General features: G+C 57.2%; 66 protein-coding genes, 2 tRNA genes and 1 pseudogene (1 of these 69 running past the window's edge). 35 read left to right on the top strand and 34 right to left on the bottom strand.

The features are described 5' to 3' along the window. The 29 genes from KI611_RS15015 to KI611_RS14875 all read left to right on the top strand — a co-directional run. Positions 1-56: the final stretch of a WbqC family protein gene (locus tag KI611_RS15015; RefSeq protein ID WP_226416459.1), read on the top strand. The gene continues 652 nt to the left of window position 1, outside the view; 56 of the gene's 708 nt are visible here — the last part of the coding sequence; its start codon lies off the left edge, out of view; its stop codon occupies positions 54-56. Beyond that, the gene (locus KI611_RS15010; protein WP_226416458.1) at positions 53-748 is read left to right on the top strand and encodes a cytidylyltransferase domain-containing protein; all 696 of its coding nucleotides are present in this window, start codon (positions 53-55) and stop codon (positions 746-748) included. Before KI611_RS15015 ends, KI611_RS15010 begins: the two co-directional genes overlap by 4 nt. Before the next feature lie 20 nt (positions 749-768). After that, on the top strand, positions 769-1,680 hold the full coding sequence (locus KI611_RS15005; RefSeq protein ID WP_226416457.1) for a hypothetical protein: 912 nt from the start codon (positions 769-771) through the stop codon (positions 1,678-1,680). A gap of 11 nt (positions 1,681-1,691) precedes the next feature. Then, complete coding sequence (locus KI611_RS15000; protein WP_226416456.1) at positions 1,692-2,324, top strand: PIG-L deacetylase family protein; 633 nt, start codon at positions 1,692-1,694, stop codon at positions 2,322-2,324. Positions 2,325-2,452: 128 nt separating this feature from the next. Further along, a complete protein-coding gene (locus KI611_RS14995) occupies positions 2,453-3,184 on the top strand; it encodes a hypothetical protein (RefSeq protein ID WP_226416455.1) in 732 nt (243 codons plus the stop codon). Next, positions 3,181-4,038 (top strand): methyltransferase, TIGR04325 family, encoded by an 858-nt coding sequence (locus tag KI611_RS14990; protein WP_226416454.1) that lies wholly within the window; start codon positions 3,181-3,183, stop codon positions 4,036-4,038. Before KI611_RS14995 ends, KI611_RS14990 begins: the two co-directional genes overlap by 4 nt. 2 nt (positions 4,039-4,040) lie before the next feature. Next, positions 4,041-4,892 (top strand): glycosyltransferase family 2 protein, encoded by an 852-nt coding sequence (locus tag KI611_RS14985; protein WP_226416453.1) that lies wholly within the window; start codon positions 4,041-4,043, stop codon positions 4,890-4,892. A gap of 17 nt (positions 4,893-4,909) precedes the next feature. Beyond that, positions 4,910-5,917 (top strand): class I SAM-dependent methyltransferase, encoded by a 1,008-nt coding sequence (locus tag KI611_RS14980; protein WP_226416452.1) that lies wholly within the window; start codon positions 4,910-4,912, stop codon positions 5,915-5,917. Positions 5,918-5,930: 13 nt separating this feature from the next. Next, positions 5,931-7,064 carry a glycosyltransferase gene (locus KI611_RS14975; protein WP_226416451.1) on the top strand — a complete coding sequence of 378 codons (1,134 nt, stop codon included), beginning with the start codon at positions 5,931-5,933 and terminating at the stop codon, positions 7,062-7,064. 89 nt (positions 7,065-7,153) lie between these two features. Beyond that, on the top strand, positions 7,154-7,873 hold the full coding sequence (locus tag KI611_RS14970) for a class I SAM-dependent methyltransferase (protein WP_226416450.1): 720 nt from the start codon (positions 7,154-7,156) through the stop codon (positions 7,871-7,873). After that, positions 7,870-8,844, top strand: a complete 975-nt coding sequence (locus tag KI611_RS14965; RefSeq protein WP_226416449.1) for a hypothetical protein — start codon at positions 7,870-7,872, stop codon at positions 8,842-8,844. The genes KI611_RS14970 and KI611_RS14965 overlap by 4 nt, the downstream gene beginning before the upstream one ends. An 11-nt stretch (positions 8,845-8,855) precedes the next feature. Beyond that, complete coding sequence (locus KI611_RS14960) at positions 8,856-9,635, top strand: glycosyltransferase family 2 protein (protein ID WP_226416448.1); 780 nt, start codon at positions 8,856-8,858, stop codon at positions 9,633-9,635. Then, positions 9,632-10,579, top strand: coding sequence for an NAD-dependent epimerase/dehydratase family protein (locus KI611_RS14955; protein WP_226416447.1), 948 nt, complete (start codon positions 9,632-9,634; stop codon positions 10,577-10,579). Before KI611_RS14960 ends, KI611_RS14955 begins: the two co-directional genes overlap by 4 nt. After that, complete coding sequence (locus KI611_RS14950; protein WP_226416446.1) at positions 10,576-11,136, top strand: sugar transferase; 561 nt, start codon at positions 10,576-10,578, stop codon at positions 11,134-11,136. The genes KI611_RS14955 and KI611_RS14950 overlap by 4 nt, the downstream gene beginning before the upstream one ends. Positions 11,137-11,232: 96 nt before the next feature. Further along, positions 11,233-13,068: a nucleoside-diphosphate sugar epimerase/dehydratase gene (locus KI611_RS14945; RefSeq protein ID WP_226416445.1), complete on the top strand. Its 1,836-nt coding sequence runs from the start codon at positions 11,233-11,235 to the stop codon at positions 13,066-13,068. A 46-nt stretch (positions 13,069-13,114) separates the two neighbouring features. Then, positions 13,115-15,052, top strand: coding sequence for a bifunctional 3-phosphoshikimate 1-carboxyvinyltransferase/cytidylate kinase (locus KI611_RS14940; RefSeq protein ID WP_226419922.1), 1,938 nt, complete (start codon positions 13,115-13,117; stop codon positions 15,050-15,052). Positions 15,053-15,141: 89 nt separating this feature from the next. Beyond that, positions 15,142-16,821 carry a 30S ribosomal protein S1 gene (rpsA, locus tag KI611_RS14935; protein WP_226416444.1) on the top strand — a complete coding sequence of 560 codons (1,680 nt, stop codon included), beginning with the start codon at positions 15,142-15,144 and terminating at the stop codon, positions 16,819-16,821. Positions 16,822-16,833: 12 nt separating this feature from the next. Continuing rightward, entirely contained in the window at positions 16,834-17,118 is a 285-nt protein-coding gene (locus KI611_RS14930) for an integration host factor subunit beta (RefSeq protein WP_226416443.1), read from the top strand. A 69-nt stretch (positions 17,119-17,187) separates the two neighbouring features. After that, positions 17,188-17,469: a lipopolysaccharide assembly LapA domain-containing protein gene (locus KI611_RS14925; RefSeq protein ID WP_226416442.1), complete on the top strand. Its 282-nt coding sequence runs from the start codon at positions 17,188-17,190 to the stop codon at positions 17,467-17,469. Further along, entirely contained in the window at positions 17,466-18,638 is a 1,173-nt protein-coding gene (gene lapB, locus KI611_RS14920; RefSeq protein ID WP_226416441.1) for a lipopolysaccharide assembly protein LapB, read from the top strand. Before KI611_RS14925 ends, lapB begins: the two co-directional genes overlap by 4 nt. Positions 18,639-18,647: 9 nt before the next feature. Next, the gene (locus KI611_RS14915) at positions 18,648-19,967 is read left to right on the top strand and encodes a UDP-glucose dehydrogenase family protein (protein WP_226416440.1); all 1,320 of its coding nucleotides are present in this window, start codon (positions 18,648-18,650) and stop codon (positions 19,965-19,967) included. 11 nt (positions 19,968-19,978) lie between these two features. Beyond that, entirely contained in the window at positions 19,979-20,905 is a 927-nt protein-coding gene (gene rfaE1, locus KI611_RS14910; RefSeq protein ID WP_226416439.1) for a D-glycero-beta-D-manno-heptose-7-phosphate kinase, read from the top strand. A 9-nt stretch (positions 20,906-20,914) separates the two neighbouring features. Beyond that, positions 20,915-21,913 carry an ADP-glyceromanno-heptose 6-epimerase gene (rfaD, locus tag KI611_RS14905; protein WP_226416438.1) on the top strand — a complete coding sequence of 333 codons (999 nt, stop codon included), beginning with the start codon at positions 20,915-20,917 and terminating at the stop codon, positions 21,911-21,913. Next, positions 21,906-22,805 (top strand): cysteine synthase CysM, encoded by a 900-nt coding sequence (gene cysM / locus KI611_RS14900; protein ID WP_226416437.1) that lies wholly within the window; start codon positions 21,906-21,908, stop codon positions 22,803-22,805. The genes rfaD and cysM overlap by 8 nt, the downstream gene beginning before the upstream one ends. Next, positions 22,802-23,587, top strand: coding sequence for a 3'-5' exonuclease (locus tag KI611_RS14895; protein ID WP_226416436.1), 786 nt, complete (start codon positions 22,802-22,804; stop codon positions 23,585-23,587). Before cysM ends, KI611_RS14895 begins: the two co-directional genes overlap by 4 nt. Positions 23,588-23,644: 57 nt before the next feature. Beyond that, a complete protein-coding gene (gene ppa, locus KI611_RS14890) occupies positions 23,645-24,181 on the top strand; it encodes an inorganic diphosphatase (RefSeq protein WP_226416435.1) in 537 nt (178 codons plus the stop codon). A gap of 11 nt (positions 24,182-24,192) precedes the next feature. Next, a complete protein-coding gene (locus KI611_RS14885) occupies positions 24,193-25,800 on the top strand; it encodes an NAD+ synthase (RefSeq protein ID WP_226416434.1) in 1,608 nt (535 codons plus the stop codon). Between the two features lie 31 nt (positions 25,801-25,831). Beyond that, on the top strand, positions 25,832-26,170 hold the full coding sequence (locus tag KI611_RS14880; protein ID WP_226416433.1) for a P-II family nitrogen regulator: 339 nt from the start codon (positions 25,832-25,834) through the stop codon (positions 26,168-26,170). 17 nt (positions 26,171-26,187) lie between these two features. Next, positions 26,188-26,535, top strand: coding sequence for a hypothetical protein (locus KI611_RS14875; protein WP_226416432.1), 348 nt, complete (start codon positions 26,188-26,190; stop codon positions 26,533-26,535). A 20-nt stretch (positions 26,536-26,555) separates the two neighbouring features. On the opposite strand, the gene KI611_RS14870 is transcribed toward KI611_RS14875, so the two are convergent. Then, complete coding sequence (locus tag KI611_RS14870) at positions 26,556-27,104, bottom strand: Smr/MutS family protein (RefSeq protein ID WP_226416431.1); 549 nt, start codon at positions 27,102-27,104, stop codon at positions 26,556-26,558. A gap of 9 nt (positions 27,105-27,113) precedes the next feature. Continuing rightward, entirely contained in the window at positions 27,114-28,070 is a 957-nt protein-coding gene (trxB, locus tag KI611_RS14865; RefSeq protein WP_226416430.1) for a thioredoxin-disulfide reductase, read from the bottom strand. Between the two features lie 129 nt (positions 28,071-28,199). Between trxB and KI611_RS14860 the strand changes: the two genes are divergently transcribed. Genes KI611_RS14860 through lolA form a run of 3 tightly spaced genes read left to right on the top strand, consistent with a single transcriptional unit; the run spans position 28,200 to position 31,785 of the window. After that, positions 28,200-28,862, top strand: coding sequence for a Crp/Fnr family transcriptional regulator (locus KI611_RS14860; RefSeq protein WP_226416429.1), 663 nt, complete (start codon positions 28,200-28,202; stop codon positions 28,860-28,862). Positions 28,863-28,876: 14 nt separating this feature from the next. Then, positions 28,877-31,168 (top strand): DNA translocase FtsK, encoded by a 2,292-nt coding sequence (locus KI611_RS14850; protein ID WP_319002296.1) that lies wholly within the window; start codon positions 28,877-28,879, stop codon positions 31,166-31,168. After that, entirely contained in the window at positions 31,165-31,785 is a 621-nt protein-coding gene (gene lolA, locus KI611_RS14845; protein WP_226416428.1) for an outer membrane lipoprotein chaperone LolA, read from the top strand. The genes KI611_RS14850 and lolA overlap by 4 nt, the downstream gene beginning before the upstream one ends. Before the next feature lie 148 nt (positions 31,786-31,933). On the opposite strand, the gene KI611_RS14840 is transcribed toward lolA, so the two are convergent. After that, entirely contained in the window at positions 31,934-32,746 is an 813-nt protein-coding gene (locus KI611_RS14840; RefSeq protein ID WP_226416427.1) for an inositol monophosphatase family protein, read from the bottom strand. Positions 32,747-32,811: 65 nt separating this feature from the next. Here KI611_RS14840 and KI611_RS14835 point away from each other — a divergent pair, with 65 nt between their 5' ends. Further along, positions 32,812-33,573, top strand: coding sequence for an RNA methyltransferase (locus tag KI611_RS14835; RefSeq protein ID WP_226416426.1), 762 nt, complete (start codon positions 32,812-32,814; stop codon positions 33,571-33,573). A 21-nt stretch (positions 33,574-33,594) separates the two neighbouring features. Here KI611_RS14835 and KI611_RS14830 read toward each other — a convergent pair whose 3' ends face one another. The 7 genes from KI611_RS14830 to tig all read right to left on the bottom strand — a co-directional run bounded on the left by KI611_RS14830 (position 33,595) and on the right by tig (position 40,823). Then, complete coding sequence (locus KI611_RS14830) at positions 33,595-34,473, bottom strand: HDOD domain-containing protein (protein ID WP_226416425.1); 879 nt, start codon at positions 34,471-34,473, stop codon at positions 33,595-33,597. A gap of 66 nt (positions 34,474-34,539) precedes the next feature. Beyond that, positions 34,540-34,615: transfer RNA gene (locus tag KI611_RS14825), tRNA-Val, on the bottom strand. An 8-nt stretch (positions 34,616-34,623) separates the two neighbouring features. Next, positions 34,624-34,896 carry an HU family DNA-binding protein gene (locus tag KI611_RS14820; protein WP_226416424.1) on the bottom strand — a complete coding sequence of 91 codons (273 nt, stop codon included), beginning with the start codon at positions 34,894-34,896 and terminating at the stop codon, positions 34,624-34,626. Between the two features lie 163 nt (positions 34,897-35,059). Further along, positions 35,060-37,474 (bottom strand): endopeptidase La, encoded by a 2,415-nt coding sequence (gene lon / locus KI611_RS14815; protein WP_226416423.1) that lies wholly within the window; start codon positions 37,472-37,474, stop codon positions 35,060-35,062. Positions 37,475-37,541: 67 nt separating this feature from the next. Next, positions 37,542-38,804 carry an ATP-dependent Clp protease ATP-binding subunit ClpX gene (clpX, locus tag KI611_RS14810; RefSeq protein WP_226416422.1) on the bottom strand — a complete coding sequence of 421 codons (1,263 nt, stop codon included), beginning with the start codon at positions 38,802-38,804 and terminating at the stop codon, positions 37,542-37,544. Positions 38,805-38,818: 14 nt separating this feature from the next. Next, positions 38,819-39,448, bottom strand: coding sequence for an ATP-dependent Clp endopeptidase proteolytic subunit ClpP (clpP, locus tag KI611_RS14805; RefSeq protein WP_226416421.1), 630 nt, complete (start codon positions 39,446-39,448; stop codon positions 38,819-38,821). A 70-nt stretch (positions 39,449-39,518) separates the two neighbouring features. Continuing rightward, positions 39,519-40,823, bottom strand: a complete 1,305-nt coding sequence (gene tig, locus KI611_RS14800; protein WP_226416420.1) for a trigger factor — start codon at positions 40,821-40,823, stop codon at positions 39,519-39,521. A gap of 152 nt (positions 40,824-40,975) precedes the next feature. On the opposite strand from tig, the gene KI611_RS14795 reads away from it, so the two are divergent. Next, a tRNA-His gene (locus tag KI611_RS14795) sits at positions 40,976-41,051 on the top strand. A gap of 113 nt (positions 41,052-41,164) precedes the next feature. On the opposite strand, the gene KI611_RS14790 is transcribed toward KI611_RS14795, so the two are convergent. From KI611_RS14790 to KI611_RS14690, 21 genes and pseudogenes are all read right to left on the bottom strand, one after another. Beyond that, the gene (locus KI611_RS14790) at positions 41,165-42,193 is read right to left on the bottom strand and encodes a hypothetical protein (RefSeq protein WP_226419968.1); all 1,029 of its coding nucleotides are present in this window, start codon (positions 42,191-42,193) and stop codon (positions 41,165-41,167) included. A 91-nt stretch (positions 42,194-42,284) separates the two neighbouring features. Next, positions 42,285-42,422: pseudogene (locus tag KI611_RS22200) on the bottom strand (DUF4224 domain-containing protein); the annotation flags it as partial. Further along, positions 42,415-42,657, bottom strand: a complete 243-nt coding sequence (locus tag KI611_RS14780; RefSeq protein WP_226416419.1) for a hypothetical protein — start codon at positions 42,655-42,657, stop codon at positions 42,415-42,417. The gene KI611_RS14780 and the pseudogene KI611_RS22200, both read right to left, overlap by 8 nt. Next, a complete protein-coding gene (locus tag KI611_RS14775) occupies positions 42,654-42,893 on the bottom strand; it encodes a hypothetical protein (RefSeq protein ID WP_226416418.1) in 240 nt (79 codons plus the stop codon). The genes KI611_RS14780 and KI611_RS14775 overlap by 4 nt, the downstream gene beginning before the upstream one ends. After that, entirely contained in the window at positions 42,890-43,105 is a 216-nt protein-coding gene (locus tag KI611_RS14770; RefSeq protein WP_226416417.1) for a hypothetical protein, read from the bottom strand. The genes KI611_RS14775 and KI611_RS14770 overlap by 4 nt, the downstream gene beginning before the upstream one ends. After that, positions 43,102-43,449: a hypothetical protein gene (locus tag KI611_RS14765; RefSeq protein ID WP_226416416.1), complete on the bottom strand. Its 348-nt coding sequence runs from the start codon at positions 43,447-43,449 to the stop codon at positions 43,102-43,104. The genes KI611_RS14770 and KI611_RS14765 overlap by 4 nt, the downstream gene beginning before the upstream one ends. After that, on the bottom strand, positions 43,446-43,835 hold the full coding sequence (locus KI611_RS14760) for an ASCH domain-containing protein (protein WP_226416415.1): 390 nt from the start codon (positions 43,833-43,835) through the stop codon (positions 43,446-43,448). The genes KI611_RS14765 and KI611_RS14760 overlap by 4 nt, the downstream gene beginning before the upstream one ends. Beyond that, positions 43,832-44,053 (bottom strand): Lar family restriction alleviation protein, encoded by a 222-nt coding sequence (locus tag KI611_RS22195; protein ID WP_226416414.1) that lies wholly within the window; start codon positions 44,051-44,053, stop codon positions 43,832-43,834. Before KI611_RS22195 ends, KI611_RS14760 begins: the two co-directional genes overlap by 4 nt. Next, positions 44,050-45,864, bottom strand: a complete 1,815-nt coding sequence (locus KI611_RS14750) for a DNA cytosine methyltransferase (protein WP_226416413.1) — start codon at positions 45,862-45,864, stop codon at positions 44,050-44,052. The genes KI611_RS22195 and KI611_RS14750 overlap by 4 nt, the downstream gene beginning before the upstream one ends. Then, the gene (locus KI611_RS14745) at positions 45,861-46,160 is read right to left on the bottom strand and encodes a hypothetical protein (RefSeq protein WP_226416412.1); all 300 of its coding nucleotides are present in this window, start codon (positions 46,158-46,160) and stop codon (positions 45,861-45,863) included. Before KI611_RS14745 ends, KI611_RS14750 begins: the two co-directional genes overlap by 4 nt. Continuing rightward, positions 46,157-46,423 (bottom strand): hypothetical protein, encoded by a 267-nt coding sequence (locus KI611_RS14740; protein ID WP_226416411.1) that lies wholly within the window; start codon positions 46,421-46,423, stop codon positions 46,157-46,159. Before KI611_RS14740 ends, KI611_RS14745 begins: the two co-directional genes overlap by 4 nt. Then, positions 46,420-46,893: a hypothetical protein gene (locus tag KI611_RS14735; protein WP_226416410.1), complete on the bottom strand. Its 474-nt coding sequence runs from the start codon at positions 46,891-46,893 to the stop codon at positions 46,420-46,422. Before KI611_RS14735 ends, KI611_RS14740 begins: the two co-directional genes overlap by 4 nt. Continuing rightward, positions 46,883-47,299: a hypothetical protein gene (locus tag KI611_RS14730; protein WP_226416409.1), complete on the bottom strand. Its 417-nt coding sequence runs from the start codon at positions 47,297-47,299 to the stop codon at positions 46,883-46,885. The genes KI611_RS14735 and KI611_RS14730 overlap by 11 nt, the downstream gene beginning before the upstream one ends. 3 nt (positions 47,300-47,302) lie before the next feature. Continuing rightward, positions 47,303-47,476 carry a hypothetical protein gene (locus KI611_RS14725; protein ID WP_226416408.1) on the bottom strand — a complete coding sequence of 58 codons (174 nt, stop codon included), beginning with the start codon at positions 47,474-47,476 and terminating at the stop codon, positions 47,303-47,305. After that, positions 47,473-47,931 carry a hypothetical protein gene (locus KI611_RS14720; RefSeq protein ID WP_226416407.1) on the bottom strand — a complete coding sequence of 153 codons (459 nt, stop codon included), beginning with the start codon at positions 47,929-47,931 and terminating at the stop codon, positions 47,473-47,475. Before KI611_RS14720 ends, KI611_RS14725 begins: the two co-directional genes overlap by 4 nt. Beyond that, the gene (locus tag KI611_RS14715; RefSeq protein ID WP_226416406.1) at positions 47,928-48,383 is read right to left on the bottom strand and encodes a hypothetical protein; all 456 of its coding nucleotides are present in this window, start codon (positions 48,381-48,383) and stop codon (positions 47,928-47,930) included. The genes KI611_RS14720 and KI611_RS14715 overlap by 4 nt, the downstream gene beginning before the upstream one ends. Before the next feature lie 36 nt (positions 48,384-48,419). Beyond that, entirely contained in the window at positions 48,420-51,101 is a 2,682-nt protein-coding gene (locus KI611_RS14710) for a toprim domain-containing protein (protein ID WP_226416405.1), read from the bottom strand. Beyond that, positions 51,098-51,295, bottom strand: a complete 198-nt coding sequence (locus KI611_RS14705) for a hypothetical protein (protein ID WP_226416404.1) — start codon at positions 51,293-51,295, stop codon at positions 51,098-51,100. Before KI611_RS14705 ends, KI611_RS14710 begins: the two co-directional genes overlap by 4 nt. An 82-nt stretch (positions 51,296-51,377) precedes the next feature. Beyond that, complete coding sequence (locus KI611_RS14700) at positions 51,378-51,659, bottom strand: ogr/Delta-like zinc finger family protein (RefSeq protein WP_226416403.1); 282 nt, start codon at positions 51,657-51,659, stop codon at positions 51,378-51,380. Then, positions 51,650-52,234, bottom strand: coding sequence for a hypothetical protein (locus KI611_RS14695; RefSeq protein ID WP_226416402.1), 585 nt, complete (start codon positions 52,232-52,234; stop codon positions 51,650-51,652). Before KI611_RS14695 ends, KI611_RS14700 begins: the two co-directional genes overlap by 10 nt. Positions 52,235-52,254: 20 nt before the next feature. Continuing rightward, on the bottom strand, positions 52,255-52,506 hold the full coding sequence (locus tag KI611_RS14690; RefSeq protein ID WP_226416401.1) for a hypothetical protein: 252 nt from the start codon (positions 52,504-52,506) through the stop codon (positions 52,255-52,257). Positions 52,507-52,562: 56 nt separating this feature from the next. Here KI611_RS14690 and KI611_RS14685 point away from each other — a divergent pair, with 56 nt between their 5' ends. Then, a complete protein-coding gene (locus KI611_RS14685) occupies positions 52,563-52,922 on the top strand; it encodes a helix-turn-helix transcriptional regulator (protein WP_226416400.1) in 360 nt (119 codons plus the stop codon). On the opposite strand, the gene KI611_RS14680 is transcribed toward KI611_RS14685, so the two are convergent. The 3 genes from KI611_RS14680 to KI611_RS14670 form a co-directional block, all read right to left on the bottom strand. After that, positions 52,919-53,143: a hypothetical protein gene (locus KI611_RS14680; protein WP_226416399.1), complete on the bottom strand. Its 225-nt coding sequence runs from the start codon at positions 53,141-53,143 to the stop codon at positions 52,919-52,921. The genes KI611_RS14685 and KI611_RS14680 overlap by 4 nt on opposite strands. Positions 53,144-53,485: 342 nt before the next feature. Beyond that, entirely contained in the window at positions 53,486-54,028 is a 543-nt protein-coding gene (locus KI611_RS14675; protein WP_226416398.1) for a Bro-N domain-containing protein, read from the bottom strand. Continuing rightward, the gene (locus tag KI611_RS14670) at positions 54,021-54,197 is read right to left on the bottom strand and encodes an Arc family DNA-binding protein (protein WP_226416397.1); all 177 of its coding nucleotides are present in this window, start codon (positions 54,195-54,197) and stop codon (positions 54,021-54,023) included. The genes KI611_RS14675 and KI611_RS14670 overlap by 8 nt, the downstream gene beginning before the upstream one ends.

The raw sequence follows: 54,197 nt of genomic DNA, 5'->3' as shown, positions 1-54,197 counted from the left end.
TGTTGTTCAACTGCGGCAAGGCCTCGGCCGATGTTCTTCGTAGCACGCTGAAATGAGTATGGTTGATCGCGCTAAAAATAACGTTGGCATTATCTTGCAAGCCCGGATGGGTTCTACCCGTTTGCCCGGCAAAGTCCTGATGCCATTTGCTGATACGACGCTGCTTGGTTGGATCTTGCGCCGTCTCGGTCCGCTCCCTTGGCCGGTGATTGTTGCGACCACAACTAATCCCCATGATCAGCCGATTATTGAGCATGCTCTAGCTTGTCAAACCGAGTGTTTTTGTGGCGACGAAAATGACGTACTCGACCGCTATTGGAAGTGTATGAATACCTACGGTTTTCAACACGTCATACGGTTGACCGCAGATAACCCTTTTCCCGATGTGGACGAGTTGCAACGACTGGTTATCTCGCATTGTCAGCAAGGTTTCGACTACAGCCATAGTTTGGGCCAATTGCCAATTGGTGTTGGCGCCGAAATTTTTTCTGCTAACGCCCTGACGACCAGTTGGAAAGAGGGCAAAGCCTCCTCGCATCGCGAACACGTCAATGAATATGTCCTCGAACATCCGGAGCTATTTCGCATTCATCAACTGGGCATAGCGGCCAGGAAACATGCCCCTGGACTGAGACTAACTATTGATACGCTAGCCGACTTCCGGCGTATTAGTGGGTATCTGCTGTGCTTGGATGGACCAGCCATCAGCACAGAACAACTAATAGCGTTATGTTCATCCTCTGTCTGAAGTCCTCCCATCAAATGGGGATGGGCCACCTGTTTCGCATGCACACTCTCTATCGGGAAATTCACCGGGCAGGCCGGGAGGCTCTATTTGTGCTGCTTGGCCAGCATTTACCGAGTGAAGCCTTTTTGACCGATGAACAAGTACCTTACCTCACCGTCACTGACACTTCGCTTGGCTGGGAGGCACAGATCCTTAGGCGTTTTCCGGTGCGGCTATGGATTAACGACCGTTTGGATACGGATATCGAGCACATCCGTTATCTTCAGGCACATGGCATCAAGAGCGTGACATTTGACGACAATGGTAGTGGTGCTGCGCTGAGCGATCTTCATGTCGCTGCATTGGCACCGATGCGCGGTGATCAACCACAAGGGGCGTTGGTACTGACCGGCACTGATTATCTGATTTTGCCAGATAGCATTGCCCGCTATCGCCGATTACGCTCAAATTGTCACAGTCTGGTTGTTAGCTTGGGAGCCACCGATACCCATGGTGTCACCATTAAGTTATTGCCTTGGTTGCGCAGGCAATCGATCTCGGCCACCATCATTCTGGGGCCTGGCTTCGAACATCATGCCGAACTGGCTGACGCGGGGGGCTGCCAGATCACCATAAAATCTGCTGTACCATCTTTGGTCGCCGAGTTCGCGAACTATGATTTGGCGATCACCGGTGGAGGTTTGACCGCTTTCGAAGCGGCAGCGGCCGGGTTGCCGACTTTGACTGTTGCTAATGAGCCGCATGAAATTGGCCATTGCCAATATTTGCAGATTATTGGTTGTTCGCACTATAGCGGTTTTCGCGACACAGCCGACTTCAGCATCCTTAATATGATGCTCGATATTCCAAAGATGAGCCAAGCCGCTATTGCCAATTTCAGCCTTGAAGGCACCGGTCGGGTATATCAAGCACTTCACACACTCATCCAGTAAGGACCAGATAGATGAATATTCTCGCCATCGGTGCGCATTTTGACGACGTTGAACTCGGCTGTGGTGGCTCACTAGCAAAATATGCCAAGCAAGGCCATGACGTATATGTTTATGTTGCTACTGATTCTGGTTTTACCAATTACAACAAGGAAACCATTCGTTCCAACGAAACGGCACTAGCTGAAGCTCGTGCAGCGATGAAACTGATCGGGGTCAAGGAGATGATTTGTGGCAAATTCAACACTCTCGCCGTTGAATTTGTCGATGACTTGAATGTCGAGATACTTAGAATCGTCGAAGAGAAAGAAATTGATCTTGTTTTTACTCACTGGACTGGCGATATCCATCACGATCACTTGGCAGTGGCTCGAGCCTCTCTGCATAGTTGCCGACACGTGCCAAAACTATTGATGTATCGGAGTAACTGGTATCACTCAACGCTAGATTTTCGCGGTAATTTTTATATTGATATCACTAATTGCTGGGAGTTGAAGAAGAAGGCGATTCAGGCGCATGAATCAGAAATGGCGCGTACGGGAGCCAAATGGATCAGCTTTTTCCATAATGAAGCAGAGAATGCCGGGCAGAGAATCGGTGTTCGCTATGCGGAGGTGTATGAAGTAGTGAAGTGGTTGCAACTGTGAGATTTTTATTAAAGTGTGTATTGCTGTGTTTGCCACATTTTGTTTACCTGCTACTTCAGCGCTTGAGGCAGCATGTCGTAACTCGAGCATTCGTGTCGCGTAAAGTATTGGCAGGAAATTCTATATTAATGAATCGCTACGCAGGCCAGCGTTGCTTCATTCTTGGTAATGGGCCTAGCGCTGGCAAGGTCGATTTGCACACACTCAAGGGCGAAACAATTATTAGTGTGTCGAATGGTTACCTACATGCTGACTATGCAGAAATCTCCCCTCGCTATCATTGTGTGCCCCAAATTACTTATGGTCGGATGACTGAGCAAGATGTGGTTGCATGGTTTGACGAGATGCATGCCAAACTTGGTGGTGCGGAGTTGTTCCTGAATGAAACAGAGGCAGATTTAGTACAAAGGCATGGGCTTTTTCCCGGTCGGGTTGTGCACTATGTTGCTTTGCGGGAAAGCTTTGATGAATTGAAGAAACGATCAATTATCGATCTAACAAATCCGATTCCGCGGGTCGAGTCTGTACCGGTAATGTGCTTGATAACGGCCATGTACATGGGGTTTAGTGAAATTTATTTGATTGGTGTCGACCACGATCATTTCAAGACTGAGAAGTATGATTATGCTTTCAGGCTTGAAGCCCAAGCAGGAAAAGATTTTTCAGTTTCCACTGATGGCAAAGTACTTACTTCTTGGTATGACGATTTTCAGTCATTGGCTCGGCTATGGCGGCAATATCGAGTATTGCGGGAAATTGCTGAGGCAAATGGGGTATCGATTGTGAATGTGACACCAGGTGGACAACTTGATGAATTTCAGCGCGGGAATTTGAAGGTATTGTTGGGAGGAAGCCGATGAAGACTTTTTCGGCCAATTTGTTTGGCGTGCATGCGGCTGTTTCAATTTCTAGGGAGTCACCTGAGTCATCCAGAATTAGACAGAATCATGAGTTTCGCAAGCATAATATTTACTTCACAGGGGATTACTCTAGCTGGTCGGAGGCAGTTGCCGATGCGACAGGGTATAACTCTCCACTTATCCTTGAAAAAGCCCTTTCATCGATGCGCAAGGTGCGCGATGGCGAGGCCTGCTTTGAGAGGGATACCGTAGTTTTTGATCATCAGGAGGTATCGTATTCCCTCCTATGCTGGCTGCTCTACTGTGCATCAAATTCTTCAGGTAGTTTGCGTGTAATGGATTTTGGCGGGGCTCTCGGGAGTTCCTATTTCCAGAATCGAATTTTTTTGCAACAACTGGTTGAGTTGCGCTGGGGGGTTGTCGAACAGTCAAATTTTGTGGCCGCTGGCCTTAATGAATTTGAGACTGACACGCTTCAGTATTTTTATACACCGGAAGCATGTAAAAAAGCTTTGGAGCCCAATTTTCTTCTTCTCTCAGGGGTGCTGCAATATATCGAGAGACCATGGGTTTTGCTCAGCTCTCTGCTGGCTCAAGGCCTGCCGTATGTTCTGATTGATCGCACTATGGCGCATCGTTTTGGACGCGATCGACTTGCCGTTCAGCATGTGCCTGCGTCGATATATGATGCCTCTTATCCCGTATGGCTGCTGAATGCGGACGAATTGGAAAAATGTATCAAGGCATATGGTTATGAGATTGTTGATTCCTTCGATCCTTATCCTGGCTCGATGTTCGGGCCTGATGATTTCCAGGCTCCATACATGAGTTGGTTTCTTCGTCGACAGGCTTAATTGTGAATATTTTTGTTCTCGTTCCTGTATTCAATCGCTTACAGCATACGCAGAGAGTTATTGAAGCGCTACGTTGTCAATCAGTTGCCAATCAGATTCGTATGGTTTTCATCAATGATGGCTCAACGGATGGGACTTCTGCTTATTTGCAAAAGCAGGTGGACGTAGTCGAATTGATCGGTGATGGAAATTTGTGGTGGGGAGGAGCGATCCAGAAAGGTTTGGAGTATGTATACACGCAAGCCGGAACTGATGATTTCGTACTGTTTCTCAACAACGATACTTGGTTTGCGCCCAACTATGTAGAAACTCTGCTGCGCGTCAGTATTGAGGCCGGTAACGCTGCTGTCGGTAGCGTGGTTCACGAGGAGGATCGGAATCCTTCACTGGTTAGCATTGGACCACGGGTCAATATAAATCGTCTTGCTGTCTGGGATAAGTTTAATGAGATATCTGATGCTGAAAAATGGAATCCGCAGAAGATTTATCAGGTAGATGCATTATCCGGTCGTGGGACGTTATATCCGTTTGAACTATTTAGACGCTTCGGTGGAATGCGATTGCATTTTCTCCCTCACTATATGGCAGACTATGAGATCGCCATGAGATTTGCCCGGAACGGAGTTTCTTTGCTGGTTAGCAGCGAAGCAGTTGTTTTCTCGCCCCCTGTGTACGGAAATGATATTTTAAATTTAAGCTTGTGGGATCGCCTGTTTAGCATGCGTTCATCCAGCAATATATTTCATCGAGTTGCTTTTTATATATTGGTGGGAACCCCTTTGCAGCGGGTAACGGCGCCGTTAAGGTTGCTCGGTTTTGGAGTGTGGCGCAAGCTATTAACTTTTAAAGGTTAAGAATTAAAAAATTATATATGGATCAAGCTGAGTTACAGGATTGTATTTCCTGCGGAGCGGGTTTGGAAACGGTTATTGATCATATCTGGGATGACAGATATGGCTGCCCAGGTATATTTGCTATTAAACGTTGTGTAGTCTGTGGTCAGATGGCTACGATTCCTCGGTTGAAAGAAGAGGATTTGCCGGCCTTATATAGTCAGTACTATCCGAGGCGAAACATCGATTTTTCCGCTTTGGAAATGGAGGCTGCAGCTGTTTTAGCTCCCCGAGCAGGAATAAACCGTTGGCTGAGCGGCACTGACAATCAGGGGCATTATCTGGCTAAGCCCGGTCAAAGAGTTCTTGATATCGGAAGTGGTTCCTGTCTGGCGTTGCTAGAATTGCGTGCTATGGGCGTTGAGGCTTGGGGTGTGGAAGCAGACCCTAATGTGAGAGCAATTGCTGATCGTTATAATCTGCGTGTTCACATCGGTAGTATTCATGACAAGCCATTCGAAACTGAAAAATTCGATCTTATCGTTTTGAATCAGGTCATCGAACACGTTCCTGATCCTCGGGCTTTGTTGCGAATCGTCAAGGAGCGTTTGAGTCCGGGGGGGCGCATTGTTTTGTCTTTTCCAAATGTTGCTTCGTGGCAGCGTAAGCTATCGGGGCGGCGCTGGATTAATTGGCATGTTCCATACCATCAGCATCATTTTACACGTCAGTCATTCACTCTCCTCGCCAAGCATGAAGGGCTTTCCGTGATTAAGGCACGGTCAATTACTCCTAATCTCTGGACTCTCCTTCAGATCAAAGCCATGTCGGAGAATCCATCGGAAGGGCAAGCCTCTTGTTCTTGGGGCTCGATTGAGGCGGGGGCAGAGAAGAGACGTCTTATTAATCGTATCGGTAAGGCGCTAGGAAGAAGGGCGGGCGGCATGGCCAGCGTATTTTTGGTTGTGGTTAATCGCTTTGTTGATGCTGTCGGTGGGGGCGATAGTCTCCTTATCGAATTGAGCAATCCTGTTTCTGATTGCTGAGAGAGGCTAGGTCATGCGTATTGCTGTTGTTGATACATATTATGCAAGGTTCCTTTCGGCCCATTACGCTTCTCAACGGCAGTTGAAGCATCAAAGTTACTCTGTTCAGCTTGATTCTCTGGTTTCATCCGCGTTTGGAACATCTGATTTCTATTCGAGGCACCTTAATGAAATGGGTTGCGAGACGATTGATCTAATTGTCAATGGAATCCAATTGCAGTCAGCTTGGGCTCGGGAAAATGGCGTTTCGTTCAACCCGCTTGCGCTTAAACTTCCACACCGCTTATTTCGTTTGCCTTTTGTCGGGCACCGTCTTGCGTTGCTTCCCGGATTAATGGACATCGCTCTGGCTCAGATTCGCGCGTATCGGCCGGACGTTCTGTATTGCCAGGATTTGAGTTTTTTCCCTGCGGATATACTCACACAATTGAAGCGGCACGTCGGCTTGATTGTCGGGCAGATTGCGTGTCCGTTACCTCCTGAGGAATTCTTGAAGGGATACGATTTAATATTGACTTCTTTCCCACATTTTGTCGATCGTATTCGCAAACTCGGAGTAGCCTCAGAGTATTTCAGGATTGGTTTCGATACTCGTGTACTCGAACTCATTGGGGGGGGGGGTAAGGATGTGGGGGCGAGCTTTGTCGGAGGGGTTAGTCGTCATCATGATAAAGCTATGCCGCTGCTAGAGCATTTGGCAGTTAATACGCCTATTCAATTTTTTGGATACGGTGCCAAGACATTGCCACGATCGTCACCAATAAGACGACGCCATAACGGTGAGGTTTGGGGTGTGAATATGTATCGCGCTCTTGCGCGAAGTCGCGTAACACTTAATCGCCATATTAATGTCGCAGAGAATTATGCAAATAATATGCGTCTTTACGAGGCTACAGGGGTGGGGGCGTTACTGATAACTGATCACAAGGAGAACCTTGGTGAATTATTTGAAGTTGGCAAGGAAGTCGTAGCTTACTCAAGCAAGGAAGAGGCTGCAGAAATGATTCGTTACTATCTCGCGCATCCGCAGGAGGCGGAGGTGATTGCGAAAGCCGGTCAAGCGCGGACGTTACGCGACCATACTTATCGGCGACGCATGGAAGAATTGGTTCCGATATTGCAACGCCACCTTGGTGGCACGAGGTGAAGGTGGAGCTTCGTGTCGTGCTCAATCGCTTCCCGCGTCTGAAAGCTGTTCTACGGCGAATACGGAGGGTCTTGTTTCCGGGTGGGTCTGTGTCTTCACATTACCAGGAAGTGCCGGACGCTGATATTGCCAGCGAGTCCATGCGCCTGCGGTCCGCTTGGCAGGCTGATGAATTGCCAAGCCGGCAACGGAAACTGGTGGATGCTCAGCTTGCGAACTATCGACAAGGTATCCCCATCGATGTGTTTGATGTAATGGTCAATGTTCTACGCAAGTTAACACATGGAGGCGCGAATACAACGGTGCTTGAGATTGGTTGTTCGAGTGGTTTTTATTCCGAAGTATTCTCGATCGCTCAGTTACCTGTTGAATATTTCGGTTGTGATTATTCTGCCGCATTTATCCAGTTGGCGCAGGCAACCTATCCTCAGTTACGTTTTGACATTGAGGATGCGACAGAGATGAGCTATTCCGATGAAATGTTTGATGTGGTTATTTCGGGATGCTGCCTGCTGCATATTCCGGAATATGAAAAGGCGATTGCTGAGACTGCCCGTGTCGTAAGGGACTACGTCGTTTTTCATCGGACACCGGTGGTGGTCGGGCGGCCCAACAAATATTTCCGTAAGAAGGCTTATGGAGTCGAGACAGTAGAGATTCACTTCGGTGAAGCTGATTTTCTGAAAAGTTTACGCAAATACGGCCTCGAGTTGATCGAGACTCACACCTTGAGCGAGGAACGCGACCCTGAGGATTCTCTGTGTATAAATGCGAATCGCACCTATGTATGCCGGAAATTGAAAAGATGACCAAACGCTATTTTTGTACGCTCTTCGACAGTAACTATCTGCTTAAAGGTGTCGCGATGCTTCGCTCCTTGGCGAAGTATTGCCCAGATGCGTATGTTTATATTCTGTGCATGGATGCGAAAACCGAACAAATTCTGACTCAACTTGATCTGCCAAATATTCAATGCATACCCTTGTCAGACCTCGAAGACGAATCATTACTTCTCGCGAAGAAAGAACGGGGGATTGCCGAGTATTGCTGGACGCTATCACCTTGTCTGCCGTGGTATGTGCTTCAGAACAATCCGCAGATCGAGCTTATAACCTATCTGGATTCAGATCTTCTTTTCTATTCACCCGTGGAGGATTTGTTCGATGAAATTGGTGATGCATCAATTACCATTATCGAACATCGATTTTCACCCCGCCTGAAGGATAGAGAGGTCAATGGGCGATTTTGCGTTGAGTGGGTTAGTTTCAGGCGAGATGATGAAGGGATGGCGTGTTTGTCTCGCTGGCGTGACCAGTGTATTGAGTGGTGCTTTTACCGACTGGAAGAAGGGCGGATGGGAGACCAGAAATACCTCGATGAGTGGCCCCATCTCTATACCTCCGTGCGTATTCTGCAACATCTAGGTGCAGGCATAGCCCCTTGGAACTATTCCCAGTATCACTTTGAAAAAGATAGGTTTGGACGGATCACTGTCAACGGCGCACCGTTGATTTTTTATCATTTTCATCAGTTCCAACTGTTGGATAACGGAACGTTCGACCGGTTGTCTGCTTTCTACACCTCCGAGTGTGATGAGCCGCTCGCTGTCTATGAGGCTTATGAGTCGCAGCTTAATTCGGTGCTGAGTGACGTGCGTGTTGTCGAGCCTGGTTTTTCGGGGGGGCTAAAACCTTTTGCGCAGGTTGCTGGTCGTCGTTGGGTTCAGCGGTTCGTTCCGCGTCGAATCAAGGACGTATTGCACCGGCTCATCAGGTATTGAGTGTCTGCTCGATGTCGATTGCACCTAACGTTAAGGGGGCGCTGAAGGTAAGCGTTATTACTGTTTGCTTCAACAGTGCGGCAACGCTGGAGGATGCACTGCATTCGGTTGGCGAGCAGTCATGGCCAAATGTTGAACATATTGTGATCGATGGTGGTTCTACTGATGGAACATTGGAATTAATCGAGCGCTTCAGGCCTAACTTGGCGCATTTTTCCAGCGGACCAGACAACGGAATTTATGATGCGATGAATAAAGGTTTGGCTGTCGCATCGGGAGAAATAGTCTGTTTTCTTAATGCTGATGATTTGTACTCGCACCGGGATGTGTTGGCTGAGGTCGCTAATAGGATCGATCGTCAAGGGCTAGATGCCTTGTTTGCCGATGTGGCTTTTTTCCACCCGGATAGACCTGCTCGGGTCGTCCGCCGATATCGATCGGATCGCTTTCGACCAAGCCGTTTGGCTTTTGGCTGGATGCCGGCGCATCCAGCATTATTTATCCGGCGTGCAATATTTTCGCGTATTGGCGGGTTTCGTACTGACTATAGAATTGCCGGAGATTTCGAGTTTGTCGCACGTGCTTTTGGTAAAAACGATTTGCACTACGCGCACCTGCCCGAGGTGGTCGTTAAGATGCGAACGGGAGGTGTCAGTACTTCCGGTTGGCGCAGCAAGTTGCTTCTTAATCGGGAGGTCTTGCGTGCGTGTCGTGAAAATGGCATTTCGACCAATATGTTTAAAATTCTCTCTAAATATCCTGCAAAGCTCTTGGAATTGGTCATTCAATGAGTATTTTGGTGACAGGGGCTTCAGGTTTTGTCGGCAGTCGATTATTAAGGACCTTCCGTTCTGAGAAAGTTGCCTGCATCGGTATGATCAGGAGGAGAGGGGGCAATGGTTGTGTTGTTGGTGATCTAGAAGATGTCGCATCGTTACGTCAGGCGTGTAGTGGCATCAAGACTGTGTTCCATTGCGCTGGGTATGCGCACGCATTTGCTGCGTTTGGTGACGATGCAGGACTGCACTGGCGTGTGAACTATGAAGGAACTCGGAATCTGCTTCTGGCCGCAGCCGAGGCGGGAGTAAAACGCCTCATCTTTCTTTCCTCTGTTAAAGCAATGGCTGATGCAGGAGATATCTGTGCCAACGAGGATTTTCCCGGAGAGCCCGAAACCGATTATGGTCTCGCCAAGCGTGCAGCAGAAGAAATCGTGTTGGAAGCGGGGAATCGGCATCACATGCACGTGGTTAATTTGCGTTTGACTATGGTTTATGGTGCTGGCGGGCGGGGGAATCTTGAACGTATGGGGCGGCTTGTACGATCTGGCCTTTTTCCGCCGCTTCCAGAAACAGGTAATCATCGCTCATTGGTCCATATTGACGATGTGATTTCAGCGATGCGTTTGGTTGCAAATGATGAGCGGGCAGCTGGCCGTACTTATATTGTTGCCGGTCATGAATCCCCTTCTGGGCGTGCTTTGTTTGACGCGCTACGGACAGCGCAAGGCTTGCCGCCCTGCCGCTGGTCGCTTCCTGTAGCCATTTTGAGGGGGGCGGCACATCTGGGGAGTGGCCTTGAGGTGTTATTCAAGCGGCGTTTTCCCTTTGATGGCGAGGTACTAAAACGTTTGTTGGATTCGGCTTGGTATTCAGCAGAGCGTATCGAGAGGGATCTTGGGTGGCAGCCAAGGGTTCCCTTATCTACGGGTTTGATTGAGATGCTAGAAAAATGAAGCGTGTTGTTGATTTATGTCTGGCTCTGTTTGCTGGTTTTGTTCTGGCTGTGCCGATAGTCACGATAGTCTTGGTGGTACGTCTGACGTCGTCTGGTCCTGCCATATATTGGTCAGATCGAATTGGGAGATACAACCAGATTTTCAAAATGCCGAAATTTCGCAGTATGCGGGTCGAGACGCCGGCATTGGCAACTCATTTGCTGATAAATCCTGATGCCTATTTGACACCGATAGGATCTTTCTTGCGTAAATCCAGCCTCGATGAGTTGCCACAGTTGTGGAGCATTCTGACCGGCGATATGAGTTTTGTCGGGCCTCGGCCAGCTTTGTTCAATCAGGACGATTTGGTTACGTTGCGAACCGAGCACGGTGTACATGAATTGCTTCCTGGTCTGACTGGTTGGGCGCAGGTTAATGGGCGAGATGAGTTGCCGATTCCCCAAAAGGTTGCGCTTGATGTGGAATATCTGAAGCGCCGATCTTTTTGGTTTGATATACGGATTCTTTGGTTGACGGCTGTCAAAGTACTCCGGCGAGACGGCGTCGCTCACTAATACAGCAGGGCTGGTTTTTTGCCAGAGGTGGTGTTGGGAACGGTTACAATTGCTGGCTAACTCCAGTAAACGGTATGGCCATCCCATAGTATTCAAGTGACCAAAGTCCTCCTTTCCTTATGCGTTTTTCTGTTCGACCTCTCAGCACTCGTTTTTGCTTGGGTGGGTGGGTTTTTATTGCGCTTCAACTTTGATTTGCCGGCCAATTTTGTGTCTGTGATGAGTTGGGGCTTGATATTTTTATTGCCCGCACACGCCATTGCTTGTCGTGTTGCCGGGTTGTACCGCGGTATCTGGATGTTTGCCAGCTTGCCGGACCTGAAACGTGTTCTGCGAGCAGTCGGTTTGTCTACAGCAGCCCTGCTGGTTTTTTTTGCTTTGTACCGTTTTGAGCATCAGGTAGTACCGCGCTCCTTGCTGGTGCTTTATCCAATGTTGATGATGCTCTATATGGGTGGGGGCAGAGCTGCTTACCGGATGTGGAAGGAGCATCGCTTATATGGTGGCTTGATTGCCCAGGGTAAACCTGTGGTGATTGTTGGGGCTGGCCGGGGGGGGGCAATGTTGGTTCGAGAACTGGAGCGCAGCGCCGACTGGCGTGTTGTCTGCCTGGTTGATGATGATCGCAGTAAGTGGGGGAGAGAGCTTTCCGGGCATTTGGTGGTTGGTGGAATTGAAGGCTTGCCTGATGTCCTAGCTACCGAGAAGGCGGCTCATGTGATTTTGGCGATGCCGTCGGCAGCAGCAGAAGCGCGACGTTTGGCTACAAATTTGGCGGTTGAGTCTGGGGCGCATGTGTTCACTGTGCCGGGGCTGGAGGATGTGATGGCAGGGAGGGTTGCCATCTCATCGATTCGGCCTGTGGAGATTGAGGATCTGCTGGGTAGGGAGCCGGTGTGGATTGACACCCAGCATGTGGCGAGCATGGTGGCTGGTAAGGTAATTTTGGTAACAGGTGCGGGCGGTTCTATTGGTAGTGAGTTGTGTCGGCAGTTGGCGCGCTTTGGGCCCGAAAAACTGGTGTTGTATGAGCAGAGCGAGTTTGCCCTATACACCCTGGAGCAGTGGTTTGCATTGCATATGCCGGAGATTGTTCTGGTACCCCTGGCTGGTGATGTCAAAGATGCGGCACGCTTGGATGAGGTGTTTGCTGCTTATCTGCCGCAAGTGGTTTTTCATGCTGCCGCATACAAGCATGTGCCACTTATGGAGGTGGGAAATGCTTGGCAGGCGGTGCGTAATAACGTAATGGGCACGTTACGGGTGGCTGAGGCCGCAAGCCGTTTTAATGCGGATCGCTTTGTCTTGATTTCGACAGATAAAGCGGTGAATCCGACTAATGTAATGGGAGCAACCAAGCGGCTGGCTGAAATGGTTTGTGAGGCGCTGCATGGTCAGGGCTGTTGCACGCAATTCGGAATGGTGCGCTTCGGAAATGTCCTGGGTAGCACCGGCAGCGTCATTCCAAAATTTCAGGAACAAATTGCGCGGGGGGGGCCGGTGACTGTCACCCACCCTGAGATTACCCGTTATTTCATGTCGATTCCCGAAGCGGCACAGTTGGTGCTGCAGGCAGCAGCAATGGGGTTGGGGGGAGAGATATTTGTGCTCGACATGGGAGAGCCGGTCAGAATTGTCGATTTGGCCCGCAAGATGATTCATCTTTGCGGTTACTCGGATGGCGAAATTCGTATCGAGTACACCGGACTGAGACCGGGTGAGAAACTTTTTGAAGAATTACTGGCCGATGCCGAGCAAACTCGTCGGACCCCTCATCCGAAGTTGCGTATTGCGCGGGCGCGAGCAGTTGATGACGATTTTTTGCAAAAGTTACGCCCTTGGCTTGCTGAGGCCTGTCAAAGCGATGAAATGGTGCGTGAAGTTTTAATGCGCTGGGTTCCTGAATACCATCCGGCGCTCAACCTCTCCTGAAAAAAACTTGCAGCGAGTGCTGCGCAATAATGATTATGGTGGCTGTATGACTCACGAGTTTCTTGATCTTCCCCAATTGACGTCGGCTACTGGAATTGTTCGTTTGCCCGGTTCGAAGAGTATTTCCAACCGCGTTCTTCTGCTGGCGGCATTAGCTAGCGGCCAGACCGAAGTTCGCGACCTGCTGGTTTCCGACGATACTGAGCGGATGCTTGAGGCGCTTAAGGCGCTAGGCGTTTGCGTCAGCTCCTTGGGCAGTAATGGCTGGTTGGTTAAAGGCTGTGCCGGCAGTTTTCCGGTCAAGCAGGCTGAACTCTTTCTTGGTAACGCTGGTACGGCCTTCCGGCCGCTAACAGCTGCGTTGGCTCTGGCTGGTGGTGACTATGTATTGAAGGGGGTGTCGCGCATGCACGAGCGGCCAATTGGCGACTTGGTCGATGCATTGCGTCAGTTGGGGGCGGATGTTGCCTACCTCGGCAATGATGGTTTTCCCCCTTTGTGTCTGAAGTCGGCAATGATCAGGCATGGCGGTGTGGTTCAGGTGCGGGGCGATGTCTCCAGCCAGTTTCTGACAGGCCTGTTGATGGCGCTACCGTTGATTGGTGAAACGGCTACCGTTGAAGTGATCGGCGAGCTGATTTCAAAGCCATATATTGAAATTACGCTGGCGATCATGGCGCGTTTTGGCGTCCTTGTTAAACATGACGGCTGGCAGCGATTTACCGTGGCGGCAGGTAGCCGTTACCTTTCGCCTGGGGTGGTTTATGTAGAAGGCGATGCCTCCTCCGCTTCCTACTTCCTTGCGTTGGGAGTGATCGGTGGTGGACCGGTTCGTGTGGAAGGCGTCGGGCGCGACTCAATTCAAGGGGATGTGAAGTTTGCTGATGCGTTGGCCGATATGGGAGGGCAGATTGAGGTGGGCCCTAACTGGATGGAGTCCCGAGCGCCGGTCGGAGGTTTGGTTGGGGTCGATCTTGATTGCAACCATATTCCCGACGCAGCGATGACGCTGGCGGTCGTGGCGCTGTTTGCCAAAGGTTCGACGACATTGCGCAACATCGCTTCATGGCGGGTCAAGGAAACGGATCGTATTGCCGCGATGGCAACCGAGTTGCGAAAGCTGGGGGCGGATGTTAAGGAGGGTGATGATTTTATCCGCGTCACGCCTGTAAGCTTGAAGCCCGCGGCGATCAATACCTATGACGATCATCGCATAGCGATGTGCTTTTCGCTTGCAGCTTTCGGCACGCCGTTGCGGATCAATGACCCGAAGTGCGTGGCGAAGACCTTTCCTGACTATTTTCAGAGGCTCTCCGATGTAACCACGGCTGCACCGGTTATCGCCATTGATGGGCCTTCTGCCTCGGGTAAGGGAACCGTGGCGGCACGAGTCGCGTCGGCGCTTGGCTTTGCCTACTTGGATTCAGGTGCCTTGTATCGGTTGACTGCTCTTGCGGCAAAGCGAGCCGGGGTGGATTGGAACGACGAAAGTGCTGTGGCGGCGATTGCTGCAGAACTTGATGTCGAATTTTCGGAAACAGACATTCTCCTGGATGGTGGATTTGTTGGCGATGCCATCCGCACCGAGGAAATTTCCTCTGGCGCTTCGAAAGTGGCTGCTCTGCCAGCCGTCCGCGAAGCGCTGTTGTTCCGCCAGCGAATTTTCAACAAGATGCCCGGGCTGGTTGGCGATGGGCGTGATATGGGCTCAGTCATTTTTCCGCGGGCTCGACTTAAAGTCTTCCTGACAGCGAGTGCTGAAGCCAGGGCGGAACGCCGTTATAAGCAGTTGATCGAAAAAGGTTTCTCTGCTAATCTCCCCGACCTTCTGCTTGATCTGCAGCAGCGCGATGCCCGGGATTCCGAGCGTAGCGTGGCTCCGCTCAGGCAGGAAGCGGATGCCAAGCTGCTGGACACCACGTCGCTGACGATCGAACAGGCGGTGAATCAGGTGTTGATATGGAGCAGGGAAGCATTGCAGTAAGGTGTTGCCGGCCATGTGGTCGGTAACGTGATTCAAACTCTAACCCGCTGTGAATTTCACGGTTCGCGGCACGAAAGTTCTCTCCGTCAATGGAATCTTTTGCTCAACTATTTGAAGAATCCCTGGCTCGCCAGGAAATGCGTCAAGGCGAAGTCATCACTGCAGAAGTGGTGCTCATCGATCACAATTTCGTTGTGGTCAATGCCGGCCTGAAATCGGAATCCTATGTTCCGCTCGAAGAATTCCTGAATGATCAGGGCGAGCTTGAAGTCAAGGTGGGTGATTTTGTTCAAGTCGCCATCGAGATGCTGGAAGACGGCTACGGCGCAACGCGCCTGTCGCGCGATCGCGCCAAGCGCATCGCCGCCTGGAACTTCCTGGAACAAGCCCTGAACGACAATTCCCTGGTCACCGGTACGATTACCGGCAAGGTCAAGGGCGGCCTCACCGTCATGTCCAACGGCGTCCGTGCATTCCTGCCGGGTTCCCTGGTCGACATGCGTCCGGTCAAGGACACCACCCCGTACGAAGGCAAGACCCTCGAATTCAAGGTTATCAAGCTTGATCGCAAGCGCAACAACGTGGTGATGTCGCGTCGTGCAGTGCTCGAAGCCACCGCTGACAAAGATCGCGAAAAGCTCCTCGAGAACCTCAAGGAAGGTACTACCGTCAAGGGTATCGTCAAGAACATCACCGATTACGGCGCATTCGTCGACCTCGGCGGTATCGATGGTCTGCTGCACATCACCGACCTGGCCTGGCGTCGTGTCCGTCACCCGAGCGAAGTACTCAATGTCGGTGACGAAGTGACCGCCAAGATCCTCAAGTTTGACGCCGAGAAGAACCGCGTCTCGCTGGGCATGAAGCAACTGGGCGACGATCCGTGGGTTGGTATTGCCCGCCGGTACCCGGCCGGTACCCGCCTGTTCGGCAAGGTCACCAACCTGACCGACTACGGTTCATTTGTCGAGATCGAACAAGGCATCGAAGGTCTGGTGCACGTCTCCGAAATGGACTGGACCAACAAGAACGTTCATCCGTCCAAGGTTGTTTCCCTGGGTGATGAAGTCGAAGTCATGATTCTGGAAATCGACGAAGAGCGTCGTCGTATCTCCCTGGGCATGAAGCAGTGCCAGCCGAATCCGTGGGACGACTTCGCGATGAACCACAAGAAGGGCGACAAGGTCCGTGGCGCCATCAAGTCGATCACCGATTTCGGTATCTTCATTGGCCTGCCTGGTGGCATCGATGGTCTGGTTCATCTGTCCGACTTGTCCTGGAGCGCGACTGGCGAAGAAGCCATCCGCAACTTCAAGAAGGGCGACGAAGTTGAAGCTCTGGTTCTCGGCATTGATGTCGAAAAAGAACGCATCTCCCTCGGCATCAAGCAGATGGAAGGCGATCCCTACACCAACTTCATCGCCACCCACGAGAAGAACAGCATCGTCAATTGCACCGTCAAGTCGGTTGACGCTCGTGGCGCCGTGCTCACGCTGGATGGTGAGAACGAAGGTTATCTGCGTGCTTCCGAGTTCTCGCGTGATCGTATCGACGACCTGTCGCAGCACCTGAAGGTGGGCGATACGGTTGAAGCGATGATCATCAACGTCGATCGCAAGACCCGTGGTATCAACCTGTCGATCAAGGCCAAGGACAACGCCGAACAGCACGAAGCGATGCAGAAACTTTCTGCTGAATCTTCTGCCGCTGCTTCCGGTACGACCAACCTGGGTGCCCTGTTGAAGGCCAAGCTCAACCAGCAAGGCTGATAAGGCAAAAGCATGACCAAATCCGAGCTCATCGCCCGGCTGGCGGAGCGCTTTCCGCAGTTGGTGGCGAAGGATGCTGATTTTGCGGTCAAGATGATTCTCGATGCGATGTCCGAAGCACTTGTGCGAGGGGATCGTATCGAGATCCGCGGATTCGGCAGCTTTGCGCTCAACTATCGGCCGCCGCGTACTGGTCGTAACCCCAAGTCGGGTGAAAAGGTCTGCGTTCCTGCCAAATGGGTCCCCCATTTCAAGGCGGGCAAGGAATTGCGTGAACGGGTCGATCAGTCGATCTGATATCGTGCAGGCGCAATGTGGTAGATTCAGGGCAGTGAGTGATTTCACTGCCCTTTTTTATTGAATGTCATGACAGCATTGACCTGGGCCATCCGGCTCATCATCTTTTCCTTTCTGGTCGTTTTTGCCGTCCAGAATACCGATCCGGTAAACCTTCATTTCCTGCTCGGTCAGGTTTGGCAGGCACCGTTGGTTATCGTTCTGCTTGCCTTTCTTTCGGGTGGTGCGGTTCTTGGCGTGCTTTCGGTGGTCGGTGTCATTTATCGTCAACGCCGGGAAATAGCTCGTCTTAAGCGGGCAACCGATAAAGTACCGCCGGTTGTCTTGCCCGAGCAGCCTCCGGCAGCATGAGCGATCTCTTCGAATACTGGCAGTTGCTGCTGATCCCCGTTTTTTTCGGGCTGGGTTGGGCGGCCGCCCGCGTGGACATGCGTCAGGTCGTGCATGAATCGAGTTCCCTGCCGCGCTCCTATTTTCAAGGTTTGAATTTCCTGCTCAACGAACAACCCGACAAGGCTATCGACTCGTTTCTCGAAGTGGCCAAGGTTGATTCGCAGACGGTTGAGCTGCATTTCGCGCTCGGTAACCTTTTTCGCCGGCGGGGTGAGACCGAGCGGGCGATCCGCATGCACCAGAATCTGATCGACCGGGCCGACCTCGACGACGCCGTTCGTCTGCATGCGCTGGCCGAACTCGGTCAGGATTATCTCAAGGCCGGCCTGCTCGACCGGGCTGAAGAGATTTTCAACAAGCTGATCGATACCACTTTTGAGGCCGATGCCAAGCGCAACCTGCTGGAAATTTATCAGGTCGAGAAGGAGTGGCTGAAGGCGATCGGATTGGCCCGTGAGTTGCCGGATGTCGCGTCGCAACAGGAAGTGGCCGAGTTTTACTGCGAACTGGCCGCTACCGAGATCATGCGCTCGAAGCCGGATTCGGCACGGGCTTACCTTGAGTCAGCCATGCAGCAGAACCGCAAATGCGTGCGGGCGAGCCTGCTGCAGGGCGATTTGCTGGCGCAGGAAGGCCGGCCGGAGGCCGCCATTGAAGCCTGGCAGCGGATCGAACAGCAGGATCCGGCCTACTTGGCGCTGGTTGCCCAGCGCCTGCTCGAGACCTATCGCAAGCAGGAGCGTCGCGATGAGGGTATCGCCTTGCTCAGCGGCTATCTTGAGCGTTATCCGTCGCTCGATTTGCTCGATGTTGTTTATCAACTGGTGCTTGAAGGCGAGGGCACCGAGGCGGCTTACCGTCTGGTGCGAGCCGAGTTGCAGCGCAACCCGACCCTGCTCGGTCTGGAAAAGCTGATGAGCGCCCGCTTGCCGCTGGTGGCACCGGAAGTTCGGCCCGATGTCGAGATTGCGAAGACCATCATCCAGGGCTATACCAAGCGCCTGTCGCGTTATCGATGCGATAATTGCGGCTTCAAGGCGCGCCAGTTCTATTGGCGCTGTCCGGCCTGTGGCGGCTGGGAAACCTACCCGCCTCGCCGTAGTGAAGAATTCGATCAAACCTTGTAGGAAGCATTCATGAAAATCACCGTTGTCGGCACCGGCTATGTCGGTCTGGTTAGTGGTACCTGTCTGGCTGAAGTGGGTAATGACGTTCTCTGTCTGGACGTCGATCCCGAGAAAATCCGTATTCTTGAAGAAGGCGGCATTCCAATTTTCGAACCGGGTTTGCAGGAAATGGTCCTCCGCAACGTGGCTGCCGGCCGTCTGCACTTCACCACCAATGTCGAGAAGGCCGTCCAGCACGGCACCATCCAGTTCATTGCCGTCGGCACACCACCGGATGAGGACGGCTCAGCCGACCTCCAGTACGTGCTCGGCGCTGCCCGCAACATCGGTCGCCTGATGACCGATTACAAGGTTATCGTCGACAAGAGCACGGTGCCGGTCGGTACCGGCGCCAAGGTCAAAGCCGCCATCGCTGATGAACTGAAGAAGCGTGCGGTCGACATCCCCTATAGCGTCGTTTCCAACCCGGAGTTCCTGAAAGAGGGGGCTGCCGTTGAAGACTTCATGCGCCCGGACCGGATTGTCGTTGGCGCTGAGGAGGAGCAGGCCATCCATCTGATGCGCGCCCTCTACGCACCGTTCCAGCGCAACCACGAACGCCTGATCATCACCGACGTGAAGAGTGCTGAACTGACCAAGTACGCTGCCAACGCGATGCTGGCGACGCGCATCAGCTTCATGAACGAGCTGGCCAATCTGGCCGAGGTGCTTGGTGCTGACATCGAAATGGTTCGCCAGGGCATCGGCTCCGATCCGCGAATCGGCTACCACTTTCTCTATCCCGGTTGTGGCTACGGCGGTTCCTGCTTCCCGAAGGACGTCAAGGCCTTGATCAAGACCGCGGAAGACGACGCCAACATTACTCTGAAGGTGCTGACCGCGGTCGAAGAAGCTAACGATGCCCAGAAACACCTGCTGACCAAGAAGCTCAAGTCGCGTTTCGGCGATCTCAAAGGCAAGCATTTTGCGCTCTGGGGCCTGTCCTTCAAGCCGAATACCGACGATATGCGCGAAGCGCCAAGCCGTGAGCTGATCGCCGACCTCTTTGCTGCCGGCGCCACGGTTACCGCCTACGATCCGGTAGCGATGCACGAAACCCAGCGCATCTACGGTGACGAAGCTCGCCTCAATTATGCCGAGAACCCGATGGGGGCGCTTGATAAGGCCGATGCCCTGGTCATCGTTACCGAGTGGAAGGAATTCCGCAGCCCCGATTTCGAGGCGATCAAGCAGACATTGAAAAATCCGGTCATTTTCGACGGGCGCAATCTCTATGATCCAAAGTTCGTGCGCGGGCTGGGTATCGAATATTTCGCCATCGGGCGCTAAGCGAAAACGACATGCTGGAAAAAATAGCGCAGGTTCGCCTGCTCGTGGTTGGCGATGTGATGCTCGACCGTTACTGGTTTGGCGAGGTCAGCCGGATTTCGCCGGAGGCGCCGGTGCCGGTGGTCAAGGTTGAACGAATCGAGGAGCGTTTGGGCGGGGCCGCCAACGTGGCGCGTAATGCGGCAGCAGTCGGGGCCAAAACGGCGCTGCTTTCGGTGGTCGGTGATGATGAGGCGGGGCGCAGTCTGTCCCGCTTGCTCGTCGACGGCGAAATCGATGCCGGATTGCATGTCGACCGGGCCATCGATACTACGGTCAAGCTCCGTGTCATCGGCCGGCAACAGCAATTGCTGCGCATCGACTTCGAAACGGCACCTTCGCACGAAATCCTCCAGGCCAAGCTGGCCGAGTTTGAAAAGCGCGTCGTCGAGGCGGACGTGGTGATTCTGTCCGATTACGGCAAGGGGGGGCTGACCCATATCGCCGAAATGATCCGGCTGGCCCGGGCCGCCGGCAAGCCGGTGCTGGTCGACCCGAAAGGCGACGATTACGCCAAATATGCCGGGGCGACGGTGATTACGCCGAACCGCTCGGAACTCCGCGAAGTGGTTGGCCGCTGGTCCTCGGAGGCCGATCTCTTTGCCAAAGCCCAGAAACTTCGCGCCGAACTCGGACTCGAAGCGCTGCTGGTGACGCGCAGTGAAGAGGGGATGACCCTGTTTTCCGAAGGTGAGACGCATCATCAGGCAGCCCTGGCGCGGGAAGTATTTGACGTCTCGGGCGCCGGTGACACGGTCATTGCCACGCTGGCCGTGATGCTGGCGGCAGGGGCCAACTGGGACGAGGCCATTCGCGCGGCCAATATCGCCGCCGGCATCGTCGTCGGCAAGCTGGGGACCGCCGTCGTTACCCGCGAAGAACTCGCAGCAGCCCTGTAAGGAAAAAGCATGTACACAGTTGTTACCGGCGCCGCCGGCTTTATTGGTTCCAACATCGTCAAGGCGCTCAACGAGCGCGGCGTGACCAAGATCATTGCGGTCGACAACCTGACCAAGGCCGACAAGTTCAGAAATCTGATTGACTGCGAAATCGCCGATTATCTCGACAAGCACGATTTCATCGAGCGCATCCAGGCCGGCCATTTCGACGGCGAAATCGAGGCGATTTTCCATGAAGGGGCTTGCTCCGACACCATGGAAACCGACGGTCGCTACATGATGGAGAACAACTACCGTTACTCGATGATCCTGCTCGACTGGTGTCAGGATCAGGATGTCCAATTTTTGTATGCGTCCAGTGCCGCCACCTACGGCAGCAGCAGCGTGTTCAAGGAAGAGCGCCAATACGAAGGGCCGCTCAACGTCTACGGCTACTCCAAATTTCTCTTCGATCAGGTTGTCCGCCAGCGCTTAGCGCAGCACCCGTCGTCCCAGATCGTCGGTTTTCGCTACTTCAATGTCTATGGTCCGCGCGAGACGCACAAGGGGCGGATGGCGTCGGTTGCTTTCCATAACTTCAACCAGTTCCGCGCAGACGGCAAGGTCAAGTTGTTCGAGGGTTCGCACGGCTATCCGGATGGCGGTCAGCAGCGCGATTTCGTCTTTGTCGGCGATGTCGCCAAGGTCAATCTGTACTTCCTCGATCACCCGGAGAAATCCGGCATTTTCAATCTCGGTTCAGGCCGGGCGCAGAGTTTCAATGATGTCGCGGTTGCTGCAGCCAACGGCTGTCGCAAGGCAAAAAACGAGGCGCCGCTGACGTTGGAAGAACTGCGGGCACAGGGCTTGCTCGAATACATCGCCTTCCCCGAGGCGCTGAAGGGCAAGTACCAGGCATTCACGCAGGGCGATCTGAGCCGCTTGCGCGCTGCCGGTTACGATGCGCCGATGGCCACGGTTGAGGAGGGCGTCTCCCAATATATCGAGTGGCTCCATAAAAATGTATAAAACCCTGCAGGATTTTGTCGGAAACACCCCGCTGGTCCGTCTGGTGCGTATCCCCGGTGCTGACAACGACAAGCGTGGCAATGTCATTCTCGCCAAGCTGGAAGGCAACAACCCGGCCGGTTCGGTCAAGGATCGCCCGGCCTTGTCGATGATCGTCCATGCCGAAGCACGCGGCGAGATCAAGCCGGGCGATACGCTGATCGAGGCGACCTCCGGCAATACCGGCATCGCGTTGGCCATGGCGGCGGCGATGAAGGGCTACAAGATGATCCTGGTCATGCCGGAAAACCAGAGCGTCGAGCGTCGACAGACCATGCGGGCCTTTGGCGCCGAACTGGTATTGACGCCGAAGGATGGCGGGATGGAACTGGCGCGCGATGTCGCTGACCGGATGCGCGACGAAGGCCGGGGCATCATCCTCGACCAGTTTGCCAACCCGGACAATCCGCTGGCGCATTTCGAAGGTACCGGTCCGGAGATCTGGCGCGATACGGCTGGGAAAATCACCCATTTTGTCTCTAGTATGGGTACCACCGGCACTCTCATGGGTACTGCGGCCTTCCTCAAGGCCCAGAATCCGGCGATCGAGATTGTCGGTTGCCAGCCGGAGGAGGGTAGTCAGATTCCCGGGATCCGCAAATGGCCGGAAGCCTATCTGCCGAAAATTTACGACAAGACCAATGTCGATCGCATCGAATACGTCAGCCAGTCCGATGCCGAGGCAATGACCCGGCGCCTGGCAATGGAAGAAGGCATCTTTGCCGGCATTTCATCGGGCGGCGCCCTGGCCGTTGCCCTGCGGCTGTCGCAGACGCTGGAAAATGCCGTAATCGTCAGCATCGTTTGCGATCGCGGTGATCGTTACCTGTCTACGGGCGTTTTCCCGGCATGAAGCCGGTCCTGGTCTTCGACATCGAAACCATTCCCGATGTCAGCGGCCTGCGCCGTTTGAACGACCTGCCCGGTGAGCTTTCCGACGACGAAGTCGCCGAACTCGCTTTCCAGCAACGCCGTGCCAAAACCGGCAACGATTTCCTGCAACTGCATTTGCAGCGGGTGGTGACCATCTCCTGTGTGCTGCGCACCAGCGAGGGTCTGAAGGTCTGGTCGCTGTCAGAACCGGATCTCAATGAGGGCGCGATCATCCAGCGGTTTTTTGATGGCATCGAGAAATTTACGCCGCAGATCGTTTCCTGGAACGGCAGTGGCTTCGATCTGCCGGTGCTCCATTACCGCGGCATGCTGCATGGCGTCAGCGCCCCTCGCTACTGGGATCTGGGCGATGGCGACTACGCCGATTCCCGCGATTTCAAATGGAATAACTACATCAGCCGCTACCATACCCGGCACCTCGACCTGATGGACCTGCTGGCCCTCTACAACGCCCGCGCCAACGCGCCGCTCGACGATCTGGCGAAGCTCTACGGATTCCCCGGCAAGCTCGGCATGGACGGCGGCAAGGTGTGGGAGGCCTGGCAAGCCGGCAAGAGCGCCGAGATTCGCGACTACTGCGAAACCGATGTGATCAATACCTATCTCGTCTATAACCGTTTCCGTCGCTTGCGTGGCGAACTGACGGCGGAAGAGGAAATCGCCGAGGGCGAATTCGTCAAGGCGCAACTGGCCAAAATCGGCGCGCCGCACTGGCAGGAGTTCCTCGCTGCCTGGCAATGAGAAAGCCGCGTGCAGCGCTATAATCGCAAGTTCTCAAACCTTACCGCAGAGATAAAAATGGCTCTTAATAACGTATCTTCAGGCAAGTCACTTCCCGACGACTTCAATGTGATCATCGAGATCACGGCCCATTCCGATCCGGTCAAGTATGAAGTTGACAAGGAATCCGGCGCGATTTTCGTTGATCGCTTCATGGGTACTGCCATGCACTATCCGTGCAACTACGGTTACATCAACAACACCATTGCCGGTGACGGCGACCCGGTCGATGTGTTGGTCGTCTGTCCGTTCGGCCTGCCGCCGGGTGTGGTAGTTCGCTGCCGTCCGCTCGGCATGCTGGCGATGGAGGACGAAGGCGGCCAGGACGCCAAGTTGCTCGCCGTGCCGGTTCGCAAGATCAGCCAGACGTACAACGACGTCAATACCTTCGAAGACATTCCGCAGATCCTGCGCGACCAGATCGAACACTTTTTCTCGCACTACAAGGATCTCGAAAAGGGCAAGTGGGTCAAGGTAGTCGGCTGGCAGGGCATCGAAGCCGCCCACAAGGAAATCCTGGAAGGCGTTGCCCGTTACCAGGCCGAAGCCAAGTAAGACCCGGTCAGATGCTGCGTATCGCCGTTGCCCAGTTCAACGCCACTGTCGGTGACCTGACCGGCAACGTCGAACGTATCATTGAATGCGCCGCGCAAGCCAAGGCGCGCGGTGCCAAGGTATTGCTGACGCCGGAACTGGCGCTGTGTGGGTACCCACCGGAAGACCTGCTGCTCCGCCCGGATTTTTATCGGGCGTGCAGTCGGGCATTGGACGATCTGGCGAGCCGGGTGCAAGGCATCGCCCTCATCGTCGGCTACCCGGAAGAGGATCAGGGGTATCGCTACAATGCCGCGGCCGTCATTGAAAATGGTCAAAAAAAGGCCGTTTACCGCAAGATCCGTCTGCCCAACTACGAAGTTTTCGACGAAAAGCGCTATTTCGCCGCCGGCAGCGAAGCCTGTGTCGTTACCCTTGGCAGCGTGCGTTGTGGCATCAATATCTGCGCCGATATCTGGGAAAGCGGCGCGGCCGAACTGGCTCATGCCAACGGTGCCGAACTGCTGCTGGTTCTCAATGCTTCACCTTGCCATCTGGAAAAGCACCAGCAGCGTCTTGAGGTGCTCGGGGAGCGGGTAGCGGCCACCGGCATTCCGGCCATTTATTGCAATCTGGTCGGTGGTCAGGACGAACTGGTATTCGACGGTGCATCCTTCGCCCTTGATGCCAGCGGGGCTTGCCGGATGCGCCTGGCGCAGTTCGAGGAGGCGCTGGGTATCGTCGACTACGATGCCGGTCATTTGCATTCGGATGACTTGGCGGCAGAGCTTTCGCTCGAGGCCGAAGCCTATCGTGCACTGGTCGTCGGGGTACGCGACTACATCGGCAAGAGCGGCTTTCCGGGGGCAATCATCGGGCTGTCCGGCGGTATCGATTCGGCCCTGACGCTATGTGTTGCGGTGGATGCATTGGGGGCGGAAAAGGTCCGCGCCGTAATGATGCCTTCGCCATACACGGCGCAGATGAGCCTGGACGATTCGCGGGAAATGATTCGTCGGCTCGGTGTGCGTTATGACGAAATCGCCATTGCCCCGGCCATGCACACCTACCAGTCGATGCTTGCTCCACTGTTTGCCGGTCTGCCGGCCGACACTACCGAAGAAAACATTCAGGCGCGCATCCGCGGCAATATCCTGATGGCGCTCTCCAACAAGACCGGGGCACTGGTTCTGACAACCGGCAACAAGTCGGAAATGGCGGTTGGCTACTGCACGCTGTACGGCGACATGGCCGGCGGCTTTGCGGTCATCAAGGATGTCTACAAGACGCTGGTCTATCAGCTATCGCGCTATCGCAATACCTTGTCGCCGGTGATCCCGGAGAACATCATCGTCCGGCCGCCTTCCGCTGAATTGAAGCCGGACCAGACCGATCAGGATTCGCTACCCCCGTACGAGATTCTTGATGCTATCGTTCGGGCCTACATGGAAGAGGATCGCAGTCCGCGTGAAATCATCGCGGCCGGGCTGCCGGAAGACGCCGTAAGGCGCGTTGTTCGTTTGCTGCGGATTGCCGAGTACAAGCGGCGGCAATCACCGGTTGGTATCCGCATCACGCCGCGTGGTTTTGGCAAGGATTGGCGGTATCCTATTACCAACCGTTATCAAGACGAATTTTGAGCAACCGAATCAGCTAAAGGATACGCAGAGCATGAAAAAAATCGAAGCCATCATCAAACCCTTCAAGCTCGACGAAGTGCGCGAGGCACTGTCGGAAATCGGTATATCCGGTCTGACCGTCACTGAAGTCAAGGGCTTCGGCCGCCAGAAAGGGCACACTGAGCTCTATCGCGGTGCTGAGTACGTGGTCGACTTTCTGCCCAAGATCAAAATCGAAATCGTCGTCAATGGCGAGCATGTCGATGCCGCCATCGAAGCGATCATCAAGGCTGCGCGGACCGGCAAGATCGGCGACGGCAAGATTTTCGTGATGCCGGTCGAGCAGGTCGTCCGTATTCGTACCGGCGAGACCAACGAAGCGGCTGTCTGAACATTGGGAGCAGGTCCGTGGATACTTCGAACGATATCAATGTTTCGGAACTGCGGACCCAGCTAATGGCCCTGCTGGGGGCTGAGCAGAAATACTATCCAACTCAGATCGAGCAGCAATTCCCGCGCATCCTGGGGCAAATCGTTGCGCTGTGGGGCAAGTCCGCACTCGATGTCTACCTGAACGAGCTGATGTTGCCAGCCAGGTCCGGGCGACAGGGTTTTCCGGCAGCCATCGCCATGGAAATCTTTCATCTGTTCAACCTGCATTCGGCCCTTAATTTGTCCGAGAAACATTCCGGTACCGGTTGGTCCGGAGTTGAAGACCCAGAGCGTTTCAAGAAGGCCCTGGCGCGCGGCGACTAGGCTTTGCGGTGTGCCAGGGCCTAGCGGTGCTGGGCTTTCTGGGCCCGCAGCAGGACGATCAACGCACCTTCGCCGCCGTCGTGCGGCCTGGCCTGGCAGTAGGCCAGGACTTCTTCCCTTTGGGCCAGCCAACCGCGTACCAGCTGGCGCAGGACGGAGGTTCTTTGCGGTGAGCTCAGTCCCTTGCCGTGGATCACCCGAACGCAGCGCTTGCCGTAATGCAGACTCTCGACCATGAATTCGGCCAGCAGTTGCCTGGCTTCTTCGCGATTCAGGCCGTGCAGGTCGATTTCATCCTGAATCACCCAGCGGCCGCGGCGCAAATCACGCAGCACGGTGCTGGCCAGTCCGTTTCGTGTGTAGTTCGGCTCGTCGCCACCCTCCAGCCGGTCCTGCAGGCTGATCGCGCCATACAGGCTCTCGTGCAGTGCGGCGTGCTCATCGGCAATATGTTGCAGCGGGCGGGGTGGTGGCATTGGCCCGCCCAGGTGGACGCGGTCGGTCTTCGGCAGTGGCTTGGTATCGGCCACTGCCGCCCGAAAGGCTGCAAGATCGTCCGGATCGATCAAGCCGGAGACTCAGGCGAGCTGGTCCAGATAGCGCTCGGCATCGAGCGCTGCCATGCAGCCGGTACCAGCTGAAGTGCAGGCCTGGCGGTAGATGTGGTCCTGCACGTCGCCGGCCGCGAAGACCCCGGGGATGCTGGTTTGCGTTGCATTGCCGTGGCGCCCGGTCTGCGTCACCAGATAACCGCCCTCCATTTCGAGCTGGCCGGCGAAAATGTCGGTGTTCGGCTTGTGGCCGATGGCGATGAAGACGCCGAAGACATCAACATCCTGTGTCGCGCCGGTTTGCACATTCTTGACGCGCAGGCCGGTGACGCCGGAATCGTCGCCGAGAACTTCGTCAAGCGAGCTGTTGTAGAGAATGGTGATCTTGCCGGCCTTCTCTTTTTCGAATAGCTTGTCCTGCATGATTTTTTCGGCGCGAAATTTTTCGCGGCGATGAATCAGCGTGACGTGGCTGGCGATGTTGGCCAGGTAGAGGGCTTCCTCGACCGCGGTATTGCCGCCACCGACTACCGCGACCGGCTTGTTGCGATAGAAGAAGCCGTCACAGGTGGCGCAGGCGGACACTCCCTTGCCGGCGAATTTCTCTTCGGAAGGCAGCCCCAGGTACTGGGCCGAGGCGCCGGTGGCGATGATCAGCGCATCGCAGGTGTAGGTGCCGCTGTCGCCGACCAGCGTGAAGGGGCGATCGGTTAGCTGGGTGGTGTGGATGTGGTCGAAGAGGATTTCGGTCTCGAAGCGACGGGCATGCGCTTCGAAGCGGGCCATCAGTTCCGGACCCTGAACGCCGTCGGCATCGGCCGGCCAGTTGTCAACTTCGGTAGTGGTCATCAATTGACCGCCCTGGGCGAGGCCGGTGATCAGCAGCGGCTTGAGGTTGGCGCGGGCGGCATAGACGGCGGCGGTATAGCCGGCCGGGCCGGAACCGAGGATGATGAGACGATTGTGGCGGGCGGGCTGGGACATGACGATCCTCTTTCGTGGTTAAGCGGAAAATTATAGCCTTCTCTGAGCCTCGGATTTTTCCCGAGTTCCCGTGCTGATTGGGAAAGCAGTTTATAATCGATACGTAACCCCATGAACGGAAACTGATTTATGTCTGCTGCTAATTTCGGCTTGAGCCTGGTTGTATTGCGCAACGTGCCGCTGTTTTCCGGGCTGGATGAATCCGAACTGGAAAAACTTTCCCGGGTTTCCGTCCGCAAACGTGTCGAGCGCGGCGCATTTGTCGTGCGCGCGGCGGAAAGTACCGATTCGTTGTATTCCGTGCTCACCGGGCGGGCCAAAGTGACCAATACCGATGAAGAAGGGCGCGAGATCATCCTGGCCTGGCTCGGGCCGGGCGAGTTCTTCGGTGAAATGGGTCTGATCGACGGCAGCCCGCGTTCGGCCAATGTCGTCGCCAGTGAACCTTGCGAATTGATGGTGCTCAGCAAGGAAGCGTTCCAGCGCTGCCTGCAGGACAACTTTCAGGTGGCACAGAAGCTGATGCAGATTCTCGTCCGCCGTTTACGCGAAGCCGACCGCAAGATCGAGAGTCTGGCGCTGCTCGATGTCTATGGCCGCGTCGCTCGTTTGCTGCTCGATCTCTCGGTAGAGGAAGAGGGGCGGCGTATCGTCAAGAAAAAGATTTCAAAGCAGGATATGGCCAGAATGATTGGTGCATCGCGCGAAATGGTCAGCAAGGTCATGCGCGATCTGGAGTTGAGCGGCTACATCGCGACCGAGAACGATCTGGTGGTCATTCTGGGTGCATGACGATGGGCGCAAGAATGGTTGACCGGAGTTCGCCGAGCCCGCTCCCCGACAAGATCGGCTCGTTGTTGCAGGAGTCGCGCTGGTTGGCGGTCGGCGCCGTTGCGCTGTTCCTGACGATGGCCCTGTGGGGCTTCGACAAGGCAGACCCGGGCTGGTCGCACGCCGTTGTCGCGCAAACCATGCATAACCCGGCTGGTCGGGCCGGAGCCTGGATTGCCGATCTGCTGCTGTATATTTTCGGGCTTTCCGCTTGGTGGTGGATCGTGCTGCTTGGCATGTCCGTCTGGTGGGGTTTTCGCAAACTCAATGTGGCGGATGCCGGCGATCGTCGCTCGCTGTTGATCGCGCTGGCCGGCTTTGTTCTGCTGCTGGTGGCCAGTTCGTCGCTTGAAGCCTTGCGTTTTTACACGATGCAGACTGAATTGCCGCTCAGCCCCGGCGGCATGCTTGGCATCGAGATGAGCCGTGTGCTCGCCCGTCAGCTTGGCTATACCGGCTCGACCCTGCTTCTGCTGGCGGTGATCGCGGCCGGCTGGAGCGTCTTCTCGGGGATGTCCTGGCTGTGGGCCTTCGAGAAAATGGGGGCGCTGCTGGAAGCCTTTGGCGCTTTTTTCTACGGCCGGCTCGATGCCTGGCGTGACCGGAAGATCGGTCGCGAAGTGGCTCAGCAGCGGGAAGTTGTCGTCGAGGAAGAAAAGCGCCGGGTCGAGTTGCACGATCCGATCATCATCGAAACCCCGCCTCCCGACGTGCCGGTCTCGAAGAAGGCCGAGGCGCGGGCCGAGCGCGAGAAGCAGGTGGCCCTTTTCCCCGAGGCGATCATCGGTGGCCAGCTGCCGCCGCTGCACCTGCTCGATCCGGCGCCGCCGGTGACCGAGACGGTTAGCGCCGAAATCCTCGAATACACCTCGCGTCTGATCGAGCGCAAGCTGGCCGACTTTGGCGTGCAGGTCAAGGTTCTGGCAGCCTTGCCGGGGCCGGTGATCACCCGCTATGAAATCGAGCCGGCGGTTGGCGTCAAGGGCGCGCAGATCGTCAATCTGGCGCGCGACCTGGCGCGGGCGCTGGCCATGGTGTCGATCCGGGTTGTCGAAACGGTGCCCGGCAAGTCCTGCATGGCGCTTGAGCTGCCCAACGCCCGGCGGCAGATGGTCAAGCTCTCCGAGATCATCTCCAGCAAGCCCTACAACGACATGGCGAGTCCTCTGACGGTCTGTCTCGGCAAGGATATCGGCGGCCAGCCGGTGGTTGCCGATCTGGCCAAGACGCCGCACCTGCTGGTTGCCGGGACGACCGGTTCGGGCAAGTCGGTCGGGGTCAATGCGATGATCCTCTCGATGCTTTACAAAGCCGAGCCCGATCAGGTCCGCCTGATCATGGTCGACCCGAAGATGCTCGAATTGTCGATCTACGAGGGCATCCCGCACCTGCTGGCACCGGTCGTCACCGACATGAAACAGGCCGCCAATGCGCTGCACTGGTGCGTGACGGAAATGGAGAAGCGCTACAAGCTGATGTCGGCGATGGGCGTACGCAATATCGCCGGTCTCAACACCAAGATTCGCGACGCCGAGAAGCGCGGCGAGCACATCCCCAATCCGCTGACGCTGACGCCGGAAACCCCGGAGCCGCTGAAGACCATGCCGTTCATCGTCGTCATCATCGACGAACTGGCTGACCTGATGATGGTGGTCGGCAAGAAGGTCGAGGAACAGATCGCCCGTCTGGCGCAGAAAGCCCGTGCCTCCGGTATCCACCTCGTGCTGGCGACCCAGCGGCCGAGCGTCGATGTCATCACCGGCCTGATCAAGGCGAATATCCCGACTCGTCTTTCCTTCCAGGTGTCCAGCAAGATCGATTCGCGGACTATCCTTGATCAGATGGGCGCCGAGGCGCTGCTTGGCCAGGGCGACATGCTCTATCTGGCGCCCGGTACCGGTTACCCGACCCGGGTGCATGGTGCTTTCGTCTCCGATGACGAAGTGCATCGCGTAGTCGAGCACCTGAAGGCGACCGGTGCGCCGGAATATATCGAAGACATCCTCACCGGGTCTGCCGGGGACGATGAAGAAGGAGGCGAGGGTGGCGAGGGGAGTAACGATGCCGAGAGCGATCCGCTCTACGACCAGGCTGTCGATATCGTGCTGAAGAACAAGCGCGCTTCGATTTCGCTGGTCCAGCGTCACCTGCGTATCGGTTATAACCGTTCGGCACGGCTCATCGAAGCGATGGAAAAAGCCGGTCTGGTTTCGACAATGGATGGTCGTGGTGGCCGTGAGGTTTTGGCCCGCAAGGAAGCTGAATGAAATTTGCCCTGAAAATGCTGTCGATCGCAGCAGTCGCCGTTTTGCCCCAGTGGGCTCAGGCCGGTGCCGTCGATCAACTCCATCAGTTCCTTAGCAGCACACGGACGCTGAAGGCGGAGTTTTCCCAAATGGTCATCGGTAAAGGCGGGCGCAAACCGCAGCAGTCGTCCGGCCTGGTCGCCATCTCGCGGCCTGGGAAACTGCGCTGGGATATCCAGAAACCCTATCCGCAGCTGGTGGTAGGTGATGGCGAGAAAATCTGGATTTACGACACCGAGCTGAAGCAGATCACTGTCCGCAAGGCCGGTCAGGCAATCAACGGGTCGCCGGCCGCGCTACTCTCGGGCAACAACGATCTGGAGAAAAACTTCACCCTCAAGGATGTTGGCGAAGCCGAGGGGATGGCCTGGGTCGAAGCGATTCCCAAGACCAGTGACAGCGGCTTTGAAAGCGTGCGTCTCGGCTTCGTCGGCAGTGACTTGAAGGCCATGGAGTTACACGACAGCTTCGGGCAGGCGACGCATATCCGCTTTTCCAGGCTTGAACGCAACCCGGTACTCCCTGCTGCTACTTTCAAATTCACACCGCCGGCCGGCGTCGATATCGTCGGCGAATAAGGCGGACGGAGCGCAGATTGATTGCGCTCCTGTGGTTCCCATCGATCGTTGGTGTTTGGGAACCCAACGGTATTAGATTGCCGTGTTTTGATCCTGCTGGATACCCACTCCCTGCAGCAGGAAGTGGGCTTGCTCAACAAAGCTTGGTTCAGCCGCGCACCGATTCCGGCAGGTGGCTTTCGACGACCTTGAGTAGCGGGGCGAAAACCTTCGGTGTGCCAGCGATCAGGTTGCCGGTTTCTAGATAGTTGGCTTCGCCACGCAGGTCGCTGACCAGGCCGCCCGCTTCCGAAATGAGCAGCACGCCGGCGGCCATGTCCCAGGGCGACAGGCCGAATTCCCAGAAGCCGTCAAAACGGCCACATGCAACATAGGCGAGGTCGAGCGAGGCTGCCCCCGGACGCCTTTGGCCGGCCGTCTTCTGGGACAGTTCCTTGAAGATGGCAAGGTAGGTGTCGATCTTGTCGAACATGCGGTACGGAAAGCCGGTTCCGATCAGGGAACCCTGCAGTTTGATGCGGCGCGAGACACGAATGCGGCGTTCGTTGAGGAAGGCGCCGCCGCCTTTGCTGGCCGTGAAGAGTTCGTTGCGGTTCGGGTCGAAAACCACTGCTTGTTCGATCGAGCCACCTTTGCTCAGGGCAATCGAGACGGCGTACTGGGGCATGCCATGGATGAAGTTGGTCGTCCCGTCCAGTGGGTCGATGATCCACTGGTATTCGCTGTCGCCCGAACCCTTGCCGGCCGTCTCGCCGGACTCCTCTGCTAAAATGCCGTACGCTGGGTAGGCCTCCTGCAGCGTCTCGATGATGGCGGCTTCGGCAGCCTTGTCGACTTCGGTGACGAAATCGTTGGGCTGTTTGGTCGAAACCTTCAGCAGGTCGAGATCGTTGGAAGCACGATTGATGATCTGGCCGGCGCGGCGCGCCGCCTTGATGGCGATATTCAGGGCTGGATGCATGGCTTTAAAGAGCTATCGGGTGGCAGAAGCCACCCGATTTATATTGAAAGAACGAATTTTACACTATGAACCCGGAAAGCCTTCTTTCACGTATCAGAGTCGTCCTGTGCCGTCCTAGCCATCCGGGTAATATCGGCGCGGTGGCCCGGGCCATGAAGACGATGGGCTTGTCCAGTTTGTATCTGGTGCAGCCCAAGCAGTTTCCTGATCCGGAAGCCGATACGCGGGCGACCGGTGCGGTCGACCTGCTGGAAAAGGCAAAAATAACCGCGTCGCTGGCTGAAGCCCTTGCCGGAAGCGTATTTGCCGTAGCGCTATCGGCACGGCAGCGGGATCTCGGGCCGGCAATCGGCCAGCCGCGCGAAACGGTTGCCCGTCTGCTGGCCGAAGCGGAACACGGGGATGTGGCACTGGTTTTCGGCAACGAAACGGTTGGTCTGAGCAATGAGGAAATCCTGCATTGTCAGGCGGCGGTGACGATACCGACCAATCCGGATTTCAGCTCGCTCAATCTTGGTTCGGCAGTGCAGGTGTTGTGCTACGAATGCCGCATGGCAGCGTTTTCCGAGCGACCGCCGGTTGCCGGCCAGGGGGTTACTCCGTTCGTTTCGCCGACGGCCAGTCTGGACGAAGTTGAGGGCTTGTTCGGGCATCTGGAGTCGGTGATGACCGATACCGGGTTTTTTAATCCGGCCCAACCAGGTCGTTTGATGCACAAATTGCGCCGCATGTTCGGTCGCGTTCGATTGGAAAAGGACGAAATCAACATCCTGCGTGGCATCCTGGCATCGACCCAAGTTAAAACCGGACACGGCCGGAAAGACTAAGGTGGGTTGGCACGCGCAATTTCAACTGAAACTGGCGTGCATTTCCTTGGCCAGGGCATCGATTTCAGGAATCAGGTGGCCATATTTTTCATTCAGCACGGTTAATTCTTCCGGGGATTTCTGCTGATCCTGCATCAACCATTCAAAATGGCCGTCAGCCAGCATGTTGGCCACGTAAATCACTTCCTGCAGGTTGCGGATGGGGTCCGGGGTGGGGCGAATCCGGTCGTGGTCAATGGTGGCGTCGACGATTTCCTCGGGAATGCCGATGGCGTTGAGCAGTGACGCGCCGATGCTTTCGTGCCACTGGATGATCAGGTACTTGACGCTATCCGGGCGCTCCCGTAATTCTTCATATTGCGTCGCGCGGTAGAGCATGTAGAACGCGCCAAGATCATGAATCAGGCCGGCCAGCATGGCTTCGTCGGAATTCAGGCGACTCGCCGTCTTGGCAATGATGCGGGCGGCCGCTGCGGTGCGGATGGAATGCTCCCAGAGCGCATGGGTTATCTCGGAGAAGGCGGCCATGCCCTTGGCGCGCAACAACTGGGTCATGACGATGGACAGTGCTGCGGTGCGCACGGCGTTGACGCCGAGTCGGGCAATTGCCGACTTGAGATCGACGACTTCCCTGCCTTGCGGATTGAAGGCTACGGAATTGGCCAGATGCAGCAATTTGGCGCTGATCAGGGGTTCGATGGCAACCGCCGCAGCGATTCCGGAAATGCTCTGGGCCGGATCCTGGAGAACCTTGCGCAGGCGCATGACAGCATCGAAATAGGTGGGGAAAATCACCTCGCCCGAGAGCTCCTTGGCGATGTCCTCCAGCATCTGAAATCGCTGGGTCTTTAATGCATCCCCTTTTTTGTCCTGGTCGCTGTGCATCGATGCTGGAGTCATTGGCCACTCTCTTTCAGCACAAACCCCGCTACGAGAGCGGGGTTTGTGTGTCCTTTTCAGGAGTTCTGGTGGGTGCTGAGGGGCTCGAACCCCCGACATCCAGCGTGTAAGGCTAGCGCTCTACCAACTGAGCTAAGCACCCGGACGCGCTTAGTTCAGCGCGTCTTTCAGACCCTTGCCCGGACGGAATTTCGGTGATTTGGCGGCCTTGATTTCCAGCGTTTTGCCGGTGCGCGGATTGCGACCGGTGCGGGCTGCACGCTCGCCAACGTAGAAAGTGCCGAAACCGATCAGGCTGACGGTGTCGCCATTCTTCAGGGCTTCCGTGACGGCAGCAACGGTGGCATCAAGTGCGCGACCGGCGGCCGCCTTGGAAATTTCGGCGGAAGTGGCGATATGGTCGATCAGGTCGGTCTTGTTCATATTGGTCCCCTAATAGGATGGAATGGTGAAGCGAAATTTTTGTAAGGACGGATTTATATCGCTCCCGAAATCCTTGTGTCAAGCGGATTTTCGCCAAATACCCGGGGTCGGCGGTGCCGGAAAGGACGGCGACGTTAATACGTCGGCATCCTTTCCTTGTAAATCAATGAGTAAGCGTCACCGGTGCCGCAGCCGGTTCGGTCGCGCCAACAACCGCGGATTTATCGGCTGTTACCTCCGGAAGCGCCTCTGGCAGGCGTTCCAAGGCTCGCTCCAGAACCTGGTCGATCCACTTGACCGGCACGATTTCGATCTTGTTCTTGATGTTGTCCGGGATCTCGGCGAGGTCCTTGACGTTCTCTTCCGGAATCAGCGCCGTTTTCAAGCCGCCGCGTACCGCTGCCAGCAGCTTTTCCTTGAGACCGCCGATCGGCAGTACTTCGCCGCGCAGGGTGATCTCGCCGGTCATGCAGACGTCGCAGCGAACCGGAATGCCGGTGTAGGACGAGACTAATGCGGTCGTCATGGCACCGCCGGCGGAGGGGCCGTCCTTCGGGGTGGCACCTTCCGGGACGTGGATGTGGATGTCTGTCTTCTCGAAAGCCTCATCCTTGATGCCAAGGCGATGGGCGCGGGCACGCACAACGGAGCGGGCCGCTTCGACCGATTCCTTCATGACATCGCCCAGCGAGCCGGTGCGGATGATGTTGCCCTTGCCCGGCATGATGGCACATTCGATGGTCAGCAATTCGCCGCCAACCTCCGTCCAAGCCAGACCGGTAACCTGACCGACCTGATTTTCCTTTTCGGCCATGCCGTAGCTATAGCGCTGCACACCAAGGAATTTGTCGAGATTCTTGGCATTGACCAGAATTTTCGCGTCGCGCTTCTTCAGGACCAGGGTTTTGACAACCTTGCGGCAAATCTTCGAGATTTCCCGTTCGAGCGCCCGTACCCCGGCTTCCCGGGTGTAATAGCGGACGATGTCGCGAATGGCACTGTCGGCCACCGCAATTTCGGTCTTTTTGAGGCCATTGTTTTTGATCTGCTTGGGCAGCAGATAACGCATGGCGATATTGACCTTTTCGTCTTCCGTGTAACCGGACAGGCGGATCACTTCCATCCGGTCAAGCAGCGCGGCCGGAATGTTCAGCGTATTGGCGGTAGCGACGAACATCACGTCGGAGAGATCGAAATCGACCTCGACGTAATGGTCCTGGAAGGTGTGGTTCTGTTCCGGGTCGAGTACTTCGAGCAGAGCGGAAGAAGGATCGCCACGGAAATCCTGGCCGAGCTTGTCCACTTCGTCGAGCAGGAAGAGGGGATTGCGTACGCCGACCTTAGTCAGGCTTTGCAGGATCTTGCCCGGCATCGAGCCGATGTAGGTGCGCCGGTGGCCGCGAATTTCCGCTTCGTCGCGGACGCCACCAAGCGCCATGCGGACAAACTTGCGGTTGGTCGCCTTGGCGATCGACTGGCCGAGCGAGGTCTTGCCGACGCCCGGAGGGCCGACCAAACACAGGATCGGGGCCTTGACCTTGTCGACGCGCTGTTGCACGGCGAGATACTCGACGATGCGCTCCTTGACCTTGTCGAGGCCGTAATGGTCCTGATCCAGAACTTTTTCAGCTTCGCGCAGATCCTTGCTGATGCGGGTCTTCTTGCGCCACGGCAGGCCGATCAGCGTTTCGATGAAATTGCGGACGACGGTAGCCTCGGCCGACATCGGCGACATCAGGCGCAGCTTCTTCAATTCGCCCTGAGCCTTGGCCAAGCCTTCCTTGCTCATGCCGGCGGCCTTGATCTTCTTGTCCAGTTCGTCGAGGTCGGCACCTTCTTCGCCTTCGCCGAGTTCTTTCTGGATGGCCTTGACCTGTTCGTTCAGATAGTACTCGCGCTGACTCTTTTCCATCTGGCGCTTGACGCGGCCGCGGATGCGCTTTTCGACCTGCAGGATGTCGATTTCCGATTCGAGCTGGGAGAGCAGGCGATCGATGCGGTCGCGGATACTTTCCATCTCCAGAACTTCCTGCTTCTGCTCGAGCTTGAGCGGCAGATGGGCGGCGATGGTGTCGGCCAGGCGGCCGGCATCCTCGATACCAGCGATGGAGGAGAGTACTTCCGGTGGGATCTTTTTGTTCAGTTTGACGAACTGGTCGAACTGGGCGACCACGGCACGGCGCATGGCCTCGATTTCGTGGTCTTCGACACCGGGTTGCGGTAGCGGCACGGCGGTCGCCATGAAGACCGAGGATTGCACCTCGATGGCCTCGATGCGGGCGCGTTGCGTGCCTTCGACCAGCACCTTGACGGTACCGTCGGGCAGCTTGAGCATCTGCAGGATATTGGCCATGCAGCCGATGCGATAAAGGTCTTCCGGCTCCGGCTCATCCTTGGCCGCCGACTTCTGGGCGACCAACAGGATGTTCTTGCCGGCTTCCATGGCCATTTCGAGCGCCTTGATGGATTTCGGACGGCCGACGAACAGCGGGATGACCATATGGGGAAAAACGACGACATCGCGCAGCGGCAGCAGCGGCAGTTCGACGGTTTCCGGGAGCGTGTTGGGGTTCGACATTACGATGCCTTTGAAATAGGTATGTGCCCCCTACGTGGGGGCGGGGAACCGCAATTCAAGTCCCGGCTCAGTTGGAGCCGGAAACCTTTGGCTGATCGGCGTAAATGAGCAGGGGCGGGGTGTCGCCGTTGATCATGTTTTCATCGATGACGACCTTTTCGACATTCTCCATGCCGGGAAGTTCGTACATCGTGTCCAGCAATGCGTGTTCCATGATCGAACGCAGGCCGCGGGCGCCGGTTTTCCGGGCGAGCGCCTTCTTGGCGATCGCCGAAAGAGCGCTCGGACGGATTTCCAGCTCGACATCTTCCATGTTGAACAGCTTCTGGTACTGCTTGACCAGCGCATTCTTCGGCTCGGTCAGGATCTGCACCAAGGCATCCTCTTCCAGCTCCTGCAGCGTGGCGACGACCGGCAGGCGGCCGATCAGTTCGGGAATCAGGCCGAACTTGATGAGATCTTCCGGCTCGGTTTCGAGCAGGATCTTGCCAACCGCTCGGCCGTCATCCTTGCTCTTGACCTCGGCGCCGAAGCCGATGCCGCCCTTTTCGGAACGTTTCTGAATGACCTTTTCCAGCCCGGCGAAGGCGCCACCGCAAATGAACAGGATGTTGGTGGTGTCGACCTGGACGAAATCCTGGTTCGGATGCTTGCGACCGCCCTGTGGCGGAATCGAGGCGACGGTGCCTTCGATCAGTTTGAGCAGGGCCTGCTGCACGCCTTCCCCGGACACGTCGCGGGTGATCGACGGGTTGTCGGACTTGCGCGAAATCTTGTCGATTTCGTCAATGTAGACGATGCCCTGCTGGGCCTTCTCGATGTCGTAGTCGCACTTCTGCAGTAGCTTCTGGATGATGTTCTCGACGTCCTCGCCGACATAACCGGCTTCGGTCAGCGTGGTGGCGTCGGCCATCACGAAGGGAACGTTGAGCATGCGGGCCAGCGTCTGGGCGAGCAGGGTCTTGCCGGAACCGGTCGGGCCGATCAGCAGGATATTGCTCTTCGCCAGTTCCACTTCGCCGGTGTTCTTGGCGGTGTGGCGCAGGCGCTTGTAATGGTTGTATACGGCGACGGCGAGGATGCGCTTGGCGACTTCCTGGCCGATCACGTATTGGTCGAGAATCGAGCTGATCTCGCGCGGCGTCGGCAGGTCGGAACGGCCTGCCTTGGCGGCTTCTTCCGGCAACTCGTCGCGGATGATGTCATTGCAGAGCGCGATGCACTCGTCACAGATAAACACCGACGGACCGGCGATAAGCTTTTTCACTTCATGCTGGCTTTTGCCGCAGAAGGAGCAGTAGAGCAGTTTTTCCTGGCCGCCTTTAGTCATCTGTAGGTCTCCGGTCAAGCCGCGTCGCGGCGGGTTAGTACCTTGTCGATCAGTCCGTATTCTGCAGCTTCTTCGGCAGACAGGAAGTTGTCGCGATCGGTATCCTTTTCGATGCGTTCGAGCGGCTGGCCGCTGTGTTCGGCCATCAGCCGGTTCAAACGATCGCGAATCGACAGGATTTCCTTGGCATGGATGGCGATATCCGAGGCTTGGCCCTGGAAGCCGCCCAGTGGCTGGTGAATCATCACGCGAGAGTTGGGCAGCGCAAAGCGCTTGCCCTTGGCGCCGGCGTTGAGCAGGAAGGCGCCCATCGAGGCAGCCTGGCCGATGCACAGCGTGGACACGTCCGGCTTGATGAACTGCATGGTGTCGTAGACCGACATGCCAGCCGTTACCGAGCCGCCCGGTGAGTTGATGTAGAAATAAATGTCCTTGTCCGGATTTTCCGCTTCAAGGAACAGTAATTGGGCGACGACCAGGTTGGCGCTGGCGTCGTTGACCGGGCCGACAAGAAAGATCACGCGTTCCTTCAGCAGGCGCGAATAGATGTCGTACGCGCGCTCACCGCGTCCGCTCTGTTCAACCACCATGGGGACCAGGCCCAAGGCCTGCGGATCCCAGTTATTTGCGTTGTCGATATTCATGTCAGCCCTTCTTGTGTTGCCGAGTTTGGTTACATTCGAGACGTTTGTCGTTTTCGCGACAAGGTCCAGATTACTGCTTTTGGCCCATCAATTCATCAAAAACTGCAGCCTTTTCGGTCACTTTTGCTTTGCCCAGTACCCACTCGACCACGTTGTTTTCAATCGCCACCCCTTCAACTTCCTGCAGGCGTTGCGGTTGGGCGTAGTACCAGCGGATAACCTCTTCCGGCTGTTCGTAGCTTTGGGCGGTTTCCTCGACCATTGCACGAACCTGTTCCGGTGTTGCTTGGAGCTTTTCCGTTTTGACTACTTCAGCAAGAATCAGACCAAGGGTTACGCGACGCTTCGCCTGGTCGGCGAACCATTCCGGCTGGATCGGCATGTCCTTGACCTTCATGCCACGCTGTTCCATATCCTGGCGGGCGGCTTGCATCAGACGCTGGATTTCCATGTCGACAAGGGCGGTCGGCACGGTGATCGGGTTGGCCTTGAGCAGCGCTTCCATGACCTGGTCCTTCAGCTTGCCTTCGATGCGGCGCTTCACTTCGCGCTTCAGGTTGGCTTCGATCTCGGCGCGCATCTTGGCGACATCGCCGTCGGCAACGCCCATGCTGATCGCGAACTCGGCATCGATTTCCGGCAGCTTCGGTGCTTGCACCTGTTTGACGGTGACATCGAACTGGACGGTTTGGCCGGCCAGATCCTTGGCGTGGTAGTCGGCTGGGAAATTCAGGTCGAAAGTCTTGGATTCGCCAACCTTGGCGCCTTCAACGGCGTTCTCGAAGTCGGGCAGCATCTGACCCTGGCCGAGCACGAAGGGGTAATCGTTGGCCTGGCCGCCTTGGAAAGGCACGCCATCCTTCTTGCCGAGGAAGTCGATTACGACGCGATCTTCCTTGGCGGCGGTACGGTCGGTGTCTTCGTAGGTGACACGCTGCTGGCGCAGGATGTCGAGGGTCTTGTCGATTTCAGCGGCGCTGACTTCGAGGACTGGACGCTCGACTTCGGCGGACGACAGGTCGCCGGGGGTGAATTCGGGGTAGACCTCGAAAATCGCCGAGAACTCAAGGTGGGTGGTGCTTTCGCTGGTCTTCGGCTCGATCCGCGGGTAGCCGGCGACGCGCATTTTCTGCGTAGTGACGGTTTCGCCGAAAACGCGATCAAGTTCTTCCGACAGCACTTCGTGGCGGGCGTGATCACCATGTTGCTGCTTGACGATGCTGAACGGAACCTTGCCCGGGCGGAAGCCGGGGATTTTCATGTTCTTGCCCATGCGCTTCAGGCGCTGTTCCATTTCCTTCTCGACATCGGCAATGGCGATGGAGAGATCGACGCGACGTTCGAGTTCGTTAGCTTGTGCAGTGGTTGCTTCCATGAGAATTCCTTGTGCCTACAGAGCCGAAAAATAAAGCGGACGATTCTATCACGGCCGATCAAATGCGGATTAGTGGCTTGCAGTACGGAAGATTTTTGGAATCGCTAGACACAAGCAACGGAAGTTCGTACAATGCGCGCCTTCTTACAGCGGCGGCTGTAGCTCAGTTGGTAGAGTCCCGGATTGTGATTCCGGTTGTCGTGGGTTCGAGCCCCATCAGTCGCCCCAGAATTTAAAGCCCCACGGTCTATGACTGGCGGGGCTTTTCTGTTTTTGGTCGTCGCGCCGGATGGCCCGTTCCGGAAACTTCCAAAGATGAAAGGCCGTTTTTCCTAAGATGGTTACTGTACGGCAGCCGATTTGCGCACTCGCCGGCGGTCGTAAACGCGGGCAATTGTCGACTCTTGGCGGTGGCCGGTCAGGTCGCTGGCTTTGCGGCCTTGGTCAGACATGTCGGTGACCGTTTTTGCCCGCAGGTCGTGGAAGGTGAAGCGGTCGTGGCCGAGCTTGCACCACTCGCCCATGCGGCGATGCCAGAGGGCCTTGAATCCGGACTCGGTATAGCCGTCGCCAGCCTGGTTATGGACGACGAAGCGCGGTTCTTTGGCGGCCGGCATGGACAGCGCGTAATCAACCGTCCGGCGCAGCAGCTTGGTCCATTCGACGAAGGTGTTGGCGCCCCGTTTGCGCTTTGCAAAGTCGATGCCATCCCGTTGAATGTGATCGACCGTCAACTTAAGTATCTGTCCCTGGGCTTTGCCGGTCAGATAGGAAAGGTAGGCTGCCAGCGCAATCCGTTTTCCGGCGTCGCCGTTTTTCCAGCAGTACTTCATGAATGATCTCAGATCGCCATCGGTGACCAGGCGGTCGCGTGGGATCTCGGCGTTTCGCTCGACGCCGACGCACGGGTTGCGATCAACGATATCGGCGCCCAGCAGGCCGTTGAACATGGTCGACAGCAAGGCGATTTCGCGGTTGGCGCGGATCGGACTTTCGAGGCCACGGTATTTGTGCATGTAGAGCCAGATATGGGACGCTTTGAGCGCTTTCGGCGTCATCTTGCCGAAGGCTTCCTTGAGGTGGATTACCTCCGCCTCATTGCTATCCACGGTGCGGCTGGACAGCTTTCCAGAACGCACCAGGCGCTTGCGGTATTTCATCAGGTCATCGAGATAGTCGGCAATCGTGCCGGGTTCAGGCGCTTCGCCTTCCAGCTCGAGCAGTTGCTTCTTGGCCTCGCGTAGATCGTGGCCGAGGTTGATGTACTTGTTGTGGCGGTCGATCGTGTAATACGTCGTCGTCCGCTTTCCCTCGTAGACGTAGAGCCGGCTCATGCCGATTTCCAGATTGGTCTTTCTGCGCCCCACCATTGCTATTGATCCACCGCGAAAAATCAGGTTCTTGTTGTGATTCTGGTTCGGTCTCTGCCGTGCCCAGCATGAAATCATAGAAGGCCCGCGACACCTTCGGCCGGCCGGCCGCCGAGACGGCGAACTTCCAGCGGTTTTCTCTGAGCCAGGCGATTTGCTTGCTGGGGATCTGGCGATCCGTCAGATCGGCGATCTCGGCAGGCTTCAGGAATCCTGTTGTGCTACTCATGAGGCGATTCGTCAAGCAGCGTGCAACGCACGACGGAGCGCGAGCCGGTGAGATAGCCGTCCTCCATCAGGATCCGCATGACCGGCAGGAAATCCGGCATGTGCTCCAAGATGAAGTCCTTTCTTTCGGCAATACGGGCCGTTTCGGCGCTGCTCAGGTCTGCTGCCGGCGCTGGCGTTATCGCGGTCGGTGCCTGGGCTACGGGCCGGCCCTTGGCTGATGCGTATGAGGTCACCGCAGACGGTCCATTGTGATGTGGATCGATGCCATCAGCTCGGCGTCGATCACGACGAGGCCTTTGTCCTGGGCGGACGCGGCCAGTGCCTTGACCCTGTCCTTGATGGCCAGGATCTCTTGGCGATCGGCTTCGCGCTTTTTTGCCTCGGCGCACGGCTCGGCACGGCCATCGCGCAGCCACGGATCATCACCGCACCAGTTGAGGCAGTCGCAGGCCGGCTTCTCGGTGGTCACTTTGGACCCTCCAGAAGGTTGCACCAGTAGATGACGCGCAGCGTGCAGGGCATACCATCCCAGTAATGCCATTGGTTGTCTTCGTGGTATCCCATGGTGGCCTCGACGTCGCCGCCGATGATGATCATCACGGTGGCGCTGTCCTCGGGCAGCAGCTGGGCGGCGTCTGTCCAGGTGACGGTTTCGGTCATGGATTTTTCGTGGGCGCTCATGAGAACAAGTCCGGCGTATGCGCGCAGCGCGGGGTCGGGATTGCCTCGCCGGCGGGAACGAAGGCGGTGCAGCAGGGCTGGCCGTCCTTGCCGTATTGCCATTCGACCGGGTATTCCGGCTCGTCGACGTCGTAGCAGAAGGTGTTGGCGATGATGTCGCAGCGCTCGTTGTCGTCGCACTCGTCGAGGTCGATGCCTTCGCGCATGGATTTGTCGCGCTGGCACTTGCAGCACCAGGCGTTGAAGAAGAACTCGCCTTCTGTGCCGTTGCTGGGGCGGTATTTCTTGCCGGCGTTGGGCGCGTTCATTTCCGCCAGCGTTGCAGGGTGGATGCCGTAGGTCATGGCTGTACTCCCGGGATGTCGAAGAAACCCAGGCGGCCCTTGACGGGGACGAAGGGCATGGGCGTGGGGTTGCGCAGCAGGAAGCCGTAGTCGCCGACGAACCAGCGGGAGTCCGAACGATCGACGCAATCGACGATATCGACGGCACCAAGGACGCCGCCGCGGGCAAACTTGTCGAAATCGGCGACGGTGGGCAGTACCGGGTGGGTGGGCAGGCACTCGCGCATGAACTCGATCGCCTCTTCCCACTCGGCGCGTGTTCCCCCTTTGGAGGCGTGGATCAGGCAGCGCCCGCGAAACGGGGTTTTCCAGTCGCGGTTTTCGATGTCCTTGTAGCCGGCCACGATCAGCCAGGCCCAGGGTTGGCGGATGGAGAGGGCGATCATGCTGCACCGCCTTCCGCTCTTGTATTCCACATATCAGCAACCTGCTCAGGTGTTATATCCGGAACATCGGGAACGCAGACGCTGATCTCTGCGGAGCAATGGCGGCAATAAACAGCAACTTCCCGAGATATTTTTCCGCTCACGAACTCCCGGAAAGACTGGTTTGAGTCCAGTTCCGCCTCTCCTCCGCAGAATGGACAAGATTTAAGACGGATCACGCCACACCTCCCTGCGCCACAGACAGCGCTATCGCCATCGGCTGCACCCAGATCGGTTGCGAGGACAGCAGGAAAGTTTCGCCGGACCAGGCGAGCAGCAGAGTCTGGTACATCGTCGAGGCGATGGCTTCGGCGGCGGCTGGGGGGACGGCGTTGCCGATGCGTTCGCGCCAGTCGCTGTCGTTGAGGCCGTCGAGTTCGAGGTATTCCTCGGGCTCGATGATCGACTGCAGGGCGGCCAGTTCCAGCGTGGTGAATGGGCGGTGCCAGGTGCCATCGAGGGCGCGGATGACGGTGACCAGCTTGTCGGTGGCGGCCGGCTGGCGGTGGTCGGCGACCGACCAGCGGCCGTTGTCGTGGCAGGCGGCCGAGGCGACGGCGCCGCTGGTGTCTTCCCAGCGCTGCACGCCGTAGTGGCCGCCGGTCTGGTAGTGGTCGCCAGAGGACGGGATGCCGTTCGGGCGCGGGTCGGCGATGGCATAGGCGCCTTGCCCGGTGGTGCTACCGGAAATGACTGCACCGGATGGGCTTTCCCATGGGGTGACCAGGTATTTCCCGAAGCCTTCGCCTTCACGGCGAGGATCGGCCACGCACTGTCCGCTGCCGTGGGCGCTGGTGACGGCCATGGCGTTGCGGTCGTAGGGCACGATCCGGAATTCGTTGCTGTGCTTGGCTGGCCCGGGGTGGCGCGGGTCCGCAACGCTGAACGTCCCTTGCCCGGGCGACTTCACATTGATCACCGCGCCGGCCGTGTCTTCCATCCGCATCACGCCGTACTGCGAGTATTCCAGCGCGCCGGCCGGTGCTCGCGGGTCGGCGATCGAGAAGGCGCCGTTGCTCGGCGTCGAGCGGCCCTGCACGGTGCCGCTGGTGTCTTCCCAGCGCTGCACGCCGAGGTAGCCGTGGTGGTATTCCGGCACGATCAGGAAATCGCGCAGGTAGCCGTCTTCGACGTGCAGACGGTTCAGGCTGCGCCAGTCGCTGCCGGCTTCGACGAAGGCCAGCCGGACCCACGTTTTCCACTGCAGGTTCGGGATGCGGTGCATCGGGCCGCCGGCCGGGTCGCCGGGCAGCGGCATGCGATCGAGCACGGTGCCGACGGCCTGCAGGCGCTTCTTCGGCGGTTCGTAGAGGAAGGGCGGGACCTTCTCGGTGTGTCGGGCGACGAGCAGGAAGCGCTTGCGGCTCTGGGCCAGGCCGCCGAGTTCGCCGCAGTCGTGCGTCGTCTCGTTGACCGCGTAGCCGTAGGCGCGCAGCAGCGCGACGATCTGGTCGAGCAGGTGGCGGCCGCGGGTGGCGATGCGCGGCACGTTTTCAAAGACGATCAGGCTGGGCAGATCGTCCTTGAAGGCTTCGAGCATCAGCCAGATGCCGCGCAGCGTCAGGCGGTTGAGCGCCTGGTATTTGTCCGTCTTGCTGCGCGTCTCGTTGAGCAGTCCGGAGAAGCCCTTGCACGGCGCCGACAGGAAGACGATGTGCGGGAACTCGTAGCCGGCGGCGCGGCGGATGTCATCCGGCGTCGCTTCGCGCCACCCGGCAGGCGGTTCCTTGCCATGGAAGGCGATGTACTGGTCGCGGTCGAAGAGATCGAGCGTCGTGGCCTCGACGCCGACCAGGCGCTTGAAGTCCCGGTTGGCGGCGGCATCGACGTCGACCGAGCCGATGCAGCGCGGCTTGGCGACCAGGTTGCCGACCCGGGCGCTGCCCCGCTGGAAGCCCTTGGCGCCGGCGCCGATGGCCCCGAACAGGCAGAAGGTACGGATCTCGCGGAGGTCGGGCGGGTTTTTGAGGAAGGCGTCGCGGGCGGTCATTCGGCACCGCCGTTCAGCGTCCCGCATTCTTTGGCGTACAGGATATATGCCTGAACCTTCGCCTTCTTTCTCTCGATCGCGTGGGTATCGGTCGAGCGTTGCAGCGCGCCGGTTTCTTCAAGCAGTTCGACAATGGCGAGCATGTCGTGGAATTCCTGGCTGATCCGCTGTGAGTTGCTGTGCGGCTGGCCATCCTGGATTTCTGCAAGGCCGAAGCGCAATGCCTTGCTGACGCGATGGGCTACCTCGGCCGCTTCTTCGGCTAGGCAGCACAAAAGGTGTTCGGTGCGGTTCATGATTTTCTCCCGAAGCGGGCGACCATCCACGGGTGGATGACCATCGAGACAAGGATGCCGACCGGGCCGCCCAGGCAGTAGGCGGCGACTTCCAGCCAGCCGGTGGGGCCGGGCATGGTTTTGAGGACGACGATGTTGGCCGTGCTGATGCCGAGGCTGGTGACGGCGGCGAGCAGCTTGTGGCCGCCGTTGACGTTGAGGCTCTGCAGGCCGAGGAAGAGCACCAGGAAGAACGTGGCGGCGAAGAGGGCGAGGGCGGTCATGCCGCTCTCCTCAGCCCGAGGTCATCGAGGGCGATGGCGATCATTTCGTCTTGCACTGCCGATTTTCGGATCCAGACCGGGCAGGCGAAGTACAAGGCGCGGCAGCGGGCGATGACCGCATGAGCGCGGTCGATGTCGGCAGTGTCGAGCAGCATGCCGGCGGCGAGGCGGTTGGCAATCCGGCGAAGGAAGGCGAGGTCGGGGACCGTCTCGCCCATGCGGCGGGCGATGCGTTCCCAGCAGTCGCACCAGCCCTGGACGGCCGGCGCGATTTCGCACCAGCCGTCCCAGTCGCGCATCACCGGGGTGGCGCCTTCGATGTCGACTTCGCCCTGGTCGAGCGAGGCGAGCAGCTGGTCGATGGGGGCAAAGGCCTTGTGCATGTCGGCCACGCCGGGGCTGTTGGGGACGATCGGCAGGGCCGCTTCGAGAGCCAGCGCGAGCGGCCGGCGGGAGAGGTTAGCGGGCATGGCTGTTGAACCTCCAGTCGGCGCGGACGCTGATGTCGGGGCCGCTGGCCAGGTCGATGCCGAACCAGTTAGCTGTCGGCGCGTCGTCGGCGATCGCGGTGATTCCGAGGCGGATGCCTTCGAGGATCGAGGCGGCCTGGACGACCGGCTTTTCGCGCGGGTCACGGATCGCCGCGAAGCGGTCGCCGATGGTTTCGAGCTGGCAGACGGTGCTGAGCAGCGTGGCGTCCGGAATGGTGGCGGCCAGGATGAAGCCCAGCCGGATCGCTTCGAGGATGGCGGCGGCCCGGGCGACGGTGAACCAGCGCTTGTCGCCGGCCGCTTCGAAGCGGTCGCCGATGGCTTGCAGCTCGGTGACCAGGGCGGCGATTTTGGCGCCGGGGACGGGGGTGCATTGACGGGACATGGTTCAGTCCTCCAAATCGATAGAGATTCCTTGCCCGTAGGACGAGGAGAGGATTTCCGTAACGCCTTCAACCTCGCGCAGCGCTGGTGGGGCATCTACCAGATCATCGATGGCGACGAATACGGTGGCGTCTTGCGGCTGCTGCTGGAGCAGGGAAATCAGTTCAAGGACGGTCACCGTGCGGCCCTCGCTTTCTTCTCCAGCTTCCAGTCCTTGATCAAGCGCTCGAACAGTTCGCCGCCGTTCTCGAAGAACTGGTGCGGTTCGCGATGCAGTTCCTGGCAGAGGCGCATGCAGTTCAAAGCGTGCTCGAAGTTGGCGGCGTCGAGGCACTTGAGGTCGGAGACGTCGAACTTGACGCGGTTGCCGTTGTACATGCTGGCGAGCAGGGTGGCGAAGACGCGGGCGCCGCTGGTGTCGTGCTTGAGCGCCCAGTTGAGCGCGATCTCCATCGACTTCAGGCAGTCGGTCAGATTCGCATTACGGGCGGCCTCGGCCTTCTCCCAGGTTTCGCTCTGCATGAAAGCGAGCAGCTTCGGGTATTCGCTGCGCTGGACGGTGACTTCCAGCGTGATCATGCGGTCGTCGCTGGGCTTGTCTTCCAGCGGGATGATCTTGATGTTGTCGCTCATGCCGCCACCTCGGCGGTGGCTTCGGCGATTTCCATGGCGATGGTCATGAACTGGCTGTCGCGGTCGCCATGGTTCAAGAAGTGAGCGATGCATTCCAAAAAAATGCGCATTTCGTGGTCACCGAAGCGCTCGATCATCGGGCGAAGCGGGACGGGATGCCCGCTATAGAGGCTCAGGACAAAGCGTTGAAGGTAGGCGCCGGCCGGCGTGCTGTCCATGATCTCTCTGCGATAGCGGAGGAACGGGCTGACCTGCTTGTGCTCGCCGGCGAGCGCCTTGGTGCATTCCTGCAGGCGGTCGAAGGCGGCGATAACCGTATTGGTCTGGTTCGGCGTGGAGAAGGCGTCGACGAATGCGGCAGTCATAGTGCCGTCGTCTATCAGTTGCTGGATGGCCTGGGCAGCAACCACGAGCTGCTGCACAGGGCGTTGCGGGAGTACGGTAAAGCACATGGTGGATCTCCTTTTTGGTGCTACGGGGTAGGGCGGTTAATCGGTTGATGGGCGGCCGGTCGGCTTCTCGCGCTGGAATACCCAGCACTTGATCGAGCTTTTGGTGATTGCGGAGCTGACCGTTTTGTAGTCAACGAACTTGCGGGTCCGGCTGGTGCGCAGCATCTTTTTGAGTTCGGACATTTCCGGGATCTGCTGCCGGTGGTTTTCGGCCTTCTGAACGAAGTCGTTCAGGTTGATGGCGATCAGATCGTCCTTCAGGCTGTGGTTGAGCACGTCGCCGGCGGACTTGGCCTCGATGTAGTCGAAGATTTCCCAGAATTCCTGGACGCGCGGGTGGTCGGCGTTGATCGCCTGCTGGCGCTCTTCGGCCATGGCGACGATTTCTTCCATTACCGCGCTGTGCGCTTCATCGCTGAACTTGACGACGTGGCGCAGCGCATCGACCAGCGCCATCAACTGGGCGTGGTTGTGGATGATCCGCTGCTGCTTGATGTTGGCGTTGTCGTCGAGGACCTTGACGTAGATCGGGTGGCGCTCGGCGACCGTCTGCATGATCGCGGCCTCGGCCCGGGTGGCGAGCAGGATGAACTGGCTGCATTTCTTGACCGGGTAGCTGGCCAGCCGCTTGAACAGGGCGCGGCTTTCGTCGGTTGGCTGCTTGGCTTCGAGCCAGACATGCATCAGGCGTTGCATGAACGCATCGCTGGCGCTGACGGTGGCGTTCTGGCTGATGACGATGGCGCCGCGGAAAGGCGGCTCGCGGGTGTCGTTGCCGGTGTTCTTGACGCCGGTGCTGCGCACGCTGCGGCCGTTGAAGGCGGTCTTCAGTTCGTCCCAGTCGAAGCCCTTCTGCTTGTTCTTGTCGCCTTCGCCGCTGTCGCGGTCGGACTCGATCAGCACGATGGGCAGATTGGCGACCTGGGCGAAGTTGCGGGCGCGGGCGGCGATGGTCGCCTTCTGCGGGTCGAAGCCTTCGTAAGCGGTGCGGCCGCAGAGCTTCCAGAGGAACTCGATCAGCGTGGACTTGCCGCTGTTGGGCTCGCCGACGATCTCGATAAAGGGGAATGATTCGAGCTGTTCGCGGATCTGCTCGGCGAACAGGCTACCCAGCCAGAAGGCGAGGGAGACGATGCCTTTTTCGCGGAAGCACTGCCAGATCAGCTTCGACCATTCCGGGTCGTAGTCCTTGAAGTCCGGGTTGATGGACAAGGCGACCGACTTGTTGAGGCTCTTGATGGTCAGCTTGCCGATGTCGAAGAAGTCTTCATCGTTGAGGTCATAGACGCGGCCGTCCTTGACGGCGATATCGTCGAACACCCAGGCGCCGTGGTCCTTGCTGTAGCCGATGTAGTCGATGGTCTGGACCGTCTTCAGGCCGAACATCTGCTTTTGCAGCCAGAGGTCGAGGTGGAAGGCGCTGCCGGTATAGAGCGCGCCGGGGGCCATCGAGAGCAGGCGCTTCTTGAATTCGCTGCTGCTGGATAGCTGGCTGCCGGTAAAGGTGTTCTTGACCGGCGGGCCGTCGTGCGGGAAATCGATCCGCACGTAGTACCAGGATTCGTCGGTCAGCAGGTTGGCCTGGTAGTAAAGGGCGGTCGGCCGGCAGTTGGCGATTTCCTTGATCGAGCGCGAGGCTTCCAGAGCCATGTTCTTGATCTGCTCCGGATCGATGCCGCTGCCGCTCTTTTCTTCGGTGATCTTCTTGTATTCGGCGTTGTATTTGACGGCGTCGTATTCAAACCAGTAGAGCCGGTTGTCGAAGTCGAAATAGAACATCGACCACTCTTTGCGCTTGTACATCAGCAAGGACTTTTCGGCGGCGCTCTTGGCCGTCAGCAGGCTGCCCCAGTAGCGGTATTCGGCGATGTCTTCCGGATTCAGGCGGTCGGCCTGGTGCTGGTCATTCCAGTCGTATTTCGTCTTGCCCTTGCTGCGGATCAGCACACAGGAAGATTTCCAGCCTTCCTTCTCGCTGCGTTCCTTGAATTTACGGGCGTAGGTGGTACCCGCCTTGCCATCGTCGAGCGCCCACACCAATTTCGGGCGGTCCTTTTCGGCGGCTTCGCAGCTTTCGATGACGGCCTGCAGGAACAGGTGCGGGTAGTTGCTGCAGGACATTGCCGAGGCTGCGTAGATGCCGTGATGCAGCAGCGCGATGCTGTTGAAGATGCCCTCGACGATCCAGATTTCGTCATCTGGCATCTGCATCTGCGGGCACCAGGCCATGCCGGCATATTTGCTGCCGGCGTTGAAGTGGGCCTTCTTGTTGCCGAATCGGCTCGGTTGGTCGATCAGACGTTCCCAGTAGATTTCCTTACTGAGCGCAAAGCGGACGGTGGCCGAGCCGATCTTCAGCTTCGGGTCGTAGTAGCTTTCCTGGGTGTATTGGCCGGCGATCAGGTCGAGATCGAAGCCGCGGGCGCTTTGCAGGTAGGCATCGGCCGCGGCGTTCGGGGCTTCCGGTGTCTTGACGTAGCGGTCGCCCCAGTTGTCGAACAGTTCCGGGTACTGTTCCTTGACGTGGATCTCGGCGCCGCACTTCTCCTTCCGGCCGCAGCGGAGCACCCAGGGGTGTTCCTTGCTGGTGAACAATTCCTTCTTGTTGCAGCGCGGGCAGGTGCCGCCCTGCAGCCAGTCGCCTTTGCTCTTTGCGACATCGAAAGCAAAGTCGCGCTCGATCAGCGGCAGCAGCTCGCGGTAGAGATCGTCTTTCATTTGACCCCGGCGCAGCGGCAGACCAGGGAGCGCAAGGCGGCGGCGTCAACCCGCGAGCCGAGCCAGACCGGGCGGACATCCGTCTTGCGGAACAGGGTATGCCGGCCACCCTTGGTGACCACGAACATGCCGTGTTCAACGGCGATGATGACGGCTTCCTTGTATTGCTGCTGCGGTGTGTGGGTGCGTGCCATTTTGAAAATTCCGGGTAAAAAAAGGCCTCCGCGCTGGAAATCCAGAGCGTTGCGGGTACTGCGTCGAGGGGTGGCTAGGCGGTCAGCCGGTGGCCAGGCGGGGCGGTGGGTGGTCCATGCCAAGCTCCAGTTGCGCGGACCCGGCCTTATTGGCGACCGGTGACCGGGGCGAAACGGGGATGTACACCTTGGGGTTGGGGGTCATGCTCGGCGCGATAGTGCGGACGGCGCTGATCTGGGCGACCCAGGTGTGGGCGCACTCAATGTTGTTGCACTGGACGGACGCTTCCCGCGTGATTTCCGAGAAGGTGCGGCTGCTGCGGATGGTGGCATCGCTGCCGCAGTGAGGGCATTTCAGGCGCATGACGACTTCCTTCGCTTGATGATCCGCGAGATCAGGCCGCGCATCCGCTTGATGGCGGCGCCGGCCAGGTTGAGCTTGGCCTCGGCATGTTCGGCTTCGTCCCCATGGACGCCGTCGAGCAGTTGCGAGGTGGCAACGGTGGCGTCGGCCGTATGGGTGACGATTGTCCGGAAGTGCTCGGCGATTTCTTCCGGCGTCGGCTCGATGTCGCCGTCAATGACGGTGGTGACGGCGAGGCAGACCGGCTGCAGCAGGTCGTTGACCAGCAGCACGCGGCGGTCTTCCGGAATGGCGGCGAGGACGGACAGGATGAAGTTGAAGGGGAGGAGGTTCTTGTCTTTGCTGCGGTCATCGAGCCAACGGAAGACGCGGTCGGCATTGACCCGCATGCGCTCGAAGGTATCGACGGTCGGCGGCTCGAAGGTGATGCCGGTGAAGATCGGGCCGCCGATGCGGCCATGGGCCTGGACGATCAAGTCGGCGACCGTCTCGCGGGACCAGCGGTTTTCCCGGCGCCAGGCTTCAACATGATCGCTGACGATGGCTATCGGGCTGGGGTGCGTTGCGCGCTGCATGACCATGGTCTCCGCTCCCCTTATTCTTTTGAAAAGGCGGCGGGGGAAGCGGATGCCTCCCCGCCGGTAAAGTCTGCCGCCAGGGGGGAAGCAGCAGAGGAGGGGAAGACGAGCGGCAGGCCCTTGAGGAAGGCTTCGCGGGCCAGGAAGGACATGGATACGTTGGAAGCCCGGGCGGCCGTTTCCGCCTGTTCCCGCTCGTCCGGCATCAGACGGAGCGCGATGGGCTTCTTGCTATTTAGTCCGTCGGGGTTGCGCTTGGTGGGTTCCATGTAGATGATTCGTGCTTCATTAGTTAGTGTTACACATTGTATGGAAGAAAACGTCCATGTCAACATCGCATATAGACGAAATTGTAAGTTTTCGTGCCCGACTCATTGAGGAGAGAAAGCGGCTGGGGTTCTCCAACCAGACGGAATTCGCCCATCAGATCGGTATCAGCGGGAAAACCTACAACCATTACGAGACAGGTAGAAGCGAGCCCGGCCTTACCGAGCTGATGAAGATTGGAGAGAAAGGTGCAGACCTCTGCTACCTGATGACCGGGCGGCGTACTGCCTTGCATGAACAGACGGTCAAGGCGCATGCCCAGCATGTCCTGGCGCTGGTAGACACCATCGTTGCGGCCGAGCTGGACCAGGAGGAAGCCGAGATCATCGGTGCCCTGGCCCGCAGGCTCGGCAGCTAGCCGAGGATTTCGTCGAGCAGGTTAACTACCCGGACAGCCTGGGCGTGGATGGTCGAGAAGGTCGCCGCCATCCGCTTTTCCTCTCCACCCCCGCCGTGTCTTGCGACGGACAACTCGGCGTACAAGACGGCGAGATTTTCCAGTGTGCCGGCGATGTCATCGGCCGCCATGCGGGCGTCGTTGAGAATGCGGTCCAGTTTGACCAGTCGGCTATCGTTCATCGTGCGCTCCTTATGCAAATTGAAAATGGAACGGAAATATCAATGTCATGGAGTGCGGTGACCAAGGCACTAATCGATGTTTTTGCGATGACCGGCAGATAGCTGGTTCGGCCGTTCTGACGGACTTTGGCAGTGAAGCGCTGGGTGGTGCTATGATTCAACACGTTGATTCCTCACTTTTCGTAGGGTGGGTTTCCGACAATGGCCTCAAGGTGTTAGCGCGCCTTGAGGCCTTTCTTTTTGGGCTGCTGACGAACATCATATTTGCCAGCGTTCAGAAAATCGCGTGGTTAAAATCGACAAAAAGGCAGGTCATTTCAGCGCCGGCAGCCCATCGCTTTGCTATACGCCAGGAAGATCGGGCTGCTGAATGGTTCGCCCGATGCTCTCAAGTGGCGGACATGGGACGCCGAGCATGCGGGCCAACTGGCGGGCCTGCGGGTATAGCGCATTGCGCATGCCAGCCTCGGTTTCGTTCTTGAGGTTGCGAAGGGTGCTCTGGTACAGCTTTATTGCCGAGAAGCGCTGCGGAACCGTCATCGGGCGAACATCGAGTGGCGCGATCCGACCTTCCAGCACATCCAGCGCCCAGGCCCGGAAAGCCTTCGCCTTTTCGGTACGGGCGAGCATGCCGAGCAGGTAGCATCCCCGCGGCGAGAAAATCCTCACCGGCTGAATGCCGCCGGCCGTCGGCAGGTCAATGACTTGCGTCATGTCGTCGGTGAATTCGTCGGCGTTACGGTCGTACAAATTCTGAATATCCGCTGAAGGGTTTTTGTACCCAAGGGCACTTGCAACTTGCAAGCCCCTTAGCCACGGAACTTGGTGGATATCCACCACGTCAAGCTCGGTATTTTCGAAAACGAGAACGTTGGCGCTAGTCATGGTTGGGCTCCTTCTTCTGCTCTTCAAGGCGGCGCGATTCGTCAAGGCGCACGAGAATTTCGGCGTTAATGCTTCGGTGATTGTCCACTGCGCGGTGAGCAATCCAATCCCTTAGATCGCCGTTTAGACGAAGGGTGAAATTGACCGTGTCGGGTTTAATAGTTGGCAT

It is taken from the genome of Dechloromonas denitrificans (assembly GCF_020510685.1).
GTDB classification, from domain to species: domain Bacteria; phylum Pseudomonadota; class Gammaproteobacteria; order Burkholderiales; family Rhodocyclaceae; genus Azonexus; species Azonexus denitrificans_A.
The sequence above is the reverse complement of the archived record's forward strand: the minus strand, read 5'-3'. Positions and strand labels throughout refer to the sequence as shown.

Excerpts from the sequence above, each read along its gene's own strand:
- KI611_RS15010 (WP_226416458.1), top strand. The coding sequence starts at position 53 with ATGAGTATGGTTGATCGCGCTAAAAATAACGTTGGCATTATCTTGCAA.
- KI611_RS15005 (WP_226416457.1), top strand. The coding sequence starts at position 769 with ATGGGCCACCTGTTTCGCATGCACACTCTCTATCGGGAAATTCACCGG.
- KI611_RS15000 (WP_226416456.1), top strand. The coding sequence starts at position 1,692 with ATGAATATTCTCGCCATCGGTGCGCATTTTGACGACGTTGAACTCGGC.
- KI611_RS14995 (WP_226416455.1), top strand. The coding sequence starts at position 2,453 with ATGAATCGCTACGCAGGCCAGCGTTGCTTCATTCTTGGTAATGGGCCT.
- KI611_RS14990 (WP_226416454.1), top strand. The coding sequence starts at position 3,181 with ATGAAGACTTTTTCGGCCAATTTGTTTGGCGTGCATGCGGCTGTTTCA.
- KI611_RS14980 (WP_226416452.1), top strand. The coding sequence starts at position 4,910 with ATGGATCAAGCTGAGTTACAGGATTGTATTTCCTGCGGAGCGGGTTTG.
- KI611_RS14975 (WP_226416451.1), top strand. The coding sequence starts at position 5,931 with ATGCGTATTGCTGTTGTTGATACATATTATGCAAGGTTCCTTTCGGCC.
- KI611_RS14965 (WP_226416449.1), top strand. The coding sequence starts at position 7,870 with ATGACCAAACGCTATTTTTGTACGCTCTTCGACAGTAACTATCTGCTT.
- KI611_RS14960 (WP_226416448.1), top strand. The coding sequence starts at position 8,856 with ATGTCGATTGCACCTAACGTTAAGGGGGCGCTGAAGGTAAGCGTTATT.
- KI611_RS14955 (WP_226416447.1), top strand. The coding sequence starts at position 9,632 with ATGAGTATTTTGGTGACAGGGGCTTCAGGTTTTGTCGGCAGTCGATTA.
- KI611_RS14950 (WP_226416446.1), top strand. The coding sequence starts at position 10,576 with ATGAAGCGTGTTGTTGATTTATGTCTGGCTCTGTTTGCTGGTTTTGTT.
- KI611_RS14940 (WP_226419922.1), top strand. The coding sequence starts at position 13,115 with ATGACTCACGAGTTTCTTGATCTTCCCCAATTGACGTCGGCTACTGGA.
- rpsA (WP_226416444.1), top strand. The coding sequence starts at position 15,142 with ATGGAATCTTTTGCTCAACTATTTGAAGAATCCCTGGCTCGCCAGGAA.
- KI611_RS14930 (WP_226416443.1), top strand. The coding sequence starts at position 16,834 with ATGACCAAATCCGAGCTCATCGCCCGGCTGGCGGAGCGCTTTCCGCAG.
- KI611_RS14925 (WP_226416442.1), top strand. The coding sequence starts at position 17,188 with ATGACAGCATTGACCTGGGCCATCCGGCTCATCATCTTTTCCTTTCTG.
- lapB (WP_226416441.1), top strand. The coding sequence starts at position 17,466 with ATGAGCGATCTCTTCGAATACTGGCAGTTGCTGCTGATCCCCGTTTTT.
- KI611_RS14915 (WP_226416440.1), top strand. The coding sequence starts at position 18,648 with ATGAAAATCACCGTTGTCGGCACCGGCTATGTCGGTCTGGTTAGTGGT.
- rfaE1 (WP_226416439.1), top strand. The coding sequence starts at position 19,979 with ATGCTGGAAAAAATAGCGCAGGTTCGCCTGCTCGTGGTTGGCGATGTG.
- rfaD (WP_226416438.1), top strand. The coding sequence starts at position 20,915 with ATGTACACAGTTGTTACCGGCGCCGCCGGCTTTATTGGTTCCAACATC.
- cysM (WP_226416437.1), top strand. The coding sequence starts at position 21,906 with ATGTATAAAACCCTGCAGGATTTTGTCGGAAACACCCCGCTGGTCCGT.
- KI611_RS14895 (WP_226416436.1), top strand. The coding sequence starts at position 22,802 with ATGAAGCCGGTCCTGGTCTTCGACATCGAAACCATTCCCGATGTCAGC.
- ppa (WP_226416435.1), top strand. The coding sequence starts at position 23,645 with ATGGCTCTTAATAACGTATCTTCAGGCAAGTCACTTCCCGACGACTTC.
- KI611_RS14885 (WP_226416434.1), top strand. The coding sequence starts at position 24,193 with ATGCTGCGTATCGCCGTTGCCCAGTTCAACGCCACTGTCGGTGACCTG.
- KI611_RS14880 (WP_226416433.1), top strand. The coding sequence starts at position 25,832 with ATGAAAAAAATCGAAGCCATCATCAAACCCTTCAAGCTCGACGAAGTG.
- trxB (WP_226416430.1), bottom strand. The coding sequence starts at position 28,070 with ATGTCCCAGCCCGCCCGCCACAATCGTCTCATCATCCTCGGTTCCGGC.
- KI611_RS14860 (WP_226416429.1), top strand. The coding sequence starts at position 28,200 with ATGTCTGCTGCTAATTTCGGCTTGAGCCTGGTTGTATTGCGCAACGTG.
- KI611_RS14850 (WP_319002296.1), top strand. The coding sequence starts at position 28,877 with ATGGTTGACCGGAGTTCGCCGAGCCCGCTCCCCGACAAGATCGGCTCG.
- lolA (WP_226416428.1), top strand. The coding sequence starts at position 31,165 with ATGAAATTTGCCCTGAAAATGCTGTCGATCGCAGCAGTCGCCGTTTTG.
- KI611_RS14840 (WP_226416427.1), bottom strand. The coding sequence starts at position 32,746 with ATGCATCCAGCCCTGAATATCGCCATCAAGGCGGCGCGCCGCGCCGGC.
- KI611_RS14835 (WP_226416426.1), top strand. The coding sequence starts at position 32,812 with ATGAACCCGGAAAGCCTTCTTTCACGTATCAGAGTCGTCCTGTGCCGT.
- KI611_RS14830 (WP_226416425.1), bottom strand. The coding sequence starts at position 34,473 with ATGACTCCAGCATCGATGCACAGCGACCAGGACAAAAAAGGGGATGCA.
- KI611_RS14820 (WP_226416424.1), bottom strand. The coding sequence starts at position 34,896 with ATGAACAAGACCGACCTGATCGACCATATCGCCACTTCCGCCGAAATT.
- lon (WP_226416423.1), bottom strand. The coding sequence starts at position 37,474 with ATGTCGAACCCCAACACGCTCCCGGAAACCGTCGAACTGCCGCTGCTG.
- clpX (WP_226416422.1), bottom strand. The coding sequence starts at position 38,804 with ATGACTAAAGGCGGCCAGGAAAAACTGCTCTACTGCTCCTTCTGCGGC.
- clpP (WP_226416421.1), bottom strand. The coding sequence starts at position 39,448 with ATGAATATCGACAACGCAAATAACTGGGATCCGCAGGCCTTGGGCCTG.
- tig (WP_226416420.1), bottom strand. The coding sequence starts at position 40,823 with ATGGAAGCAACCACTGCACAAGCTAACGAACTCGAACGTCGCGTCGAT.
- KI611_RS14790 (WP_226419968.1), bottom strand. The coding sequence starts at position 42,193 with ATGGTGGGGCGCAGAAAGACCAATCTGGAAATCGGCATGAGCCGGCTC.
- KI611_RS14770 (WP_226416417.1), bottom strand. The coding sequence starts at position 43,105 with ATGAGCGCCCACGAAAAATCCATGACCGAAACCGTCACCTGGACAGAC.
- KI611_RS14765 (WP_226416416.1), bottom strand. The coding sequence starts at position 43,449 with ATGACCTACGGCATCCACCCTGCAACGCTGGCGGAAATGAACGCGCCC.
- KI611_RS14760 (WP_226416415.1), bottom strand. The coding sequence starts at position 43,835 with ATGATCGCCCTCTCCATCCGCCAACCCTGGGCCTGGCTGATCGTGGCC.
- KI611_RS14750 (WP_226416413.1), bottom strand. The coding sequence starts at position 45,864 with ATGACCGCCCGCGACGCCTTCCTCAAAAACCCGCCCGACCTCCGCGAG.
- KI611_RS14745 (WP_226416412.1), bottom strand. The coding sequence starts at position 46,160 with ATGAACCGCACCGAACACCTTTTGTGCTGCCTAGCCGAAGAAGCGGCC.
- KI611_RS14740 (WP_226416411.1), bottom strand. The coding sequence starts at position 46,423 with ATGACCGCCCTCGCCCTCTTCGCCGCCACGTTCTTCCTGGTGCTCTTC.
- KI611_RS14735 (WP_226416410.1), bottom strand. The coding sequence starts at position 46,893 with ATGCCCGCTAACCTCTCCCGCCGGCCGCTCGCGCTGGCTCTCGAAGCG.
- KI611_RS14730 (WP_226416409.1), bottom strand. The coding sequence starts at position 47,299 with ATGTCCCGTCAATGCACCCCCGTCCCCGGCGCCAAAATCGCCGCCCTG.
- KI611_RS14720 (WP_226416407.1), bottom strand. The coding sequence starts at position 47,931 with ATGAGCGACAACATCAAGATCATCCCGCTGGAAGACAAGCCCAGCGAC.
- KI611_RS14715 (WP_226416406.1), bottom strand. The coding sequence starts at position 48,383 with ATGTGCTTTACCGTACTCCCGCAACGCCCTGTGCAGCAGCTCGTGGTT.
- KI611_RS14710 (WP_226416405.1), bottom strand. The coding sequence starts at position 51,101 with ATGAAAGACGATCTCTACCGCGAGCTGCTGCCGCTGATCGAGCGCGAC.
- KI611_RS14705 (WP_226416404.1), bottom strand. The coding sequence starts at position 51,295 with ATGGCACGCACCCACACACCGCAGCAGCAATACAAGGAAGCCGTCATC.
- KI611_RS14700 (WP_226416403.1), bottom strand. The coding sequence starts at position 51,659 with ATGCGCCTGAAATGCCCTCACTGCGGCAGCGATGCCACCATCCGCAGC.
- KI611_RS14695 (WP_226416402.1), bottom strand. The coding sequence starts at position 52,234 with ATGCAGCGCGCAACGCACCCCAGCCCGATAGCCATCGTCAGCGATCAT.
- KI611_RS14690 (WP_226416401.1), bottom strand. The coding sequence starts at position 52,506 with ATGGAACCCACCAAGCGCAACCCCGACGGACTAAATAGCAAGAAGCCC.
- KI611_RS14685 (WP_226416400.1), top strand. The coding sequence starts at position 52,563 with ATGTCAACATCGCATATAGACGAAATTGTAAGTTTTCGTGCCCGACTC.
- KI611_RS14680 (WP_226416399.1), bottom strand. The coding sequence starts at position 53,143 with ATGAACGATAGCCGACTGGTCAAACTGGACCGCATTCTCAACGACGCC.
- KI611_RS14675 (WP_226416398.1), bottom strand. The coding sequence starts at position 54,028 with ATGACTAGCGCCAACGTTCTCGTTTTCGAAAATACCGAGCTTGACGTG.
- KI611_RS14670 (WP_226416397.1), bottom strand. The coding sequence starts at position 54,197 with ATGCCAACTATTAAACCCGACACGGTCAATTTCACCCTTCGTCTAAAC.